This window comes from Microcoleus sp. S13_B4, from assembly GCF_036700885.1.
In the GTDB taxonomy this organism is placed as follows: Bacteria; Cyanobacteriota; Cyanobacteriia; order Cyanobacteriales; family Microcoleaceae; genus Microcoleus.
Window position 1 is genome coordinate 98723 of the sequence record NZ_JAUBPU010000006.1, and the last position, 57671, is coordinate 156393.

Genomic DNA, 57671 nt, shown 5'->3' on the forward strand with positions numbered 1-57671 from the left:
GAAATAATAGGTGGAACTTCTGGTTTGACTTCGTGCGGTGGGATAGGTTGTTTAGCAATATGACAATGCACTAATTCCAAAACATCATTCGTGGGGAAAGGTAACTGTCCGGTTAGTAATTCATAAAAAGTTATCCCCAGCGAGTAAAAATCAGTGCGGTAATCGATTCTTCGATTCATGCGACCTGTTTGTTCTGGCGAGAGATAAGCTAGCGTTCCTTCTAATACGTTCGGGTTGCGAAAGGTTGGGTTTTCTCGCGACAGTGTTGTGCAAATGCCAAAATCAATTAGCTTCAGCTTACCTGTCTGCTGATTGAAAACAATATTTGATGGGTTAATATCTTTATGAATAATGTGCTGCTGGTGAACCTGACCGAGAATGTCAACAATCTCAATTGCCAGATGGAGAAATTCAGCAATTGTAAATTGTTTCTTAGCGATTATCTGATTGAGGGATTCGGCACCAAAATCTTCTAACTCAATTACCCACTGATTTTCTAGGTTTTGGAAGCTGTAAACATCTATTACGCCTGGTAAGTAAATGTTTTGGGTTATTTCATACTCTCGCTTAAACCAGGCAATTTTTTCAGGTGAAGGATAGGCTTGTTTGAGCATTTTGAGGATAACAGGCAGATTGTCTGCTTGCCGATATCCGCGATAGACTAACGAGTTACTGCTCTCATGCAGTTTTTCAGTAATTTGGTAATTTTGCATAATTAGGTTTTGAGGATAAAAAACCGCAACAAGTGCGGTTTGAGCTTGTGAAATATCAATCTACTTTCCCAAGTGTATAAAATTATTAGTGGTTTGACTTCAAATCCACATCCTAGTCAGATTCAGGTTTTGGGTCTGACGGTGGAGAAGGAGGAAAAGGGTCTGGATCTGGCAAGGGATCGGGGCCGGGATCGACGGCAGTAATGGCAAGCGGCACTCGTTCGTCTGCAAAGAGTGCGGCAATTTTAGCATTTTCACCACTCATCATTGCAGTTTGTTCTGCTTCCGTTAAACCCACTTCGTCCATTAAGGAACTGGGGTTATTGAGGAAAGCACTTTGTTTCTTCGTGTCAAGTGCTAAATCTGTTAATAAATCCAATAGGTTACTCATGGGATATTCTCCTAAATCTCTAAGGTCGCGAACAGTGAAGAACTAAACTAATCGTCATTGATTTTTTCAGTTGATTTTCTGGCAATTAAGGGTTTCATTAATTGGGTTCAGAAAATTTTAACACTATTCCATCATCGTGCAACTTTTTAAATATCTTTACTCTGTCTTCATGTGAAAACACTGGAGTTTGATAAAGCCTTTCTGTAACGTAGTAAGGATTGATGAGGAATGCAAGCTCTAGATAAGCCGTTTCTGTACCAATATTACTTTTGTTTCCCAGAAGATGGCTTACTTCGGCAAGAAAGAAAAGAATATAACTCCACATCTCTGTCACCTCAAAGTTTTTCCATAGCCATAATTGAGGATCTTTTTCAACACCTGATGTAGGGTTCTTTATCACCTCTTCCAAAACAAGCTTCTTTAATTTATGTCCCTCCTCAGCATGACTATTTATCCATTTCAACTGTTCTATACTAACTGAGGGTTCTGGAACATTAATTTGATGTCGTAATACCTTTTTTAATTTTTGGCAAAACTCCACTTCTGTATCTGCAAAAAACTGCTCTAATTTTCTTTGAATATTTTTAATGTCATTTGGTTTTAATGACCCTCTTTCTTCCTTCTTTTGGTTAGCTTCAATTATGGTGAGAATTAGCTTAGCCATCAAGTCACCTGGACTAAGTATCAAAGCTTGTTGGAGAAAAGCGAGCGCCCTAATGTAGTGTATTTTTTTATCCTCTGGGTCTGAGTGTTTCTTGGTCAAATAAAAAGACAAGAAAGCGTGTTCGTAAAGATTTACCCTGCCACTTTTCAAGAATGGAACGGGAGAAGAAGACTGTTGCATAATCTCCATACTGGGAGCTATTACAGCTTCAACTTCCAAATCCCAGAATGAATTTTCGTAGTCTTGAGTCAATCTGTAAACTGTCGATCGCATACCCCATGCCCAAGCGTATGTAGGCATGAGTTCAATCGCTCTGTTAAGGCATTTCAAAGCGTATTTTGCGTGGTGGTGTTTTATGTTTTCTTTTCCGCAAGAATTCTCTGGATTAGGTTGCTGAGATATCGGCTCCTTCAGGAATTGGATGATACCTTTAGTTATATACAGGCGATGGGTTGCCCCCAAGTGAGCTAATGCCCACGCATAGTTACTGTCTTCTGGTGGTTTAGAGTCAAGCGCTTTTTGGAAATGCTTGATCGCCTTTTCAACATATTCTGGCCTTCTGTTATTTTCCGTAATTGCTCGAAGACGATAGGTTTCACCTAGCTGTGCATGAGCCCAGAAATACCTATCGTTTTTGTCGATCGCTTTCTTTAAATAATGTTTTGCTTTCCCATAATCCATCACATGGTAATAGGTTGCTCCTAAGTGAGCATTAACCCAAGCATTGTCAGGATACATTTGGAGTTGTTCAAAGATCTCGATCGCCTGTTCGTAAGCCCCTGACAAGCGAAGAGTTTCTGCTTGTTGAGCCATCATCATATCGCTGATATCCATCTGCATAAAATTATCCTGAAAAGACACTTGATGTTTAATTACTTGAAATTTGTTTTCTCAAACACTTAACTAGCGAGTAATGCCTGAGTTCTCGGGTCGTCCCGCCAATCCAACCAAGCTGGGTCGTGACCAACTAACTCAATGGCTTCATCATTGATCGGAATAGCTTCTCGCAGATATTCCCATGCTTGTTCGCAGTTACCTGTCAAGATTGCTAAGCCGCAGAGTCGGTAGAGAATATCTCCCCGATCGCCCGTTTCCCATTGAGAAAGCAATGCTGTTCGCGATCGCTCGATTTCGCTTGCTGCTTTGTCCACTCCCTGCCAACGCGCCTTAGCTACTGCAATACAGTACAAAGCTGTCGTGTCATCAGAAACCTGTTGCAACCTCTCTTCGCTACAGGTGATCGCCTCAGAATATTGACCGTCATAGCAAAGAATCAACCCTTTCTCAATTTGCCAATTTTTCCCCGCAAATATAGTTTCGTCAAGGGCGATCGCGCGATCAAAGTCAATCAGGGATTGCTTGTAGCACTTCATCAACTCATAGATGCGGCAACGATAAGCGATCGCCCAAACGTAATCCGGCTGACGCTCAATTGCTCGATCCAAGTCAGCCAGTGCCTTTGTGTAATATGCTTCTCCCAGAAAGCGATAGGTTACGCCTCGGTGAGCGATCGCCCAATTATAATCAGGGTTCAGTTCAATGGCGCGGTTGAAATCTGCGAATGCCTCCTGATAGCGTTTCATCAAATAATAGGTTTCGCCCCGGTGTGCGATCGCCCAAGCATTGTTAGGTTCCAAGTCGAGCGATCGGTTGAAATCATCTAACGCAGCTTCAAAATTTCCTGTCAGCCGATGAGTTTCACCCCGATGAGCCAGAGCCTTCCCATCGTCAGGGTTTTGTTCTATATAAAGCGACTTTAGCACATTTTTTCTCCTCTAACACATACACTTTTTATCCAGCAGATAAAAAGTGTAGTTTTTACTACATTATCTTGGCAAAATACCTTAAGTTTCTTTAGCAAAAGACATACCCAACCGTGCCATCATTTCACTGTCTACAGGTGCAGGCGCTTGAGGCGGAACATAAAGTGTCGAAACTAGAGTAACACGACTTTCAGCCAGTTTGGACACAGGAATATGCTGGATAACTGGCTCGCAAACCGGGTAATAAACCGCTGCTTCGTAAACAATTACTTCGTGGTCAGAACCATAGTATGTTTCTAACACTTCAGCTAACACAGTTAAACCGCGCAATTGAATCCCTTCTTCATAAAAACCCAGATTGCCGATCGTCGCAATCTGCCACAAAATTAAAGCACTGGTCGGGTCAAATTTCCGCCTCCGAATCAGAAAGTCAGTGGCTTCAAAACTTTGACATCCGTTGCGTCCTGGGTCAAGACCCAAATCAGCAAATAAGCAATCTTCCGCTGAAATTCCTGGTAACATTTGCGCCCTATAGCCTTCACGACGCGCCTGTTTAATCGCTTCATGGGTGGGGTAAGCGAAAACACCGGGATGACCGTAAAAAACTGCACAAACATTCAACCCCTGACGAACTTCAGCTAAAATGCGATCGACCATTTCTCGATAAGTTTCTCTACGCCGCTGATTGTTGGTATTGTAAGGTAAGGCTTCTGCGAAGGGATTGAGTGTCTGTAGCCATTTAGCAGTAACAGGATCGGCTACGGCGAACAGAACTTTGTCAGCTTGCTCGATCCACGCCTTCGCTGCTAAGGTCAGATGACCAACTAATTGAATTCCCGTCCCGACAACAGTTAAAGAGCCCGTTTTCAAATGTAACTTCCTCCAAGCGATCGCAAAATGTGTTTCAGTTATGGTAGTAACGCAAATTGCTAGTTATATAATTAAAGCTGCTAATACCAATTTTTTATGAGGTTGCATAGAATCCGATCCCCCCTAGCCCCCCTTAATAAGGGGGGAACAAGATTCCGATCAAAGTCCCCCTTCTTAAGGGGGATTTAGGGGGATCGAGATATGTGCAACTTCACATTAAATTGGTATAAGAGGTAAGTTGTTACGCTCTTTTAGCTGTTATTGCAGCTCGGATAAAAGCAAAGCAAGCAAAACAACGTAGCATGATACAAATGACAACTTAGCGTTGCTCGCTCGGTCTTCCTGAAAAATCTGATCGACTGCTACTTCAAACGATCGCCAAAATACTGTCTATACAACTCACAACTTACCGTCGCCAGATTGCCTTGTAAATTTACCAACCCCATACTTTCCAACTTAAATGTCTCCACTACATCCAATTCTACAGGTGTGCTGCTTTTTACCACTCGCATGAATGATGCCAGCAACTCTGGCTGCTGTTATATGTTCCACAGTTGTCGTTTTAGGCGATCGCCATAAATTCCGGCAGAGATGGGAGAGTTTTGCAACACTTGCTCTAGAGTGACATCCCCACGCCCGATATGATAAAGAGCTACCCGTACTCAATAGGTATTCCTGTTTACAAAACCCGTCAGTTGCTGGGCATCTTCCGCTGACCAATCGAGTCCTTGCCGTTGCGCCAAATCCTGCACTTGGTCGCTTTTAAAGGGCCGTAGCCCCACATTAAACGGCGATTTATTTGCGCTCAGCGGGATATACAGCTTAGTGGAGTGTACCACGACTAACCGGAGTTTTCGCCCAATTCCCCAATTTTTGGCTTCAGGAGTGCCAAGTTCGCAAAAGTCCGCAAAAGTCGATTGCTGATATCTGCGGCGAAAAATTCCCAACGAGGAGAAATTCCCTCTAAAGTTGCGAAACTGCGATCGGTCTAACTGACCTATTCCTCTCAAAAACAGCCCTCGGTTTCAAAGCAATTCTCAGCAACAGCCACAGCGATCGCCATTCTCCAGGAGTTTCCTGGCGCTGCCACTGGCCCGGCCGACAGTACAGCATTTCGATCAAACAACGGTGCTGGCTAATGTTTAGGCGATCGAACGCAATTCGCACAGTGGGAAATTCCACAAAACTGCACTCTTTCCCATCCCGAATACTAGACCCCAACTGAGATTTATCGCTCACCAACTCAATCTTAGCCACAGGAATAAAACAGTTCTCTTCCATAATTTTCAGAGTCGCCGAATCGCAATCAATCAAACCTTTGGCAAAACTCCCCTTAGTACCCAACTCAAGAACAGACGGCGCTACCGATCTCCTTGCCTTGACTGCCGCACTGCGAGGGATAGCTTTTATTTGACCCTGAGATAAACTTGTCTCAAAGGCATATTTTGGCAAAATCTCTGCTGCTGTAAAACTCTCTTTACTGCCTTTATTTTTCACCGCAAAACTAGGCCACTGCGTCAGAGCAACTTCAGCGCCACTTTCCGAAATGACAGTGGTTACACCCCAAAAACTTTGACCGCCAATATTCAATTGTACAACCCTGCGTAAATTGAACCATTCGTAAATGTCCGGCTTAGGAATATCCACCAAAATCAGTAATGCAATCCCGATCATCAGCAGGTTGTAAGCGCTCCAAATCCATCCCAAACTCATTCCTTTTGACAAATGTGCACTTTCTGATATTGACTGTACGGTGCCAACATTTTTAAATAAATTAATATTTAAATTGTGCCAAAAACTGACTGCTGTAGCTGCAAACAAGACAATCAAAGGCCATCCCAAATTCCAGTTAAAACTAAAGCGATCGCTCGCCATTCCTTTTGGCGTCACCTGAAACCCTTTCCCAAAAGGATTCAGCATGGAACTCACTACCGTCACCGCTAAAGGAATACACTGGACGAACGAATAAATATCGGAAAGCAAAGCCGATCCCGATCTGCGGTTAAGCCAAGAAAACACAGTAAGTTGCACCAAATAGTAAGGCAGGAAAAAGTACAGCAATTCCCGCGCACTTGCCCGCAAAGGAATTATGCCGAAAAACGAATAACCTAAAGGTATCAACAGATATAAAACCTTGGTTAAACTGGTAAACCAGTGCAGCAATCCTTCCAAATGAGACAGCCTTTGTACGAAGGTGAGACCGCGAATTGTTAAAGGATTGGAATCAATAAAAAATGCCTGAAGCGTGCCTCGCGCCCAGCGTAGCCTTTGATTTAGATGAGCCTCTATATTTTCAGCCGCCAAACCAGCACTCAATTTTTCATCTAAATAAACTAAGCGATATCCGGTTGCTGACAGCCGAATTCCGGTAAAATAATCTTCGCAGATTGAATCTGTGACCAAGCCTCCCGCTGCTTCTAAAGCGCTCCGCCTCACTACAAAAGATGTACCGCAACAAACCACGCTGTCGGCGCTATCTTTGATGATTTCAATTTGCCTGTAAAATATTTCTTCTTCCGGCGCGAGCACATTTTCTAAACCTAAATTACGGGAGATGGGGTCGTGGTTGTAAAAGGTTTGCGGGGTTTGAACGAGGGCGATTTCGGGATTTTGAAAAAATCCTACTGTTCGAGTTAAAAAGTTTTTAGTGGGAATGAAATCTGCATCGAAAACTACAATTAGTTCTCCATTAGTTAGGGCTGTGGCATGGTTAATGTTTCCAGCTTTGGCGTGAATATTATCGGGTCGGGTTATATACTCGCATCCCAGTTCTTTAGCCAGCAACTTGATTTCAGGCCGCTTAGTATCGTCGAGCAAATATACTTTTTTGTTGGCATAATCTAAAGCTTGACAGCCGATTACAGTGCGCCGTAAAATAAAAGCCGGTTCGTTGTAGGTTGGAATCAAAATATCTACGGGCGGGGTGAAGTTTCCAGCTTCAACTGCAACTGCCATGCGATCAGCTTCTCGACGCCGGTCTTTCATTCTCAGCATTAAATACAGTTGAATACTGGTGTTAAAAACCAGTAGCATTTCTAGGAAAAACAGCCCCAAACTAAAGATACCGTTGAGGGGATCGGTTAAATTTAGAGTAGCGAGCGATCGCCATAAAACGTAGCGAATGGTTAAAGCCAGAACTATTGCAACTACTACAGCGCGCGACCATTTCTGCGGTTGAGGGGAAATTTTAATTGCAGCTAAAGCCACGGAGACAAGCGCAATAGTCGGCACTAACAAATACATCTTGCTCGTAGCAGGCACTTGCACCCACACAGGCGGGTTTTGCTGCCAAGTGTTGATTGTGGCAAAAATATCGCTGAGAGTACCTTCACCTGAAAACCAGGCTCCGGCGATCGCACCTGCGAAAGCAACTGCCCCCAACACGACTAGCGTTGCCGCCGGCACCCGCGAAATCCGCCAAAAGCGGCGTTTCAAGTCTTGAATATCAAATCTTGAAGTTGTCATAAAATAATTTTAAAGTCCCGATCGTGCATGCAACAGTAACGGTTTCCTGCTGTCCACTTTTTAATTCAATTGAAAATTCCGACACACCCCCATTACTATATTTACATTTTTTAACATTCTGACCATTGTATGATAATTCATCTTGCTTGCTGTTGCCAAACTGCTAAGCGAGTCCCAACCTGGCTAAAGTTACCTAGGAGAGAAGTCAGAAGCAATCTTCGGCAAGGATTTCAGCAATTAAGAACCTCCTAACTTACCTTTTGCTGACATTCCTGCAAAAGGCTTTCGGGCCTGTTCCACAATAAAAAATATTTCTTGTGGGCCGTTGCTCCAACGCCGCCGATAAAAAGCTGATTGAAAATGTTGCAACCTCTCAGTCGTAACGGTCAGGCGCGATTGCTATCTTTCAAAAAAATTATCTTGTCTACAAACCAAATAGGATTGCTATCAAACTATAGCAATCCTAAAGCTTTCACAATTAGACGATTTTGACATCTAACTAAAGGTAGATTAATTGTATATTAATAAAAAAAATTACCGCTATCGCAGCACAAAAACTCAGCCCTCAAAGAACTAATCAGCAATTTCTAATTGCGAGATTGCATAGCGGGCGACAGCCAAACTAACTCTGGCTTGTTCTATTTCCGACAATTGGGCCCAAGGTCTTTTAGTCGCCATGACTAATTCCCCCGCTTCCGAATCAACATCTCGCATGGCATAAGCCAAAGGACGTGCCAACACCTGCAAATCTTCCTCACCCCACTGAGGCAAAATATCTAAAACGCACTCTACCATTTGATCAGCTAAAGATTGATACTTAACAGTTGCGTTTTGCACGCTTTGAGCAATGCTGGCCAGAAAATCTTGAGGAACGCGAGCAAATTTTTCGCGCAAAGACTTTTGCAGAGCAGTCGTCAGCCAAACTTGTTCTAATTGCGCGAATAAAACTTGCGACTTCAGGGCAATATCGCTGTCGCTGAAGGAATCAGACAGTGCAAATTCCTGCTCTAGGGCAGCCAAATAAGATTCTGATTCAAGCTGTGCAGGATTCCAGGGATAAGCAACATCAGTCTGAACTATTGTGGTGAGAAGTTCCATCTGGGCCTGAGTTTGTGAGTCGCGAAAATATTCAGAATCAGGAGATTGGGTAGCCATGATGTAATACCTAAGTGGGAAAAAGAAAATACAGAACCGGGACGAAAGCAAAACGCCAGTTGCGAGTTGTGAATAACTCTTTTAAATTCAGACTGGAGACTCAACGCCCAGAACTTTGCTGTGCCGCTCGCCGCTTGCCTTCATTAGCTACACCCGCATCTTAATTCGTTCCGCAATCAGTCTCACTGTAGCCCGAAGTTTTGGGAACCTCAATAGTGAACTCAAAAATCTGACCTTGAGAACTGCCAAATTTTAGCTGAGTCCCGCTGCGTAGCAGCAATTCTTGGTGGTGAACTCTCTGCCATCCCTCAGATCCCAAAACTAGAGTCCCATAGCGAGAAAAATCGCGCAAGAAGTAGCTAGGTTCTTCCCGGCTATCTCCGATAATGTTTCGGCAGAAAATCTCGGCGTGTTTTTGAGAAACCCACTGTTCTCGAATCACTACGTCGTTTTCTTCCCAGCGTCCGACTCGAACCATACCGGCGCGAATGGGCCAAACTTGATTGGTCGATTCGGTGGATTTGGCATTTGGTCCATCGCGCCCCCGCAAGTAAGCACAAGACGGCAAGCGTCCTAGCCAAGTAGAAGAATTTAAAGGCAATTCTGTTTTGAGGTCATCTACCGGCTCAGTTAGCTGACCGTCAAACTCAGGGTGCATATACAGCACAGGCAGCGTCCAAGCCGGTTGATTGAACTTGTAGAGCGTTAGTAACTGCTGTCTGGCGACGGCGACGGCGCGATCGATCGACATCCGCCCGGCCAAAGCTTGAGCAAAAGTTTGGATAAAACTCAGGGCCTCGCGATCGGCGATCGAGTCCCGCATCCCCAACACCGCAGGCACCCCGTGATGGATCAGTACCTCAGCCAAACTGCTGCGGGCGATCGCCTGTTGCTGGCCATTAGTTGAGTGCAGCCTCTCCACCGCCGGCTGAGCTCCCCAGCAGGCATTAAACACCGCCAGAGTCACGCGGCAGCGAACTAACACCTGAGCCAGTTCAGTACCATTAATCGCTGTTTCCGGCCCCAAAAACAGCAAACCGCCGTCGGGGCCCGGTATCCCGTGGCCGGCGTAAAACAGAATGTTGTAAGCTTGCGTTTCCAGCCGAGAAATGAGTTCCGCCGGAGTAGGTTCGATTAGAGTATCGACGCGAGTCGGAACGCTGATGTCAAAATATTTGCCGCTGTCGTCGGTTTGAAAAGCACTTTCCAGAATGCCAGCTAAGGCGAGTGCTTCTTCTCCCAACTGCAAATGACCGTTATTGCTGTTGGAAAATTGAGAATTAGCACCGCGGCCGGGTTCTGCTTGTCCCAAAACTAGCAAAATATTGAGCGACTCTGCAGGCTGCAGGGGTGGCAAAGGTTCAACATTGCTCGTAGTGCGGCTAAAAAGCAGTTGCTGGGACAGAGAAATTGCCGGTTGACCGGCTTGAGGCTGCATAATTTCCCAAGGTAAAGCAATTAAATACGGTTCGCGCAAATCTACACGCACTCGCAGGGGTAGATTTTGCCCGATCGCGATACCTTTACTTTCTTGGAGACTACCCTGAATCGGCCCTTCAAACAGCCACTGCCAAAGATTAATCCCCAAATGCTGCATCAGGCGGCTGCTGTAGCTTGCCGGTGGCCGAGGCGGATGCTGACCCCCTTTGTCGCCCCACCCTTGTTGAGCGAGGTCGAGCGGCACAGAGGGTGTCGCTGGAGGTAGATCTAGCGACTGAGGACTTCGTTGCTCAATTTCTGCCAGTAGATTCTGGTTGTTTTCCGGCGACACGAAACTGCCATCAGGAATTAGGGGCAATTCGTGAATTGTCCCGGAGGGCGAAAACATTTCCTGCCAAGCTTTCCAAGATTGGGATAGGGTATCGGGCCACATACAGTCGTGGTGAACGTACCCGCTGGGATAGGGAGCTTGTAGAACCCAAGTGGCAAAATGGTTTGCCCCAGCGGTTCTCAGGCGAGCGATCGCTATACTGAGGCAAGGACTTTCAGGGCGCGCCATTCACAACTACCGACTCTGGATATAGGGTTGGATTGAGTTTCTCTATTTGTAGTTTATCGGGTTTGGGGTGCGATCGAGTGCGTGAGATTGCTTGGGGATGTTTCACTTTTACTTAGTGCCCAAAAATTTATCTATATTAGGTAAATCTACCCAAGTTCCCGTAGCATTCGACTCCTGGGTCAAATCCATCAACAACTGTGAGTAAACCCCTTCTCTGAGTGATGGTATCAACGATTTACCTGCATCTATCGCTTCTACCCACCTATCTACTACTCGAATAAACGGTGCAATTCTCCCGTCTGGATAAACTTGAGGAAACTCCAATCTTTGAGGAATTTTGATTTCAGCTAAAGGTTCTCCACCTTGGGAACCCCACAAGCGAAATCCGTGGACGTAATCTTGCTGGTTGTCGCTTCCTAACACCAACGTACCCTTACTCCCGTAGATTTCCACCCAGTGTCCCCGCCCTTGATAAGTAACAGAACTCAAACAAACTTGACAAGGAGTTCCCCCGGCTAATTCCAACATCAACGTGCACGAATCATCGGCATCAACTAATTTTAAATTTCCCGAATCATTTGGATCAGGTCGCGCCGAAATTCCTGTAATCAATTGCCCAGAAAGCCTCTGGGGCGGGCCGAACAGCCAGCTAATATAATCAAAAACGTGAGAACCCGTCGCGCCCAAAACTCCGCCGCCTCGCTCTTTTTGCGCGTACCAATTCCAGGGGCGATTAGCATCAGCGCGGCTCGACACCAGCCAATCAATCTTAATTAAACGCTTTTCTCCCACATATTCTGCTGCCAATAATTCTGCTAGCATTTGCCATGCGGGGATGAAGCGAAACTCAAAGTCCATTGTGGCAATTGCTCTGGAACCACCCTTGTTAAAATCGGTTTTAGATTCGTTGTTTGCCAATCGGTAAACTTCCCTGGCTTCATTGGCTGTCAGGGCTGTGGGTTTTTCTAATAATAAATGCTTGCCTGCTTCCAAGACGGTTTTTGCCATTTCAAAATGCAAAAATGGCGGCGTGGAAATGCTGACGCCCGCTACTTCTGGGATGGCTACTATATCGGCGATCGAGTCGCAAGCGTAGGGGATATTGTGGGTAGAGGCGATCGCCTTTGCTTTGTCTAAATTCCGGTGGTAAACAGCCATAACCTCTGTCCGGTGATGGGTCTGAAATCCGGGAAGGTGTACTTTTTGACCGAAACCGGTACCGACTACTGCAACGCCAATTTTTGACATAATTTAATAATTGTTGACTGTTGACTGTTAACTGTTGACTGTTGGCTGTTGATAGTTGGCAGTTGGTAGTTGGTAGTTGGCAGTTGTTAGTTGTTAGTTGTTATTTGTTAGCTGCGACCAATAACTAATGACCAATAAGTCATAACTAATAACGACTAATTAATGACTAATAAGTCATAACTAATGACTACTGACTAATGACTAACTACCCATTCAATTACTTTTTTACCCAAACTAACGCCATTAAACAAGTCAATTTCTCTGATCCCTGTAGGGCTGGTGACATTAACTTCTGTGAGATAACCGCCAATAATATCAATGCCGACAAAGTACAGTCCGTCTCGTTGCAGCACTGGTTCTAACTGAGTGCAAATTTGCAGTTCGCGATCGGTAATTTCGGTTTTTGCGACTCGGCCGCCGACGGCCATGTTGCCGCGAAATTCATTGCCAGTGGGAATGCGGTTGATAGCACCGATGGGCTTGCCGTTCAACAATATAATCCGTTTATCTCCCTCTTTTGCTTCCGGCAGATAAGTCTGAACCATCACTGGAATTTGCCCTTGTTGAGTGCTAATTTCGACCAGGGAGTTGAGATTGCGATCGTCCGCTTCCAAAAACAAAATCCCCTCGCCAGCTTTGCCGCCCAAGGGTTTAAGAACTGCCGCTCCTTTTTTCTCAACAAATTGCCGAATTACCTGCTTGTTTTGAGAAACAATTGTCTCGGGGATCGCTCCCTCAAATTGCAAAGCATACATCTTTTCATTCGCCGCCCGCAATCCTTTGGGACTGTTAACTACCAAAGTTTTAGCCGGATCGATGCCGTCTAGAAGGTAAGTAGCGTAGAGGTAAGGAATGTTGACTGGGGGGTCTGTCCGCATAAATACTGCGTCCATTGCTTCGAGAGGCTGCAAAGTAGGCTGTTCTACCTGGTACCAAGCCTCAGCAGCCTCCCAGCGTCCATCTACCACTTTTACTGGGGTGAGGGCTACCCGGCTGAGCATTCCCCAGGTTTTGCCGCCGATGACGCTTAATTCGTTGGCTTGAGTCGCCCACACTTCGTGACCCAACTCTTGAGCTGCCTCCATCAGCGCTACGCTGGTATCGTGTCCTGGAATTAGTCGCGCGAGGGGATCGATGATGAATGCAAATTTCATTGTCAGTTAAAATTAAGAATTGGTCGCAGGAAAGTTTGGGCTAACGGAAAATTCGACAGGGAATGCCTCATTTTGCTGCTAGGAGGGGGTCTAGCTGGCCTAGAGCATCGAGTTTGTGGATGTCGTCGCAGCCGCCTATGTGTTGGTCGTTAATGAATATTTGTGGGAGGGTGCGAGCTCCGTTGGCTCGATCGCTCATTTGATCCCGTGCTGCTTCATCTCCGTCGATCGCGTACTCTGTAAAATCAATCCCTTTTCGCTTCAGCAGTGCTTTGGCACGAACGCAAAACGGGCAGGTTCTCCAAGTGTAAATTTCTACTTTAGGGGTCATGGGACGCTCAAACAATAACAATATTTTTTAATTGTAATCTTAACCCTAGTGCGGACTCTTTTTAGTTCATAGGCTGAAACCCTGGATTTTTCCTTGGTAGCCCACTTGCCTGGGAGCCTTGAAACCCTTATTCTACGGTTGCCTATCCAAAACTGTCCGAAGGATTGATCTTAACCAATCTTAGGTTAATTTTTATATTTTAATTTTTATTATATATAGCAATCCTAAATCATTTGTGAATTTCTTACTCCCTCCCCTTGATAAGGGGAGGGTTTGGGTGGGGTAAAAACTTTACGACTCCTGCCAGGATTGCTATACATAGCAAAACCATTTGATTTGTAAACAATCGATTCCATCATCACAAGCGTTTCAGGTTGTTCTACATTCATGACTCAAATAGACTTGCTATAGCAACCTTATCTTTTGCACCCGAGGTTATTCATTCCTGAAACCCTTGCCGGGAAGTGCATTTGCCTTCTTCCTTATTTTTACCCTGACTGAAGTCCCTATAGATTTCTTCCTTAAACATCCGGCTCTATTTGCAGCGCACAACCGAGGTGTCAAGTTATTTTTTATACAATTTTTTTTATATAAATTTAAGTAAACAAATACCCACACTTAAAAAAACGGAGACATTTTGAAGGGAAACAGGTTGGTCATCAGCCTGGCTAGCGCTGCGGACCAACCTGATTGTTTCGCTTTTTGCACGAACAGATCATTCCTGCACCTGTCAGTAGGACTGCGATCGCAGTACCCGGTTCAGGAATAGAAGTTGTGTTTCTCGAAGGTTGGCTTGTTGTGCTTGTGTATATTTGGGACAAACTCGGCTGGGTCGCCAATTGCGGGTCGGGTGCGGTTGGTGTTGATTCCGTGCTGGGGGCACAGGCACTAGAATAATTTCCCGGGCCGCACACATCTACTGCTGCTGCCGGAGGGGCGGCAGCTAGATAGTAAAACGCTGTTGCCATTGTGGCAGAGAGTCCAATTGCTAGTTTTGCCAGTGGCGTACACATAACTATTTAGTTAAACAGTGGTAAAATCGAAAAATAGAAATAGTCCTAGAGATTAGCGCTGTACGACGGGCAAGGATTTTAGAGTTCTTACAATAAATGGATGTCTTCTCTCGCGGATGTCTGTAAAAGATAGTATAGCGCTTGAAGTGAGTACCCAAACACTTTAATAATATTATTCTCTTTTACCTTGACATCACGTACCGTGGTTTGCACAGGTAGTTTGCACAGCGTGAAGCAACATCTTTTTGCTACCTCTGAACCAATAGCCCTTACAGCCATTAACAAAGAGTGTTTTTACCTTGACCGGAGCCTCCGGAAATTATTTATTTAACCAAGCGCAAAATAGAGATGCTGTATTGTACTTTGCAAGGCACAATCTGACTACTCTTTTATAATCTCATAGTCCGACTATATCTGTCCTCAGTATATGTACGTATATTCCCCCATGTCAACTACTCAAAAGAAATATTTAAGTATTTACCGAGGGTAGAGGGCGTATTGAATGAGCTGAGCTAGTCTGTCGCGGAGAGTTTCCATCCCAAGAGCTTTGGCGGCCGAAATAAATACTGCTTGAGGAAATTCTTCTCGGGCGAGGGCGAGAGTCTCTCCATCTACCGCATCGATTTTGTTAAAAACGACAAGGGCTGGGCCAGGAGTTACGGGCATATCTGTCAAAATATTCATGACCGATCGAATTTGGCTCTGCCACGCGGGATGGGAGAGATCGACGAGGTGCAGCAAAGCATCGGCGTCAGTGACTTCTTCGAGGGTAGCCCGGAAAGCGTCGATCAAGGCGGGGGGCAGTTCGCGAATAAAGCCCACTGTATCTGTGAGGACGATCGACAAGGGTTCCCGGGTGACAGTGCCGGGAATGGTCAACCGTCGGGTTGTGGGGTCGAGGGTGGCAAATAACTGGTCGGCGGCATAGACCTCGGAATTCGTGAGCAGGTTGAGCAGAGTCGATTTACCGGCGTTGGTGTAGCCGACGATCGCGACTGAGGGTACCTCGTGATGATGCCGGTTCTGCCGCAGCCGGAAGCGGTGCGCCAGCAGTTGATTTACTTCTTGCTGCAATCGAGAAATGCGTTTGGCGATCGTCCGCCGTTCGGTTTCTAGTTTGGTTTCCCCGGGGCCTCTGGTACCGATGCCGCCACCCTGTCTCGACATTGCCTGACCGCGACCTCTGAGCCGGGGCAGGGCGTACTCTAGCTGAGCGAGTTCGACTTGCAATTTACCCTCGCTCGATCGAGCTCTTTGGGCAAAGATGTCGAGAATTACTTCTGTTCGATCGACTACCCGGATACCTATCTGAGTTTCCAAGTTCCGTATTTGTGCGGGGGTTAGGTCGCGATCGAATACCACAAGGTTAGCGCTAACCGTCTGAGCGGTGAGGGAAATTTCCTGAACTTTGCCTTCCCCGACGACTGTCTGCGGATTGGGGCGCGATCGTTTTTGGCGCACTGTTTGCAGTACCTGACCCCCGGCACTTTCAACCAGTCGCGTGATTTCTGCGAGCCCGTCCTCAAACTCCAACTGAGTCATGTGCTGAGTCATTACACCTACCAACAGCACTTTGTCTTGGTCTGCATCGACCTGCTTAGCGACAAACTCTGCTTCAAACTCTGCTTCGAGTCCTTCCACCAAATCCAGAAAGTCTTGGTCGGCGAGTTCGTCCAAATTCAGCGGTTCTGATATTTTCCAGGGAAAGTGTGGAGTTTGAATTAGTGACTTTTGAATTGAAGGCTCTTCTATTTCATCAGTTGAATCTGGTTCTAACTGAGCGCTCAAAACAGAGAACTCAAAATTTGGCTGGTTTCCCTGGGGTATCAGGTGAGCGAGATAAGTTTCTTGGATGTAACCAGTCGCACCGCCGCCGCGGCGCTGAAATCCTCCACCCGTCAGTGTCAGCCAAACGAGGGCGTCGAGGCGCTGAATTGCCATTGCTGTGAGGGCTGCTTCGCTTGGGGTTTCTGGCTTTAGGTGGGTGGCGATGCAGCGAATGCCGCTGAGGCGACCTCCCCCGTAGCGGGGCAATTCTAAGGGCGCAATCTGCGTTTGGCGGGGTGTACCCACGCCGACGCGAATTACTTGTCCGCGGCGGTTGATGTAGGTGCAGATGGGTTTGTCTATTTCCGTGCTGATGGCGGCGACGCGCTGGGCGAATTCTGCCGTGGTGATGCGATCGCCCGGTAGTCGCTGGTGGTAAAGCTTTTCGAGTTGCTTGAGCTGGCTGGACTTTAAACCTTGAAGATTGCCGTAGATGGTTTCGATAACTGTTTCTCCCGATCGCTCTGTTTATCTCCTATTTTAGTTAACTCAAGGGCGATCGTGTTCGGGTTTTCAGTTCAAATTTACTAAATTTTCTTGCCCCTAGCAGAGCGCGGATTCAGTATTGTCTAGTTACCAGTGCCGTTATTTGTCGCTACGGCGCGATCGAGCCTTTCACAGAAGCCATCTCAACTTGCAGTTGTATTTAGTATCTACAGATACAGGCGATCGCTGAAAAATCTCGCGCAACAAAACTTAACACTTTATTTTTTGTTTCAAAATCCTCCTTTAGACTTGTGTGTATCTTGAGCCTAGAGACAGATAGCAAAGCAGAAATTAGGTCGCTACCATGAGAAGCGAACATTGTTAAGGAATGTAAAAACATGGAAACTCGTCCTACTAACGTGCCTCCTACGGCTAATGCTTACAACGGCAAAGATCGGAATGCCTTTTTGTTTGGCTTCAACCCCCAAGCAGAACTTTGGAACGGTCGCTTAGCGATGATCGGTTTCTTAGCTTATTTGCTTTGGGACGCCGCTGGATATAGCGTTCTGCGTGACATACTTCACTTTCTGCCTACCTACATTGCTCAGTAATGAGTAGGTGTGTTTCCTGTCTGGCAGCGTGAGTAAATGCCGCCACTGCCAGACAGGCTAAAAGTTACAAATGGCAGCGAGTATGGTTTGGTCCCTTTGTATCTTTCGTTACTTTTGAATGGCATTAAAAGACTTCTTGCTGTGATTCGATGATTACGGGTGCGGGCGGTGTCGCTGGCGCGGTGAATATTGACAGCAACAGATATTTATTGCGTAAAGGCGATCGCCCCTGCTGCATTTTTGGCAAGAAATCTCATCGAGCATTTCTGATAACTTATGAAAAATAGGAGCATCAACAATGATTAACTCAAATTTACTGGCAGTAGTAGCATCGACTGTGACTGACACAGCATCAGGAAATTGGCAAAAGCCTTTGGTGATGTTTGTTTGCAATATCTTAGCATTGCTAGTTCTCAGCCGCAGAATTTGGTACCCCCACGTAGGCCCGAAAATGCCTTTGCCCTTCCCCTCTCTCTTCAACAATGTTAGCGTACCAGCATTTCTGGCTTGCATGAGCGCCGGTCATTTGCTGGGAGTATTCACTATTTTGACGCTCCACATAGACAAGTATTTTTAGGAGCAATTGCGTCGCTTCTGTGGCGAGTTATTGCTACAATCGGTAGGTTAAAAGGCACACAAAAAATGGTAGGGGTAAGTGAAAACCACTCACCTCTGCTATTTTAATTTTAGAGCTGCACTGACGCATAAATCGTTTTTTTTTACCCTGCACCTACAACTAACGGGACTTAAATAAATTTCAAGCCCAAACCAAGACTAAACTAGCTTTATCAGGAGCACATAGGTAACTATTGGCTGATAGCGCGCCCACAAATCTATAAGATATAACTGTTGTAAAAGCTTTTAATCCCTCCGTAAAATTAGTTAAAAATAGTGATGCCCTTAGCAAGGACGCAATTCACGCTTCAACTGATACCAAATTACCAAACGGTAGAGCCAAGATACTAATATTCACTGCCCATAAAAACCTATCATTCCACTGACTTAATACAAGGCATAATCCTAACCATTTGTGACAATCACGACAGAAAAATTTGATCCAATTTAGGTTGTTAACTACAGGGACAATTGTCTCTCTTTCCGATCGCTCAAATCTGAGGCTAAAGCTCCGTGCCTTTAGGCCGGAGTAAGCTTACTTTAGGGAATGGGATATAGCCATTTGCGAAATAATTGTGTTAAGCGCGGCATGACCAAATAGGTGAGCAGGATAACAGTCAGACCTGTGATGGTCAGAGATATGAGCAACGCAGGAAGCCCTGATAGTAGCGGTACCAGCAAACGATTGAGAATAGAAATCGTACAAAACACTCCCAACCATGTAACTAACGCCATTTTGTAGCGAGGGGGTGGAGCCTTCATCGATTTATTGGGCAGCGTAAACCAGGTTTCCAATCCGGTGAGGGTTTGAATATCTTCTGGCTTTTCAATCAAGGGCTGCAATCGCTCAATCCACTCTCGCCGAACATCAGATTCTAGCCATGTCTTGAGATTGTCGTAGCAATCGAACTTGAGAATGACCACGTACTCAGGATGGGCGTGATGCTGGGGTCGAATAGTGCTGACACCCAGATGTCCCTTGGATTTTCGTGCATCTGCGGCGATGCCATGAAACCATGCTTCGTAACCTTCCTCGCGCCCCGGTTTCACGATATGAGAGATCACAGCGGTGACTAGATAGTTTTCTTCACTGGTATTGCTCGCCAACGGTTCTTCCAACATAGAATTTAGATAATTAACTGAGAGAAAAGTTTTATTGAGAACAACGACCTTAGAGACATCTAATTGCTGGGCAATTTTCGCCAGCACGTCTGGAAACAGAAGGGAGATTAACGAATGCGATCGAGAGGGTTGGGCATGAGATGAAATGACTAAAAAAAGAATTACAATCCTTGAAAATAGCTATTAAAAACACCCTCTACGTGACTTACAACGAAGTAGTTGCCACCGCTACGTTTTACCTAAAGTTGATAACCTAGCGATGACAATATTAACTCAGTTACACAGGAGCTAAATAAACTAGGCGCTTTCTCACTACTTACTGGGAGATCCAGGATTTGCCGTTGCTGCATAGCTGGTCATCAGGTTTTTGTAGTCAGGAATAAACTCTGCTAATAGACTACCCAGTCCTTCAATATCGTTGCGCCAGTCACGGTGCAATTCACACACAACGCTAAACCAATTGACCAACTGAACTCCAGCACGAGACATTCGATCCCAAGCTGCATAGCGACAGGCTTCATCGAAGGTTCCAGAGGCATCGGTGACAACAAAAACCTCATAACCTGCCTCTAATGCCGAAAGCGCACAAAAAGTAACACATACATCAGTAACAATTCCGGCCACGATCAATTGCTTCTTGCCTGTTGCTTCTACTGCTTTAACAAAGTCCTCGTTGTCCCAAGCGTTGATTTGTCCGGGACGTGGAATAAAAGGAGCATCTGGAAACTTCTCCTTCAGTTCAGGGATGATGACTCCATTGGGGCCTTGCTCAAAGCTAGTTGTCAAAATTGTAGGCAGGTTGAAAAATTTGGCTGCACTTGCCAGCGCCAGCACATTATTTTTGAAGTCGGCGGCACCAATATCACGCACAAGTGAGAACAGTCCAGTTTGGTGATCGACCAGCAAAACCGCAGCATTATTCTTGTCTAGACGGTTGTATTTGAATGTAGACATCAGGTATTTCTCCTATTAGGGTTATGGGTGAATGACGAATTGCAGAATGGAATCAAGAATCAGAAAGCCTTGAGTTGTACAACTTAAATGTGATTTTTTATTAAAAGCGAAACGTCTATTTCCTCTAAATGGCTTATGGCGTAACCTGTTGCGACAGGAACTCTGTTTGCAAAATCTTACCAAATTTCACCACTCAAGATCCGCAAGTTAAGCGCTGAGTTAACGCGATCGCCCTAATCTCGACACAGGTTAAACCAACGCCCCTAACGCTTTCAGTGTCGCTTTTTGAGCGTTCGTCAATCCCGTTGCCCCTTGAATATTCATACCTTCATACAGTCGATCGCCCATCAACTTGAACACTACCAAATTTTTCAATGTTTCAATTTCCGGCTGTCATTGGGAAAGTGGCGATTTCTGTTGCAGATTCTGGCAGAGGGGGGCGCAGACAAAGATAAACTAGCGGCCCTAACAGCGGAACTAGAGACACTGCCCAAAAAATGCGATCGTCCGCAAGTCCGCGGCGTGCCATGTCGTCTCCCAAAACTGAGGGAAATATTACAGCCATCAAGCAAAAATCCCAAGTTATTAAATGCACAAAAGAAATTGAGTGCCACTGCCTGACATAATCTCCCCAATCTCCATTTAACCAAGCCCAAGCTGACAGCCAGATAGTACTTAGTAAAAGTACAATGCCTGTCCAGCGGGAGTCTGATATTTTGATCAACATATCTTTGCGGCCGGAAAATTGTGGCTGGGGCTGGCGAAGGAGTAAGTAGGGAATTAAGCCGATGATACCGGCGCCGTTGGAAGCGATCAAAGCAGGCCCAGCGGATATATTTTGGGTTCTCTCATCAATGAATAGGAGGCAAGCGTAGACTATCGGCCACACTCCCATGAGAGCGAATAGGGTGACAAGGTAGGGGTTAATTCCTTCTAGCTGCAATTTCAGAAGTTTTTCAATAACTGTTAGCGTTCCGGGCTGATCGAGAGGAGCTAGCAGCAAGGTGTAGGCAATAAATGTTGCCCACAGCAACCCCAGAAACATTTTTGTTTTCATCAGATATAACGAGTAGTTGAACCCGACTAAACTGAATTATGGTAAAGTAACGCCCCAGTTACGGGCGTCTATCTTAGGTGATAAGCAGTTCGATTGGAACAGCGGCTGCAAACCCCGTTTTAGTCCGGGGATGAAAGGCTCTACAGCAGGGGAGCATTACTTTAGGCAGACGCAGGAGCCCCGCCAGGGGAGATACATTTTAAAGAATCGGTTGTTTTCATTACACAACCCTTTATTAGAAAAGGAGTTTCAGCGATGAACTTAATATCTGTAGAGGAACTCAAAGCCCTGGTACAACAATCTGCGGGATTGTGCGTCTCTATTTATATGCCAGTCGCTCAAGGAACAGAAATTCAACAAAATCCAATTCGGTTCAAAAATTTAATTAGAGAGGCTGAAGACAAAATAGTAGAGTACGGATTTGACAAAAAAGAAGCTCGGGAATTGCTAGAGCCAGTCCGAGCAGAAATTGACTGGGAAAACTTTTGGGAAAATCAAAGCAACCTGCTGGCGATTTTTGTCGGTTCGGGATTTTTCCGCTACTATAGCTGTCCGGTGAATTTTGATGAATTAGTGGTTGTGAGCGACAATTTTCACGTCAAACCGCTGATGCCTTTGCTGACAGGAAAGAGTTTATTTTATGTTTTAGCTCTCAGTCAGAAGGAAGTGAGGCTGATTGAGTGTACGTCTTACAGTGCTCGGGAAGTTGAAGTTGAAAACTTGCCTAAAAGCCTTGATGAGGCTCTGCAATATGACCCGACTGCTAAAGATGGTCAGTTTAGGATTGCTACTTCAAAAGGAGGCACTAATAATTCTTTTCAGCAGCCGGGAAGTTTTCACGGCCAAGGAAGTCCAGACCGAGATGAACCCCAGCAGGAAATATTGCAGTATTTCCACATCATCGATGCGGCGCTGCACGAATATTTGCGCGACAAAAAAGCTCCTTTAGTGTTAGCTGGAGTTGAGTATTTGTTCCCACTTTACCGAGAAGCAAATACCTACGCGCATTTAGTTGAAGAAGGAATTACAGGCAATCCGAAACTTCTCAAGCCGGAAGAGTTACGGGTCGAAGCTTTCCCGTTGGTGGAACCTTTGTTTTCGCAGGCTCAATCAGAGGCGATCGCACAATACCACGATCTGACAGGAAGCGATAAAATTTCTGCTGATTTGAAAGAAGCTGTTTCGGCTGCTTATTTTGGACGGGTCGATCGACTGTTTGTTGCTCTTGGGGTTCAGCAGTGGGGTAGTTTTAATCCCGATACGAACGCGGTGCAAATCCACCCAGAGGCCGAAGTGGGCGACGAAGATTTGTTGAATGCGGCAGCAATTCAAACTATTCTCAACGGCGGAACTGTTTACGCGGTGCCGCCAGAAAAAGTGCCGAACGAGGCACCTTTAGCTGCTATTTTCCGCTATTAATTTACCAGGTTTAAACCAATGGAATCTACTTCAATCACAAATTCCGACAAACAAAACCAAAGTAGCAGCGGCGATACCGAACGCTGGGCATCTTTAATTGGCGGCGGCGCGCTGGTGCTTTTTGGTTTGTCGCAGCGTTCTTTGAGAGGTGCTTTGCTGGCGGTTGCGGGCGGCGGTTTAGCGGCTCGCGGGCTGGGGGTTGTGGAGGGTTTGCAGTCGGCTGCCGATCCGAATCAAAGCATTAAAGTTGAAAAGACAGTGACGATCGACAAACCTGCTGATGAATTGTACCGTTTATGGCGCAATTTTGAAAATTTGCCTCGGTTTATGAAGCATCTCAAACACGTTACTGTCATTGATGAAAAACGTTCTCACTGGATTGCCAGCGCGCCGATGGGCAACAGTGTGGAATGGGATGCAGAGATTGTCCGCGAAGAAGAAAATCGCTTAATTGCTTGGGCGTCTGTGGAAGGAGCTGATGTTGACAATTCTGGTTTTGTGCGCTTTCAACCGGCATCTGCAGGACGCGGTACTGAGGTAAAAGTTGTCATCGAATACAACCCTCCGGGCGGTGCAATTGGTGCTGGTGCTGCTAAACTATTTGGCGAAGCTCCCGAACAGCAAATTGCCAATGATTTGCGTCGCTTTAAGCAGTTGATGGAAGCTGGGGAAATAGCGACTACGGAAGGTCAATCTTCGGGTCGCAAGTAATAAGTTAGATGGTGTCTCCGGATCTAACTAACATCTTGCACCATTCTCAGAACAGGCAAGATGCCTGTTCCACAAAGAGTGAATTTATTGTGGGGTGGGCATCCTGCCCGCCCATAAAAAGCTTATTGAAAATAATGCCCGATGTCAGATATAAGCATCTTTGTTGTTTACCGGATTAACTGATGTCATCTCAAGTGGTTTTCGGAAATGCGGGCGCTGAAGGTGCCAGTCGGGGCGGTTGGTTTGCGGGTCACTTTATGACGCCGGGCGATGACCCGCGATCGACTTCTGTTTTAGAGGTAAAATGGGGCACTCACCCCGCCGGAGATTGTAGGACTCAGTGGGCGGTAAATGCGGCAGCCACGACGCTTTCTATCCTGGTAAAAGGGCGGTTTCGCCTGCAATTTCCAGAGCAAGAAATCTTGCTGTCTCGCGAAGGAGATTATGCTCTCTGGCTACCGGGAGTGCCTCATTATTGGTCTGCTGAGGAGGATTCGGTGATCGTGACTGTGCGGTGGCCTTCCCTGTCGGGAGATAGTTCGGGAGTTAAGAATTAACTGTAATTTCGGGAACCAAAACGCGGCCGCTATAACCTGCGCGCTGGTAGCGATCGATCGCCTCGGATGCGATAACACCCGCTTTCCCGCTCTCAACCAGCGCTACGCAAGCACCGCCAAAACCTCCGCCCGTCAGCCTTGCGCCGAAGACTCCGGGGATTGACTGCAAGATTGCTGCCAGCGTGTCTACTGCCGGCACCGAAACTTCGTAGTCGTCGCGCTGACTGGCATGGGAAGCATTCATTAACTCGCCAAAACGTTTGGCTGGTAAAGATTTTACCGCTTCGAGCACGCGGTTGTTTTCGGTAACGACGTGCCGCGCTCGCTTTCTGAGGGGTTCCGGCAATACTTCGACAGCTTGGGGATCGGCGATATCCCTGAGAGCTTTAACTCCCAATATCCGCGCGGATTCCTCACACTCGGCGCGCCGCTGGTTGTATCCGCTTCCTGCTGCGAGTTCGTGGCTTTCGCCACTGTCAATTATTAAAATTTCTGTGCCTGCCGGAAAAGGTATCGGGCGGCATTCGAGGCTGCGGGTGTCGATAAATAGCATGGTGTTGGTGTCTGCTAAACTCGACGCCATTTGATCCATGATGCCGCAGTTCAAGCCGGCATATCGGATTTCCACTTGCTGTCCGATTTGAGCTAGGCGCACGTCCTCTAGGGGGAGGTTTAGCAGCGCGCGCAGTCCTCTGAGGGTGGCTATTTCTAAAGCGGCGCTGCTGGACAAACCGGCTCCGATCGGCACATTGGAGGTAATGTAGAGATTTATTGGCGGTACTTTGTATCCTTCTTTTTCTAAAAGTCTGAGGCAGCCACAGATATAACTGACGAATTTTTGCGGTATTGTATCGTCGTCGGAATAATTTATGAGTTCGTCATATTCTGCTGAATAAAAATGGTGTCGATCGTCACTGCTGAAGCCAATTTGTACTGTTGTGCGCTGGGGAATCGCAGTTGGAAGTACAAATCCATCGTTGTAGTCTGTGTGTTCGCCTAGCAGGTTTACTCTTCCGGGCGCGCTGGCTGTGGTTTGGGGTAATGTACCAAATACTCGTTGGAATTTCATTTTTGGGGAATTGGTAATTGGGAAGAAATTAATTTATTTTTATATCGTTTATTCTTTTATTTTGCCCAATTTTTTTGGTTAATTCAACCCCTGTTAACAAAAATAAACATCACCGTTGGTTGGAAAAAGATATTGAGCTGTGATAGAATGACAGGCTAAGATTTCTCCAAAAATTCAAAAAATGCGATCGACCAGACCCCGGAAACAGTTTGCTCAACATTGGCTCAAAAGCGAGAAAGCCTTAGATAAGATTGTGAAAGCGGCTTCTTTGGATGGCGATCGCGTCCTGGAAATTGGGCCGGGCACGGGGATTTTGACTCGGCGTTTGCTGCCTGCGGCTGAGTCTGTTGTTGCTGTGGAGATCGATCGAGATTTGTGTCTCAAGCTAGCCAAACAACTCGGCAAAACCGACAATTTTTTACTGCTGCAAGGCGACTTCTTGGAAATGGACTTAGAGGCGGAACTAACGGCTTTCCCGAAATTCCAAAATCCCAATAAAGTTGTTGCCAATATTCCTTATAATATTACCGGCCCGATTCTGCAAAAACTGCTGGGAACAATATCTGTTCCTGCGGCTAAACCCTTCGATGCGATCGTGCTCTTAGTGCAGAAAGAAGTCGCCCAAAGGCTTTACGCTAAACCGGGTTCGACAGCTTTTGGCGCGCTGTCGGTGCGGGTGCAGTATTTAGCAGAATGCGAGTTAATTTGCGATGTGCCCTCTAAAGACTTTTTTCCGCCGCCAAAAGTCGATTCCGCCGTGGTGCGGCTGCTTCCCAGACAGATAGAAACTGCGGCGGTTAATCCGCGCTATTTAGAGAATTTAGTTAAGTTGGGATTTGGTAGCAAGCGCAAGATGCTGCGAAATAATTTGAAAGGGGCTGTGGATTTAGATAAACTCGTTCATTTGTTAGAAGAGTTACAGATAAATCCTCAATCTCGCGCTGAAGATTTAAGCGTCGATCAATGGGTAAAGTTGAGCAATAATATGATGTGCGATGTTTGAAGTTCAGGATTGTGTTAGATACTAGAATTATTTAATAATTCTAGTATTTGGGTATTTGTTTTATAAGAAATGTGGGGTGTGACTACTAACATTTGAATTTAAGTTTTTGGGGATTTTTAAAGGTTTATTGCAGGCTAATCGGAATTTTAATAATAAATTCGGCACCTTGGCCCGGTGCAGAAATACACTGCAATTCGCCTTGATGTCTTACTGTGATAATTTGATAGCCGATCGATAAACCCAATCCTATGCCTTTGCCTACTGGTTTAGTGGTAAAAAATGGATTAAATAAGTGGTTCCTCACGGATTCTGTTATTTCTGGCCCGTTGTTGCTAATTCGGATTTCTACCACTTCACTGTCTAAAAGTTTAGTAGAAATTTTGATCATGCGGGGATTAGCTTCATTGGCTGCAATCGACGCGCTGTGGCAGTCCTCTTCTAAAGCATCAATAGCATTAGCGATGATATTCATAAATACTTGATTTAGCTGTCCGGGATAGCACTCTATTTTCGGTAAAGTGCCATATTCTTTGATAACTTGAATGCTCCACAAACCGGGCTTAGCATTCAATCGGCTTTGCAAAATCATCAGTGTGCTGTCAATTCCTTCATGAATGTCGGCTAATTTCCTTTCTGCTTCGTCATGGCGAGAAAAAATTCGCAGCGACTTGACAATACCGAGAATGCGCTCGGCACCATTTTTCATTGAAGTTAATATTTTTGGCAGGTCAGAAATGATAAAATCTAAATCTACAGACTCGATTGTTTCGTGAACTATAGGTAGGGGATTCGGATACTGCTCTTGATAGAGATTCACCAGTTCTAGCAAACTATTCGCATACTGGCGGGTGTGAGTAATATTGCCGTAAATAAAGTTAATCGGATTGTTGATTTCATGAGCAACCCCAGCGACCAATTGCCCCAAAGATGACATTTTTTCGCTCTGAATTAGCTTTGATTGAGCCTGCTTCAATTCAGACAAGGCTTGTTCGAGCTGTTGAGTTTGAAACGTTAACTCTGCCGTGCGTTCCTCAACTCTAATTTCTAATTCTTCTTTAGCTTGTTGTAGTGCAGCTTCTGCTAATTGGCGATCGACAATTTCAGATGCTAGGAGTCGGTTGGCGAATTCTAAATGTTGAGTTTGAGACTTTAACTCTGCCGTGCGTTCCTCAACTCGAATCTCTAATTCTTCTTTAGCTTGTTGTAGTGCAGCTTCTGCTAATTGGCGCTCAACAATTTCAGCTTCTAGGAGTTGGTTGGCGGATTCTAACTGTGCGGGACTAGGAAGTGCGAGGGCTTGAGGAATTAAGTCTACCAAAAGTATGGCTGTAGCAAATGAAATAAAGGCAGTAATTGCTTTCATTGTTCCTGAAAGCCAATAGGTAGGATGCCAAAGTGTCCAGAGTTCAAATATGTGAGTGAGGCCACAGGCGACGATAAAGGCTCCAAACAGGCCAAAGATCCAATCAAAGGGCAAATCTTGGCGTTTGGAAATAAAATAAACCAATGTAATCGGGATGGAAAAATATGCCAGTGCAATTATAGAATCTGAGGCAACGTGAAGCCAGACTAACGGGGTATGCCAGAGATAGCAGTGACCGTGAGGAATAAATGACCCGGAACTAAAAAAAGTTTTCCACATTTCCTGCATAATATTTCCTTTGAGTTGTGAGAAAATGGACTCGGACTGGTGTCAATTAATTTCAACCAGGGGTTTCTTTCACCTGCGGCTTAATCACCTATGCGTTCATATTCTCTACTAGCTTCAGCAAAAATCAATCTGTATCTGGAAATCATAGGCGATCGCCCCGACGGATATCACGAACTGGCGATGGTACTTCAAAGCATAGATTTAGCCGATCGAATTGACTTGCGCGCGATCGGTACGGACACGATTCGCGTGCGCTGCGATCACCCGCAAGTCCCTCCTGATAAGAATAACCTGGCTTACCGAGCGGCGGATTTGTTGGCGAAGCAATTCCCCGATGCTTTGGCGAAATACGGCGGAGTGGAGATTGCCATTCACAAGCAGATTCCGGTAGCGGCGGGGCTCGCGGGCGGTTCTGCAAATGCGGCTGCGGTTTTAGTGGGGATGGATTTGCTGTGGCAATTGGGACTTACTCACTCGGAGTTGCAAGAGTTGGGGGGAACTTTGGGTTCGGATGTGCCTTTTTGCATTGCTGGAGGTACGGCTTTGGCAACTGGTGGCGGGGATAAACTGTCGCCGCTGCCAGATTTAGGGGGCTTTTCTGTGGTGTTGGCAAAGTACCGCAATCTCAGTATTTCTACTGCATGGGCGTATCAAACTTATCGCCAGCAGTTCAGTAGTTCCTATTGTGCAGCGGAAGATTTGGAGTGCCGCCGGGAACGGCTGCATTCGGGCCCGATGGTGGGGGCGATCGCCCAAAAAGATCGATCGAAAATTGGTCAATTGCTGCACAACGATTTAGAAAAAGTTGCTTTACCTGTGTACCCGCAGGTGTTGCAGTTGCGGGAGGCTTTTGAGTCGGCGGGGGTTTTGGGAACGATGATGTCGGGTTCCGGACCCACGGTGTTTGCGCTGGCGGAGTCTCCAGAGCAAGCTCAGCAAATTTTGGAACGGGTTAAAAGTGATCTCGCTTCTCCCGATTTGGATTTTTGGGTAGCACAGTTTAGCAATACTGGGATTCGGATTTTGTCGGAGGGAAATGATGTAAAAGCGCCGATTCCGAGGGTGTAACTCGAAGAGGGTGCGATCCTGATCCGAGTTAAAGCTGTCTAATAGGCTATGGGTCAAGATGAATCTAACTTTTCGCAGAGTGTATGGAGATCGAAGAACTGATAAAATGTCATTCAACAGAGATTTTAGTTTTGGTGAATTAACCAAAAATCTAAAATCTAAAATCTAAAATCTAAAATCGCAATGACTGATTTAACTAATCCAAATTCTACTTCTAAACCTCTGAGTTCGGCTGGAGATGCAACCTCTGCATCTTCCACACCACCGACGATTTTGCGGTGCGTGATTGGTTCGCTGATCGCGGGCGGCTTTGCGGCGGCTTTGTACGCCCTAACTTTGTCGATCGTCCAAACTTTTGCAAATTCGCCCATTCATTCTGACAATGTGACTGCGATTAATATTGGCGCGGCTGTGCGAACTTTAGTCATGGGGATTGTGGCTTTGGGCGCGGGTGTTTTTGCTTTTGCGTCTTTGGGTTTGATGCTGCTGGCTGTGCAACTTTTGATTCAAAAGTTGGTGAAAAAACCCACAGGTTGAAGTCTACAGGTTGAAACCATCGGGCTGCAAAAACTCTCCTTGGGGCAGGCGGACTGAATAGTAAGAGCGAAGCAATGGAATTATTGACGATCGGACACTCCAATCTGAGTATTGAAGCGTTTGTTTTGCTGCTGCAACAACACGGAATTACGGCGGTTGCGGACGTGCGATCGCATCCTTTCAGCCGCTATTTACCTCATTTTAATAAATCAGAAATTAAAGCTTCTCTGTCAAATGTTGGCATTCACTATGTTTTTTTAGGCAAAGAGTTAGGCGCAAGACCAGAGGATTTAAGCTGTTACGATACTAGCGGTAAAGCTTTATACGATCGCATAGCAGCAACTCCTCTATTTTCCGCAGGAATTCAGCGCTTGCTCCAAGGCGCAGCCAATTATAAAATCAGTTTAATGTGTGCGGAAAAAGACCCGATTACTTGTCATAGGACTATTTTACTTTGCCACAAACTTAAAAAATTTAATTTACAAATTAATCACATTCTTTCAGATGGCAATTTAGAATCACACCAGCATTTAGAAGAAAGACTTTTGAGTAAGTTTAACAAAGCTCAAAAAACAAATGAGCCTATTCAGCTAAGCTTTTTTGAATTAGAACCTGATGTTAAAACTGAAAGGGTTGATTTAGAAACAGCTTATTATCGTCACGGATTGGAAATCGCTTATGTCAGCAAAAAAAACAATTAATTTATCAAATATGTCGCAGTTGGCGAGTTTTGCTAAGCCAAAATATTTAAATTCCTGCCCGCAGAACCTAATTTTTTAGGGGCGCAATGCGCCCATTACTGCTAGAATTAGCGCGCCAAACGATTTTTCGCATAAGTCCTGAACAACTCTTGACATCGCATACATTTATAAATTAGCATACAGCCCTCCGCGCCCACCCTATTTTTATAAATTTTGTTCGAGTTTTAACGTTGTTCATGCTATAATTCTGCGGGACTGTAGCAGAAAGGGGTGCTTTTTGATGAAAGCAGAATTTTATTTTGACTGTCACAAATATATTTGCAGTTTAGTTCAAGTAGATTTTGTCAAAGAATTAAAAATAAAAAATCATCAAGGTTTTGTTTTGGCTGTTAAGCAAGGACAAAAGATTGGACTTTTGGGAAAAAGTCGCCATAATGCTAAACAAGTTGATGTATCTAAGCCGCATTTTTATAATGTAATTAAAGCGGCTATGAGCGCTTTGGAATTAGAAACTAAAAATGAAGTGATATTAGAGAGAAATCGAACTCTTGCTGATGCCGAAGAAATGATTCAGCAGCAAAACCGAGAAATTCGCGTTCTCAACGAACAGATTAGAATGCTTGCGACTAAGGTTGAGGAATTGTCAAGGGAAAAGCAGCAGTTATCCATGCAGCTAGTAGACAAGGAAATCAGAGAAACTGAAATTAGTCAAGAAATTGATAACTTTCCTGCTACCGAGGAAGATTTATCGGCGGAAATTGAGCATCGGATGGGAGAAGTTGAAATTAGTAAAGAAATCGCACAATTGCCCGTTCACCCTTCTCTGTTAGCCGTGCAGTTAATCGTTAATGAACCGAATTCGGAGGAGATTGAGGAAGAGGAAGAAATCAGCGGGGGCGATGTTGAAATTGTTGATTTAGAAGTTATAGAAAAAGTAGAAGAAAATCTCCAACAAGTAGAAGTTCAAGGAGGCGAAAGTGAAATTAAGCGACTGCCTAAAAGACCTTCCAACAGAAAAATGAGAAAGAAATCTTAATGCTTTAGTTATATAGCAATCCTCGCATCATGTCTAAATTTATTACGGACTCCCAGCGGGTTAGGGGAGGGTTGGGGTGGGGTAAAAATAAACGAGTCATTTAGGACTGCTATATAACTCGTTTAATTGTGGCGATCGCACTTTCGCAAAATTCGTCAGCAGTTAAGCGAAAAAATCCCTTGCAACTCGCCGGTTTTCCCCACGCAGCCTCACCCACAACAGAATTTTGACAAGAATCCAGGGCGATCGGTAAAATTACAGGTACGATCGAACTATTGTCAGGAGCATTAAATCTTTAAGTAATTAGTCGTTTGCCAACAGTCACATAATTGTTGACAATATTGCACAATAGATAAAATTGTAAATATATAGCACCGGCGTTTTTTTTGACCGCTTATGAATAGCAAATTCCTCGATCGCCTCCACCACCCCTCGCGCCCCGTCATCGTCTTCGACGGCGCGATGGGAACCAACCTGCAAGTCCAAAACCTCACCGCAGAAGACTTTGGCGGCAAAGAATACGAAGGCTGCAACGAATATCTCGTCCACACCAAACCGGAAGCCGTCGCCAACGTGCACCGGGGATTCCTCGAAGCAGGGGCCGATGTCATCGAAACAGACACCTTTGGCGCTGCTTCCATCGTACTCGCCGAGTACGATTTGGCAGACAAAGCATATTATCTCAACAAAACTGCCGCCGAACTTGCCAAGGGTATCGCCGCCGAATTTTCCACGCCAGAAAAACCTCGATTTGTCGCAGGATCGATCGGGCCAGGCACCAAATTGCCCACATTAGGACACATCGATTTCGACACACTCACCGCCGCTTTTACCGAACAAGCAGAAGGACTTTATGACGGCGGCGTTGACTTATTTATTGTCGAAACTTGTCAAGATGTGCTGCAAATTAAATCAGCATTAAATGCTATTGAAGAAGTATTTAAGAAAAAAGGTGCGCGAATTCCGTTAATGGTATCAGTCACAATGGAAGCCACCGGCACAATGTTAGTCGGTTCCGACATCAGCGCCGCCCTAGCCATTTTGCAGCCGTACCCGATCGACATTTTAGGCCTGAACTGCGCCACCGGGCCCGATCGCATGGCCGAACACGTCAAATACCTTTCCGAACATTCGCCCTTCGTCGTTTCCTGCGTTCCCAACGCTGGTTTACCCGAAAACATCGGCGGGCACGCGCACTACAAACTCACGCCAATAGAATTAAAAATGGCCTTGATGCGCTTTGTCGAAGACTTAGGCGTGCAAGTCATTGGTGGCTGCTGCGGCACCCGCTACGATCACATCCGCGAACTATCAGAAATTGGCAAAACTCTTAAACCCAAAATCCGCGAATTTACTTGGGAACCTTCCGCCGCTTCAATTTACACCGCCCAACCCTACGAACAAGAGAATTCCTTCTTAATTGTCGGCGAAAGACTCAACGCCAGCGGTTCCAAAAAATGCCGCGATTTGCTAAACGCGGAAGACTGGGACGGTTTAGTCGCAATGGCCAGGGAACAAGTGCGAGAAGGCGCGCACATTCTCGATGTCAACGTTGATTATGTCGGCCGCGACGGCGTGCGCGACATGAAAGAATTAGTTTCCCGCGTTGTGACTAATGCAACTCTCCCTTTAATGCTGGATTCCACAGAATGGGAAAAGATGGAAGCAGGCTTAAAAGTTGCGGGCGGCAAATGTTTGCTTAATTCCACTAACTACGAAGACGGAGAACCGCGTTTTTATCAAGTTTTAGAGTTGGCGAAAAAATACGGCGCGGGCATAGTTATCGGTACAATTGACGAAGACGGGATGGCCAGAACTGCTGACCAAAAATTTGCGATCGCCCAGCGCGCATATAACGCCGCCGTCGCCTACGGAATTCCCGCCGAGGAAATCTTTTTTGACACCCTAGCTTTGCCAATTTCTACCGGGATAGAAGAAGACAGAAAAAACGGCAAGGCTACCATCGAATCCATCCGCCGCATCCGCCAAGAATTGCCAGGATGTCACGTAATTTTAGGAGTTTCTAACATTTCCTTCGGCTTGAATCCGGCGGCGCGGCAAGTTTTGAATTCCATGTTTTTGCACGAAGCAATGCAAGCCGGGATGGACTCGGCAATTGTCAGCGCTAATAAGATTTTGCCCCTCGCCAAAATCGACCCCAAACACCAAGAAATCTGCCGTAAACTCATTTACGACGAACGCGAGTTTGACGGCGAAATTTGCGTTTACGACCCCTTGGGCGACCTGACAACGGTGTTTGCGGGCAAAACTACCAAGCGCGATCGTACAGAAGACGCAAGCCTCCCGGTAGAAGAACGTCTCAAGCAGCACATCATCGACGGCGAACGCATTGGGCTCGACATCCAACTCGCCAAAGCATTAGAAACCTATCCGCCCCTCCACATTATCAATACCTTCTTGCTAGACGGCATGAAAGTAGTCGGAGAATTGTTCGGTTCGGGACAAATGCAACTGCCATTTGTATTGCAGTCAGCTGAAACCATGAAAGCCGCCGTTGCCTATTTAGAACCGTACATGGAAAAGTCCGAATCCGGGGACAACGCCAAAGGAACATTCATCATCGCTACTGTCAAAGGCGACGTTCACGATATCGGCAAAAACTTGGTTGATATTATCCTATCAAACAACGGCTACCGAGTGATTAACTTGGGTATTAAACAGTCGGTTGACAATATCATCGAAGCCTACGAAAAGCACAAAGCCGACTGTATTGCTATGAGTGGCTTGCTGGTAAAATCCACCGCATTCATGAAAGAAAATCTGGAAGTATTCAACCAGAAAGGAATCACGGTTCCGGTCATTTTGGGCGGCGCGGCTTTGACTCCCAAGTTTGTACATGAAGACTGCCAAAATACCTACAAAGGTAAAGTCGTTTACGGCAAAGATGCGTTTTCCGACTTGCACTTTATGGACAAACTCATGCCAGCAAAATCTGCTGGCAAATGGGAAGACTTGCAAGGATTTTTAGATGAAATAGGGCAGGATAATGGGGCGGTTAAAGAAGCTAAAACTTCGCCACAAACTTCTGTAGAAGATGCGAAGAAAGCAGACACTCCTGTGGTCATCGATACCAGGCGATCCGAAGCAGTGGCAGCAGATATCGATCGCCCGACTCCTCCTTTCTGGGGAACGAAACTGTTGCAGGGAGAAGACATCCCCTTTGAGGAGATTTTCTGGCACTTAGATTTGCAAGCTTTAGTTGCAGGCCAGTGGCAGTTCCGCAAGCCCAAAGACCAATCGCGGGAAGAATACGACGCTTTCTTAGCTGAGACAGTTTATCCGAAATTGGAAGAGTGGAAACACAAAATTATCACTGAGAAGCTGTTGCATCCCCAAGCCATCTACGGGTATTTTCCCTGTCAAGCTGAAGGCAATTCTTTGTATGTGTATCAGCCCGAAATCATGAATAACGGGCAAGATGTATCGACACCCGCTGCAACATTCACATTTCCCCGCCAAAAATCGGCGCGCAGGCTGTGCATTGCCGACTTCTTCGCCCCCAAAGAATCCGGTAAAATCGATGTATTTCCGATGCAAGTAGCGACAGTGGGGGAGATTGCTACAGAGTACGCGCAGAAGCTATTTGCTAACAATCAATATACCGATTATCTCTACTTTCACGGGTTAGCGGTTCAGACAGCGGAAGCAATAGCAGAATGGACTCACGCGCGGATTCGCCGGGAATTGGGATTTGGTAGCGAAGAACCGGACAACATTCGCGATATGCTGGCACAAAGATATCGCGGTTCGCGGTACAGTTTCGGCTATCCTGCTTGTCCGAATATGGCGGATCAGTACAAGCAACTGGAATTGTTAAAGTGCGATCGCATTAAGCTCTACATGGATGAAAGCGAACAACTTTATCCCGAACAATCAACAACCGCAATTATCACCTATCACCCAGCAGCCAAATACTTCAGCGCTTAATTTATAGGGTGCGCCTCGCACTTTTTTCTGTGGTTTTTCTCGTTCTTATACTTGTTCCCCGGTAGAACCGGGGAACGAGAAACCAACAAAAAAGCACCTTAAAAAAAAGTGCTTTCCTGAATATAAACTTTCCGTCTCTGACGAAACTTTTACGAGTAATTCCGGGGAGTGCGCGCGCCGGCAGATGCTCCTACCATCGCAGCAACTAAACCCAATAGTGAGCCGAACAAAAACGACCAACCAGCTTTCGCAGCATTACCAGCAAGATTGCGAGCATCCTGAGCAGATACGTTAGGTGCTCGGTTCGGCAAATTCACCCCACCCTGCTGCGCTTGATTAATTGCTTCTCCCGCATTCGCAGCTATTACGCCAAAAGTACCTGCCACGCCATTTGCTAACAGCCAAGAGCCAATTGTTAAGGTAGTTGCCCACAAAATTGCTCCATTTAAAAGTGCTGTGTTGCGGTTCATCGGGCCGCAAGCCCGAGCAGTTACCCAACCGCCCACGGCCAAGCTAATTAACAAACTGATAATTGACCAAATTCCGACGCCGGCACCCACGTCCCCTGAAATACTGCGCGGAGCTCCTGAATTAGCAATGTTGCTTAAGCCGATCGCAGCACCCAATGCACTTAACACCAGTTGTGTGCCGATCGCAATTACCAAACCCGAAAAAATCGGGCCCCAACGTACTCGATCGTGGTATTCCATGACTGAATTCACAACCACGGGTTCGGTACCAACGTTATCTACAGGTCTATTTACGTATGACATAGGTTTTTCTTTCCTCTTAGATTTGCTTTAATTTTTAACAATCTTTCACCTAAGCATTGATTGTGGCTGAGATTGATAAAAACTATATCTGCCTGGGGAAATAACCAGTCTCTATGTCTGAAGAAAGAAACCAAAAAGTCATCCGCCCCCAGCCACCCGCTATTAGCTAATCAGTGATAACTGATGACTGATGAGTGATGACTGATGACTTTTTTATCCCGTTAGAAAAGTTGGGGGACGTATACAGGAAATGCGGATGTATACAGGAAAGACAGCTTAACGCAATCTTACAGCCGTTCCAACGGCAGTAATCAGCAGCAAAGCCCCGTTCGAGTCTACATTAATCGTGCCGGTGTCAACTTCCACCCCGATTACGGCATTGGCGCCCAGGCGCTGCGCCCGTTTTTCCAGTTCTGCGAGGGCATCTCGCTGTCCTTTGAGAAAAACTTCCTCGTAACTGCCGGTGCGCCCGCCGATGATGTCGCGAATGCCCGCGAAGAAATCTCGCAGGGCGTTGGTTCCGTAAACCACCTCAGCAGTTACAATTCCCAGGTAAGATTGAATTTCTGCTCCTTGGATGATATCAGTTGTTGTTACAATCATCAGTTGGCCTCAATCGCGAAAATTTTGAGTGGGTCTTGTTCTGTAGATTTACTACATCTCGCCGCTCAAAAATTCCTGGTAAACCCTAAGCTGTCAGCTTAACAAGGTGACAGCAACTCGCTCTTTCATTCCACACACTCTTTGAAACAAATAGCCGTGTATAAACAAAGTCTCTTGGTATTCAGTACGTTGCTAGTAGCAGGCTTCGCTGTCGCAGTGCCGCAGATAGCGCTCTCAGCAGAAACGTCAGTTGAAGTCAAACCTCAAAATAATTCAAATGTAGATGCTTTGCTGCGCCAAGGGCGCGAGTTGGTAGATTTAGGAGACTACAGTAAGGCGATCGCCATTTATCAGGAAGCGGCGCGTTTAGATACAGAAAATCCCCGCATTTTTTCTGGTATTGGCTATTTAGAAGCACGTCAAGGCAACTATCAAGCCTCAGTGGAATTTTACCAACAAGCGATCGGTCTCGAACCGAAGAATGCTGACTTCCAATACGCATTAGGATATGCAATGGCGAATTTGCAAAACTATCCCGCAGCAGCCACAGCTTACCGCCGCGCAGCCCAACTCGATCGCAAAAATGTCAATGCCCGCATCGGTCTGGGAGTGGTACTTTTTCAGCAAAAAGATTACAGCGGTGCTTTTAAAGCATACCAAGAGGCGATCGCCCTCGACCAGAAAAATTGGCAAGCTTATTCTTCAATGGGTTTAGTATTGATCCAGCAGGGAAGTTTTGCCAGTGCTGTCACCGTGCTCCAACAAGCAGCCGAACTCGCTCCCAAACAAGCCGGTGTCCAGTTAAAATTAGGTACTGCTTTGCTGCGTGCCGGCTATACTTCCGAAGGGCTAGCAGCTTTTGAAGAAGCAGCAAAACTAGAGCCTCGGAATCCAGAAGTGCAGTTACAAATTGGCGAAGTTCTCAAGGGTCAAAACGACTTAGACGGAGCGATGGCCGCTTATCAGCGGGCTATTGCGGTGCGACCAAATTTAGTGGAAGCACACGCAGGAATCGGGGAAATTCAACTAGAAAAACAAGATTTTTTAGGAGCAATTACCACTTTTGGGCGAGTGATTAAGCTCGATCCAAATAGGGCCGAAGCTTATTACAATATGGGTACGGCACTCAAAGCGCGCGATCGCAAATCCGAAGCAATTGAAGCTTTTCAACAAGCCCTTGATACTTACCGCCAGCAAGGCAACAATGATGGTGTACAAAAAGCTGAGGCGGCGCTCAAGCAACTAAAGTAATATCTCTTAATGGACTAATTGGTAATGGACTAGCAGTTTTGAGTGTGGAGTAAGTAATTTTCCTAGGGCTTAACTCCTTCCACTCGCCGTGTTGCAAGGAAAAAAGCAATCTCAAAACTGTTTCTCTTCCCTATTTCCTATGCCCCCTTTCCTGTTCCTTCTTCCTTCTTACTTCGTTTGCTTAACTTTTTAATTGAAGGCAGATAAATGTGGCTAAATAGAGTACAATATTGGCGCGATTTTATAACGGCGGTCAGTCTGTAAGTTTAAGAATAAATAAGGGCGATTGCACAACAGCATTTTGTCAAAGCTCCATCTTTTGTAATATGCTAAAACGGCTTAGTGACAATGAATCTATTTCTATTGGTAGAGACAGCCAAGTTGTTAACATTTGTAAAATAAGCAAAATATCCACTCCCTAGAACTTCATTTATGCAAACGTATGATGTCATTATCATAGGCGCAGGTCACAACGGACTCGTCTGTGCGTCTTATCTGCTGAAAGCTGGATATACTGTCCTCTTGTTAGAAAAACGTTCAGTTCCCGGCGGCGCGGCAACTACCGAAGCTGCCATTCCCGAATTGCCGGATTTTAAATTCAATCTTTGTGCGATCGACCATGAATTTATCCATTTAGGGCCAGTTGTAGAAGAATTAGAGCTGGAAAAATACGGTTTAGAATATCTTTTCTGCGATCCAGTGGCCTTTTGTCCGCATCCCGATGGCAAATATTTCTTAGCGCACAAATCCGTAGAAAAAACTTGTGCTGAAATTGCCCGCTACAACGAGCGCGATGCTAAAAAATATGCCGAATATACAGACTTTTGGCAGCGGGCTTTAGGTGCAATGGTTCCGATGTTTAATGCGCCACCAAAATCCATCATAGATATTCTGGGCAACTACGATATTTCAAAGATCAAAGATTTATTGTCAGTCATCGGTTCCCCCGACAAAACGCTGGACTTTATTCGCACGATGCTCACCAGCGCTGAAGACCTTCTCAACGAGTGGTTTGACGAGGAATTTATCAAAGCACCGCTAGCAAGATTAGCCGCAGAACTCGGCGCGCCTCCTTCGCAAAAAACCCTGGCTGTAGGCGCAATTATGCTGGCAATGAGGCACAATCCCGGCATGGCAAGACCGCGCGGCGGGACAGGTGCATTAGTGCAAGCGCTGCTCAATCTAGTGAAAAGTTACTCGGGTGTGGTACTTACCGATCAGCACGTCGAAAAAATATTAGTTGATGACGGTCGCGCTGTGGGAGTTCGAGTGGCCGGCGGCACGGAATACCGCGCTACAAAAGGTGTCATTTCTAATATTGATGCTAAGCGCTTGTTTCTGCATTTAATGGATGATAGCGATGTCGATGCTGCCGACCCGGATTTGCGGGAAAGATTGGAGCGCAAAATTGTTAACAACAACGAGACTATTCTCAAAATAGACTTAGCCCTCAATGAAATGCCCAAGTTCGATCGCTGGAATCATCGAGACGAATATTTAATGGGGTCGGTTTTAATTGCAGACTCGGTGAGACACGTTGAAATTTCTCACAGCGACCCTTCAATCGGCAGAATCCCCGACTCTGACCCATCGATGTATGTAGTGTTTCCGACGGTACGAGACCCGTCAATGGCTCCCCCCGGACATCATACAGCTTGGATTGAATTTTTTGCTCCTTACATGATCGAAAATGCTGAAGGAACCGGCCAGCACGGTACGGGCTGGACGGATGAGCTGAAAAACAAAGTTGCCGATCGCTGTATTGACAAATTGGCAGAATATGCACCGAATATCAAGAAGTCAATTATCGGCCGCCGCGTGGAAAGTCCGGCGGAATTGGGAGAACGTTTGGGGGCGTTGAAGGGGAATTATTATCACGTTGATATGACGCTGGATCAGATGATCTTTTTCCGTCCTTTGCCGGAGTTAGCTAATTACAAAACGCCGATAGACGGTTTGTTTCTGACGGGGGCGGGAACGCATCCGGGCGGCTCGATTTCGGGGATGCCGGGACGCAATACCGCTCGCGTTTTCATGCACTCGCAGCAGCCGATCGCCCAGACTTTCGCAGATGCGGCTAATACTCTGAAAGCGAAGGGTAAGTCGATATTTCGCAGTAATGAGAAGTAAGATTTTTAGTAAGCGCAGATGAACGCAAATAAACGCAGATGAATCACATCTGCGTTTGTTTGTATTGATTTATCAGTGCGCGAGTGCGATACTTTTTTCCGGTTGATTCCCTGTGAAAGTAAAACGGCGGGCGATCGCCCTCCATACCTTTTCTAAATCTTGTGCATTTTTCGCGATCGGGGGCGGCGGTTCCCATTCCATCAAAGCTGTTAAAATATTTTTGCATCAGATAGCATATTCCATCGATAAAATTCTCAATATTAGAAGAACAAGTTAACGCTGAAGGCATTTTTTAACTTAGCTTCGCAGCCAAAACTCTAATTTCGCAGAACAGGCAACTCCCTGGTAGAAGTCGCTCCCCATCTGCAGATGCTGGCCGATCGCCGCCGATCCCCCAGCATCTCGCATTCTCCTCAATTCATACTTTATGCGGATGAAAACGCCGGCCCCAAGTTGAGAAACTGAGAAGTGGCGTTACCCTTTTTTTAGCGATGGCAAATCGAGTTTTGATTGTCGGTGGGCGGGGGCGAATTGGCAGCAGCGTGGCCCAAGACCTTGTTACCCATACCGATGCAGAAATTACTATTACCGGACGCAACCCTGAAGGCTCTATTACGCCGGAATTGCCACCGGATCGGGTGCAGTATATAGCTTTAGATTTAGCAGACAGTGCAGCCATGCACGAAGCGGTTTCATCCTCTAACCTCGTCGTTCACTGTGCCGGGCCTTTTCACTACCGAGACGCTAGTGTATTGAAAACTTGCATAGAAGCAGGTGTTAATTATACTGATGTCAGCGACAGCCGCATTTTTACTCGCCGAGCTTTAGAATTGCGTGAAACTGCTAAAAATGCTGGAATTACTGCTATTATTAATACGGGGATTTTTCCCGGTGTGTCTAATAGCATGGTGCGCCGAGATGTGGAACAATTAGATGAGCCAGAACACATCCATTTGAGTTATGTAGTCGGAGGTTCAGGTGGCGCTGGTGTTACAGTAATGAGAACCACTTTTTTAGGTTTGCAAACCCCTTTTGAGGTTTGGGAAGAGCGCAAGTGGCACCAAGTAAAACCCTACAGCGATCGCGAAACAATTGAATTTCCCGCACCCTACGGTAAAACAGGGGTTTACTGGTTCGATATGCCGGAAGCAATTACTTTGCCCGAAACTTTCCCCGTCAAATCAGTTGTGACTAAATTCGGTACGTCTCCCGACCTTTACAATCACCTTACCTGGTTTGTTGCCAAGTATTGGCCTGCTAGCTGGCTCAAAAATAACTCCGTGATTGAATTTCTCTCCTACGTCAGTTATGGGATGACCAGTGTTACTAATAGTTTTAGTGGGGTTGGTGTGGCAGTACGATCGCAAGTGACCGGTCTAAAAAACGGTCAACCCGCTAAAGTTTGCTCGACAGCGGTACACCCAAATGCTGCCACCGCTACTGGCATCGGTACTGGCAGCATAGCTCAATTAATGTTAGAAGGAAAACTGGAAAGACCCGGCGTTTGGTCGGTCGAACAAGCTCTTTCTACTGAGCTATTTGAACAAGCTATGCAGAACCGCAACCTCGACATAGAGCAGGTTTTTTTGTAGTTACTTAGGTTATTTATAGCATTTTAAAATGTTGGGAAATGGGATTTTCTCCCGAACTGCGAAGACGCGAAAGACGCGCCAAAAGAGAAGAGTGAGGGGCTTCGTAATTGATGGGAAAACCCCTAGATAGGGTTCCTCGCAGGAATTGCGATCGCCCCTCATAGGAGATGAGTTCCGCTTGTCTAACTAATCTATCTTTTGGTAGAAGTAATTGTAACAAGCAGGCGCTTAAGATATTGGACATCATCGGAAACATCCCTTTTCGCTCGCTCTAGATGCGGTAGCTGCGACAAAGATTGCGCTTGAACCAAGGTTGTCAATGTGCGATCGCAGTGAAGGGGCGACAAACACCATAATTTTTGCGGAAAAATACGAGGAGAAGTTGATATGAAGCGGGTTTTAAAAGCTCTCGGACAAACATTGATTCAAAGCATTTTGCTGGTCTGTACGCTGGCTTTCATTAGTATGGTAGGTCTAGCGGTAGTACCCAGTCAGGGTGCTTACGCAGGTCAAGACAGGACTCAGGCGCCACCGGAAGCTAAAATTACTGACCCCGCAGAAAGTTTCGAGGATCTCAATCCCCAAGCAGCTTACGAAGATATAGTCAAAACTGCTCAAAATCCTGCCAAGGTCGAGAAAGTTTACGACGAAAGCTTAAAAGAGTACAAGGGAGAACACCCGCAAGAAGGCATAGTTCAAAAAGCTGAAGAGTTTATCGAAAAGGTCAGCGGCAACGACTAAATCTACAAATTTATATCTAACCCAAGTTTCTGGTCAATTCTGAGTTTCCCTGAATAAACCATTGACCATAGCTCAGGACTCACTTGAACCTAACGCGGTAAGGTTTCATTGCCCACCTTACCGCGTTTGAGTTAGGGTGTAAAACCGCTTTGTACGTTCAAAACGGTTTTGTCCTTCCCCTTTTTTTTAAGTAGCAGGTTCATCCTTAAGGCAGATGAATAGATATGAATTTAAAAGGTAGATTTAATAATAGTTACAGTTAGATAAAAGGAAAAAAATATCATGAGCGATGAGAAAAAAACGGTACATGAACCTGATGCTAACCTCGACCCGCTTTCGGGGGAAACAGGGGCTCATCCAGTGGGAACGGGTATAGGTGCGGCGAGTGCGGGTGCTGCGGGTGCTGCGATCGGCGGTGCAATTGGCGGGCCAGTGGGAGCAGTTGTGGGCGCTGTTGTGGGTGCGTTTAGTGGCGGTTTGGCCGGCAAAGGTGTCGCCGAGGCGATCGACCCCACGGTAGAAGATGCTTACTGGCAAAGCAATTACACTTCCCGTCCTTACGCGGACACGAGCGCCACTTACGAAGACTATCAGCCTGCATACCGCACCGGCTATGAGGGATACAGCCGCTATGGCGCTACTGGTAAGCAATTCCACGAGATCGAACCGGATTTGCAGCGCGACTACGAAACAAATCGCGGTAAGTCTAATGTGACTTGGGACAAAGCGAAGCATGCCACGCGCGACGCTTGGGATCGGGTGGAACGCGCTGTTCCTGGCGACATTAACAAAGACGGTCGCTAAGGGCTGATCGCAAGTATTTTTCAGTCTAGGACGCACATAAACTCGATCGTTCCGGGTTTTTTACTCGGGTTCGGGAAGGCCGCGAAGTGTTTTGATAAAAAAATCCGGTTGGTGCGTCTTGGACTGTTGTTGATATGTGGCCATGTTTTTAACGCAAGTTTAGCGAAGTTTTTGGGGATTTCTAGCCCCTCTCTACATCGGAGAGGGGTATTTTTAGGCTAACTTGAAATCGCATTTTTCAGCAAGATTTTTCCTTCACAGCAGTGTTCGCTGTGAGACATCGAACCGAGATATATGGGCTTTGCTGTGCGGGACGCTCGCAGGTTCTAAAAAACGCTTGTTACACAATCGGGATGCTTCAGTTTGAGTATTAGCATTTTTTTTTGACTATTAGCCTTAAAATTAAACTAATTCAGGACTGAGGCATCGATCGCATATTTTTGTCATTGTTCGCGATGCACATTAGCAATCGCAGCCGCAGCTTGAAAGCGTTCGTGGCCTCAAATCCGATAATTGTTAATCTAAATCCTCTGATTCAAAATTGGTATAAATTGTGAATGAAATGTTGGAAACAGCTTGGACACTCAAGCAAAATTTAATTGACTTTGTGCTGGATGCTGAGGGAGAGTTGGCCGTAGCTTTGGAAGCTTATGCTGCAGCTCGATCGAGCGGTGAGCGCTATGATATTGCTCAGCAAAATCAAGTGATTGACAGTTTTACAGTCGAAGGCAAAGTTGGAGACAAAACGCCGATCGACTTTTTTGTCGAAAGTCAGCCGGATTTAACCGAGAGCGATCGCAGCTTGCTAGAAAGTTGGCAGCACAGAAGCTTCACCGGCTTATTTGAAATCACTCAACTTTCCCCCGACAGGTTTGAACTGATGAACTGGCTGACGGCTAAGCACTACGTTGTCAAGCCAAACAGCGCTAATTTCCTGCAAGAAATGTCTCGCTTTAAGTTAGGAGAAATCTTGCGAGCCCGGATTGCTCCTCTCACCGATGACTGGTGGATACTCTCGGGCCCTCCCATAGCGATGGGGAAATTGGGCAAGCCGAAGTTGGCGGTGGCGATCGGCAATTTCAAGCAAAATCACAAAAAGAACCTGTACAGCGATGCCCCGGAATTGTTAGAGCAAGCTTGGGAGTCGGTAGAACAGTACCACGAAGATTTTATTGAATTTTTTGGCAGTGATGAAGTGACGCTATCGGGATATCACCTGAATAAACAGTTGGCTGAATTTCAGGAAGTAATCACTAAAAAACGCCTAGCTGATATCGGCATTGATGAAAGTAAATCTCTCGCGGATATCGTTGAAGATGCGGGAGTCGATGCAGAAGAAATTAAAGCAGCAGCTATAGCCGCAGCCGGTGCTGAGCTTTCTTCCGTTGAGGTCGCGAGCGATAGCGATCCTCACTCAAAAATGGTAATGCCGAAAGTCGAATTGCCCGATCGCTTCAAGAAAGCCGAACAGGTGACAGCACTTTCTCATCCTCGCTGGGGACAAACCTTTTTGTCTACTTACGCTCAATTTACTGCACTGCTAGCAGCCGAAGACTTTTCAACCGTTCCCGGTTACGAGAAGCTGGTACGTAACTATCTAGAAGATACTGCAATTAATGCCTGGATTTGGAAACGGTTAGCTAAAGTTAATCCAGCGAAATTAGAACAACTTTTGCAAACTGTATTGCAGCGGAATAATTTTCAGCTCGATCGCGATTTAGATGCCCTGCTGCAAGAGTTTAAAAAACCTTTAGAACCCGAACTCCCGGAAATTGCCAGCGTTCCCCTGCACCTGCACAACTTATTTCAGGAAGCTTTAGGCGAAGTTAATAAGTCAAAGTCCAAACCGCAGGAGAAAAAGAAAAGCTCTAAAGGCTTTAAATCCTGAGCAACCGATTTCGTGACATACCCCTACACGCTTTGCTATCGCATACAGTGTAGGCGGCTCACTAACTCCACCTCATGCTATGTGCTAACCCGCCCGCTTCGCCAACCGATAATCGTTGAGATTGCGGCAGTCAAAGGAAGGCAGGAACAGAAGGGCAATTTTAAGTACGAGTGCGATCGATCGCAGCCATTTTGGGCGCGTTAGCCTGCATCCCTCAGATAATGAACAATTAAACAAGCTCCCAGCTAGCAGTTATTTTGTGTCTGCTAATATAACTCAAATAGCTTTGCAGTCAGGACTTTAGTTTTTTTTCACCGCGATCGAAAGAACTGAAGTCCCCACTACAAACACTTTTTTTTAATCTTCAACTCGTCGGACAGCCATGCGTTGTAGCGGCAGGCTGAGTATGCTAGAAGCAGTCAACAAGTAAGAAAGAACAGTAGTCAGCTTCAAACTGAGCAATAACCAGCTTTCCTCTGGTAGGTGAAGTTTCAGCCCGAAAACAGAGATACAGTAGACTATCCAGTAAGTAAAGCTCATCTTGATTAGGATTTCTTCGCTCAAAGTGTGATCGTCCGTAGGTGGCGAGTTGCGATTATCGCCCAGCAGGACTAGACCCGCAATAGAAGCCACAAAAGAAACCATAACGAGATAGTCATGCCAGTTAAGCTCAACCATTTCTAAACTCCCGTTTTATCTGAATTTTTGGAATCAGACATCAGTCTAAAGGATAAGTTTTCCCACTCAAAGCAATAGTTACAAATTGAAACAGCCGCAGTTACAAATCGCAATGAAAATCAACCGCAACCGCCAGCCACAGGCTCGTTTAGTTAGTCGAAAAGGACAATTGAGCTTAAATATTGTCAAGTTGGGAGTACCTCGCCTGCATTTTGCCGACCTCTACCACAGGCTGTTAGCTCTTTCTTGGCCTCAATTTTTCATGCTTATTTGTCTCTCGTATGTAATCACGAATTCTTTATTTGCCTTAGCTTACTTGGCGGGAGGAGATTGCATTGCTAATGCACGGCCTGGTTCTTTCAAAGATGCCTTTTATTTCAGCGTGCAAACAATGGCGACAATCGGCTACGGCGCCATGTATCCGCGCACGGATTACGCTAATACTATAGTCGCGATCCAGGCGCTTTTTGGTTTGTGGGGAGTCGCGATGATTACGGGACTGGCTTTTTCGAGATTTTCTCGACCAACAGCGAGAGTTATCTTCAGCCGCGTAGCTGTAATCGCTCCCTTCAACGGCGTTCCAACTCTGATGTACCGCACAGGAAATCAGCGATTCAACCAAATTTTAGAAGCGCAGCAGCGAGCTACTTTGATCCGCGACGAGGTAACAGCGGAAGGAGAATATATGCGACGTTTTTACGATTTGCAATTGGTGCGGAGTCACTCTCCGATTTTTGCCTTAACTTGGACGGTTATGCACGCAATTGATGAGAGCAGTCCTTTGTACCAACTTACTGCCCAAGACTTGATGGAACAGCAAGCGGAAATTGTAATTACGTTAACAGGAATAGACGAAACAGTTTCGCAAAATATTCACGCGCGACATTCTTTTGTAGCCTCTGAAATCATGTGGAATATGCGGTTTGTAGATATTCTTTTGAAATCGGCGACGGGAGGGCGGGTGGTTGATTATACTCAGTTTCACGATGTGAAGCCTGTGGAATGAAAGTTTTGATTTAGCCAGTGCTAGAATACCTGTATGGTCAAAAAAAATTAATATTTATGAACTCAATAACTACAAATACGACACTGAAAGAGTTGCAACCGCAACTCTTGGCTTTAACTCCCGAAGAGAAGGCTCAAGCTATAGAATTACTAGCCCAAAGTTTAAGAAAATTTTGGTCGGGAATTCAAAAGACTCCCGGCGTGTGCGGCGGCGATGCTTGCATCAGACAAACGCGAATTCCTATTTGGGTGCTGGTGAATGCTCGCCGTTTAGGTATTTCTGAAGCTGAACTCCTAGAAGACTATCCGACTCTGCGTGCCGCTGATTTGGCGAATGCTTGGGTTTATGCTGAGGCATATTCTGATGAGATTGAAACAGCAATTCAAGACAATGAGGAAGATTGAAAAGTGGCGCGTTTCTATGCAGACAAACAATTTCCGAAGCGGGTTGTGGAATTGTTGAGGCCTTTAGGTCACGATGTCCTTACCCTACAGGAAGCAGGAAATGCTAATCAAAAAATTCCTGATGAAGAAGTGTTAGCTTTTGCAGTGAGTATTGACCGCGCTATTTTAACGCTCAATCGCCGTCATTTTATCAGGCTGCATACATTACAACCCGACCATGCTGGTATCATTGTTTGTAAAGATGATTAAAATAGGGATTTGTTGGCTTTACGCATTAAGGAAGCTATTGCTAATCGAGAATCAGTGAGAAGTTTACTGATTCGAGTTAACCGTCCTTCGGAGTGAGTAGAAATGATAGAATACCTTGGGTATGGAATTCAAAAGACTCCCGGTGTCATGGGTGGTGCCGCCTGTATCCGAAAAACGCGGATTCCTGTTTGGTTGTTAATAAGCTATCGCCGTCAAGATGCCACCGATGCTCATATTTTAGAAGGTCATCCCGATCTCTGTGCAGCAGATTTGGTGAATGCTTTTACTTATGCTGAGGCATATCCTGATGAGATTGAAACAGCAATTCAAGAAAATGAGGAAGATTAAAAAGTTACAGATTTCTCTGAAAATAAACAAAATACCCCTCGTACTATGCGAATAATTCATACTGCTGACTGGCATTTAGGGCGACGTTTTAGAGGAATCGATCGCACTTTTGAAATTGCGATCGCCCTGGAACAGATTTTGAAGCAAGCAAAAGCCTTGGATGTCGATGCTGTGCTCGTTGCGGGCGACATTTTCGACGTACCCAACCCTCCCGCTTACGCCGAACGCATTGCTTATAACTTTTTCTGCGAACTCCAAGCGGCAGGAATTCCCGCAATTGCGATCGCGGGTAATCACGATTCCGCATCCCGCATCGACAGCATCGCGCAATTGCTTTCCCTCGCCGGTGTGCGCGCTTTAGGCAAACCCAGGCGATCGGCAGATGGCGGCACGATTACTCTTAATACAAAAAGCGGTAAACTTTGTGTGGGAGCGATGCCTTTTGCTTCCGAACAAAGACTGTTAGATGCTAATTCTCTCTGGCAGTCTGGCGATGCCGACCGCCGAAAAGATTACCGCGAAATAGTAGCATATTTACTCGAAGATTTAACCAGGGATTTTAGAGACAATACTGTCAATTTTCTCATGGGACACATGAGCATTGACGGCGCTCGATTGGCAAAATCCGAAGTCGCTTATTACACGCGAGAAAAATACCTGCTTTCATCGCAAACTCTGCCGCCGGAAGCTCAGTATGTCGCCCTCGGACACATCCACATTCACCAGCGAATTTCTGAGACTTCTCCCGCTTATTATTCCGGTTCTTTGATTCAGTTAGATTTTGGAGAAGCGGAACAGGAAAAAGGATTTTGCTTGATAGAAGTTGAGCCGGGAAGTCAGGCAAAGGTAGAATTTAAGCCTGTGGCTTGCCACAAGCCCTTAAAAGTGCTTAAATGTCATAACGACAATCTTGATCAAACTTTACAAGCTCATCAGTATCATCCGGGTTTCTTGAAAGTAATTGTCGAACTGGACAGTCCGCAAATCGGACTTGCCGATCGAGTGCGCCAAATTTGTTCTCAAGCGCTGTTAATTGAACCGCGCTATCCAGATGCAGCGCTAGAAGCAACAGAAATAACTAATATCGATCCCAATAATTTCGATCCGGCAACAGAGTTTTGCAACTATTATCAAAACCGCTTGGGAACGACACCGAAACCGGCAGTATTGGAGGAATTTCAAAACTTGTACAAGAAGTTTAAGGAAACAGTTAACAATTAAACGGGTAAAAAGATACAATCCAAAATCTAAAATTTCAAATAGTTTTAAGACTGAAACCCACGCTCAATGTCGCTTGTAGTTGAGTCTAGAGCCCCCTAAATCCTCCTCCCGGGGGACTTTGATAATACTCTTATCCCCCCTTTGTTAAGGGGGGTTAGGGGGGATCAGGAAGACTGTAGAAGGAAGACAGTAGACCTGAATATAACAATCTAAAACCCCAAATCTAAAATTTAAAATCAGTATGCGTCCACTCGAACTTATTCTCGAAGGATTTACCAGCTTCCGCCAGGAGCAGCGTTTAGATTTTTCTCAACTCGATTTGTTTGCAATTACTGGTGCTACAGGCGCGGGCAAATCTTCACTGTTAGATGCCATGACTTACGCTCTTTTTGGCACGACAACCCGCAGTGGCAAACAAGTCAGTGATTTGGCAAGTCAAGGCAGCGAAAATTTAAAAGTGCAGTTGCGTTTTGCTGTGGGTTCGGCACAGTATCGGGTGACGCGAAGGTGGCGTTTTCGTCCGAAATCTCCCGAAAATAAGGTGATTTTGGAAAACTGGCAAAATGGTCAATGGGAAACTTTGGGGACGAGTATCGTTGCTGTTCAAAATACCATTGAACAGATTTTAGGAATGGATTTTGATACTTTTACGCGAGCAATTGTTCTGCCTCAAGGCAAGTTTGATGAATTTATTAAAGGGGATACTTCAAAACGCCGGGAAATTTTGCGGCAGCTAGCGGGATTTGAGATTTTTGAGCAGATGCGGAAGGAAACAAATGAACTCGCAAAGTTGCTGAAACAAGAACGGGAAATGGTGGAAAGGCAGCTAGCTGAGTTGAGTGCGCCGACGGCGGATGAGGTGGATCAAAGACGATCGCAACTTTTGATTTTAGAGCAGCAGTTGCCCCAGTTCGATCGCGCCGTTATGAAAGCTCAGAAGGATTTAGATGAAGAGGAACAGCTATTTTCGCAAATTGCTCGCTGGCAAGAGCTGCAACAACAACTAGCTAAACTAAATGCTAATTCTGCTGAGATGAAAATTTTAGCACAGCGTTTAGAAAGAGCGCAAGCTGCCAATCATTTACAAGGAGATTGGGCTTTAGTGCGAGCGGCTCGCAGTCAGTATGAAACTGCCGAAAGTGCCTCGGTGGCAGCGCGAAAGCAGTTAATTAAAGCTCGCTCTGAGCTGGCAGTAGAGCAGCAGCAACTTGACGCGGCAAAAGCGAAAGAAGAGGTGCTAGCGCCACAAATTAAGGCTCGCGAAGATGCTCTAGCTGCTGCTAAAGTATATGAAGAACAGCGCGCTCAATTAGAAAAAGAAGTGGCCCTTGCCCAAAAAATCCAACAGGAAAAACTCCGCTTTTTTATGGCAGCAGATAAAGACCTGCAAGCTGCTAACACTAAAATTCAAGGTGCGGGTTTTCGAGTTACTCAAGCAGCCGCACAACTCGAACAGTATGCGCGGGGAGGAAAGCGTTTAGAGCAATTGCAGCAAATTTCACCCTTATTGATGGAACTTCAGCTAATTACCAAGCAGCAAAAGACTCAGCAAGAACAGTTGGATAAATGTCTGGCAGAGAAGGAAAAAGCTCAAAAAAAATATGTGGAGGTTACCACTAATTTAGAAGCTGTTGAACTCAGGCTAAAAGAGTGCGCCCGCGAGTTAGAAGAGGCGGAAACCGCTAATGCGGAAGCGGCACGTTTAGAGAGTGTTGCTGCTATCAGAATGTCTCTGAATTCGGGCGATACTTGCCCGGTGTGCGGGGGGGTGCATCCTGAGAGCGAGAGCCTCCCTCCTTTGCAGAATTCTAATATTGTCGATGTCGCTGGTTTGCGGCAGAAATTGGCGACAGCAAATCAGGTTTTTCAAGATGCTCAAAGGTTGGCGGCTGAGGGAAAAAGTGCAGTTTCAGCCTGCCTGCAAAAAGAGTCAGAAATTACTCAGATGCTTGAATTAACTGCGAATAGAGTTGCCGAATTGCAGCAGGAAATAGCTCAAGTTCTGGAAACTCCTTCTTGGGAAAGCTTGGGGTTGCAGCAGGAGTTGGCAATCCTTAAAGAGAGCGATCGCCAATACCGCGAAACCGAGCAGCAGTTCCAACTGGCCTCATTGGAATATGATAATTTTCAGGAAAGATTTAATGTTGCGGTGGCGACTCAAGCAGCTAAACAGCAGGAATATCAAGATGCGATCGCCGAATCAGACCGTCGCCAGCAGCAGTTGCAAAGTTGTGTAAATGCGCTTTATCAAATTACCGAATATCAACCTTATGCTAATTTAGCAAAAGTCTTAGAACAGGACAAGCAAGACTTGGCAAATCTGCTGAAAGTTGCCGAAAAATCCTATCAAACTGCTCAAAATAAGGTTATTCAAGCAGCAGAGAGAGAGCAACAAGCTGGAGAAGTTTTTGGACAAGCCCAAGCCCAGAAACAACAGCTAAACCTCGATTGGTCAGCAAAATTAACAGCGGCTGATTTCATAGAAGAGACATTTTTATCAGCGGTTGCGACAGTTAAGGAACAATCAGAATGGGAAAATGCTATTCGCACTCACCGCGAATCAAAAATTCAGTTAGAGACGCGGGCGAAAGATTTGAGCGAGGCGATCGCAGGCAGAACTACCGATGAGAATAATTTAGCACAAGTGCGATCGGCAAAACATACCGCCCAAGAAAACCTCAAACAAGCCAACAACAACCGCGCCGAACTGTTAGCTTGGATTCAAGTAGCAGCCCAAAATCTCGAACAAGCCGAAAGACTGTCACAGCAAATCACAAATTTCACAGAACAAGAGCAAACTTATCACACCTTAGCGCAGAACCTCAAATCCAACGAATTTCAATCATACATTTTAGAACATTTAGAAGCAGAATTAGTCGGCAGCGCCACCTTAATTTTGCAAGAATTAACCGAAAATCGCTACAAACTAATAAACCAAGACGGCGAATACTGGGTAGCAGATAATTGGAACGGCGGCGAAGCTAGACGAGTGCGTACTCTTTCCGGTGGCGAAACCTTTGCCACTTCCTTATCAATGGCTTTAGCTTTGTCAGAAAAGCTGTCTCAAGGAACTCACTTGGGCAGCTTATTTCTAGATGAAGGATTTGGTACTTTAGATACCGAAACTCTCGAAAGCGTTACTCAAATTTTAGAATCTTTGCGGCAGCGAGACAGGCTGATTGGAGTGATTACCCACGTTCGAGAATTGGGCGAAAGATTGCCCGCACAAGTTAAAGTTTCTAAATCACCCCAAGGTTCTAAAATAGAAATACATAGAGCCTGAACTGAGAGGCGCGTGCGTGAAATAGTAAACTAGCTTAAGGACGTACATTATCACTAAACCGGCCCTACAACTATAATATATGATAAAAAATCACCCGACTCGAATGCAATCGGTACAGTCGCCAATAATTCCAGTAGTTGGTGAACTGATCCGCCAAAATCCAGGCACGATATCTTTAGGACAAGGCGTAGTTTACTACAATCCGCCACAAGAATCATTTGACAAAATACCCGAATTCTTCGCAAATCCCGACAATCACAAATACAAAGCCGTGGAAGGAATTCCACAATTACAAGATGCCATCGCAGCTAAACTAAAAACAGATAACGACATAGAAATTAACAGCAAAAACTGCATTGTCGTTACCGCCGGTAGCAATATGGGATTTACCAACGCCATTCTCGCCATCACCTCGGCGGGAGACGAAGTTATTATCCAATCACCTTATTACTTTAACCACGAAATGGCGGCAATTATGGCAAATTGCCGACCAGTGATAGTAGAAACCGACGCCAACTATCAACTTAATATCGATGGTATAGAAAAAGCAATTACCGACAAAACGCGAGCCATCGTCACCGTTTCACCCAACAACCCAACAGGCGTCGTTTATCCTTTTGAAGCACTCCGAGAAGTTAACGAAATTTGCCGCCAGCACAACATCTATCACATCAGCGACGAAGCCTACGAATATTTTACTTATAACGGCGTAAAACACTATTCCCCCGCCGCTTTTCCCAACAGCAGCGAACATACAATTTCTCTGTTTAGCCTCTCCAAAGCCTACGGTTTTGCGAGTTGGCGGATCGGGTATATGGTAATACCAGAACACTTGCTCGTTTCAGTGAGAAAGATTCAAGATACAATCTTAATTTGTCCGCCGGTAATTTCTCAGTATGCAGCCCTGGGAGCCTTGCAAGCTGGTAGAGGTTACTGCGATAATTATGTAAGGGCGATCGCATCTGTGCGCCAACTCGTATTAGACGAACTCAATACCATCCAAAACTTGTGTACGATTTCCCCAGCCGCTGGAGCATTCTACTTTTTCTTGAAAGTTGATACTGAACTCGATACAATGGAATTAGTCGAACAATTAATTCGCGAATATCACGTAGCAGTGCTTCCCGGTACTACTTTTGGCATGGATAGTGGCTGTTATTTGCGGGTGGCTTACGGTGCTTTGGAAAAAGCAAACGCCACCGCAGGTATTATGAGATTAGTTAAAGGTTTGAAGACAATTTTAAACAAGTAAAATAGGAAATTTAAAAATGGTTGCCACTAACTTGAAAGCAAATACAAATATTCAAGATACCTCCGCTGCAAGACTGGCAGACTTGCGCGATTTGATGGCAGATTACGACTTAGATTGCTATTTCATCCCAGCGGTTGACGAACACTTAAATTTATCAGTTCCAGCAGCCAAGCAGCGGCGGGCTTGGATGTGCGGTTTTACGGGTTCCGCCGGCGATTTGTTGGTTGGCAAAGATTCCGCTTGGTTGTTTGTGGATTCCCGCTATTACGAACAAGCCGAATTGCAAGTCGATACGGGAATTATTCAAATATCGAAAGTCGGCTTAGAAGGAAATTTAACTTTAATTGAAACTTTAGAAAAGCTGGCTGTAGAATCGGCAGAAAAATCAAGGAAAATTCGCATGGGTTTTGACCCGTTTACCGTAGCGACAGAGCAATATCAAAATTGGGTGAAAAAATTTGCAACGGCGGAGATTCAACTCATACCAATCCGGGAGAATTTGACAGACAAAGTGCGATCGCAAACTCCTTGGCAAACAGCAGAGACTTTACCCGCGATTGATGCAGAGCCCATATTTAGCTTACCTGTATCCCTGACAGGAGAAACCGCTGCCGAAAAATTAGCCAGAGTCAGGGAAGCGATGCAAAAAGCCAACATCGATGTGCTTCCGATTACCAACCTCAATCAAATAGCGTGGCTGTTCAACCTCAGAGGCTCGGATATTCCCCACATTCCCATTTTCATATCCTATGCCATTGTCACCACAGATTCAGCGTTTTTGTTTACAAATACGGAACGAATTTCACTAGAAATTAAGCAAGAATTGCGGGCGGATGTAACTTTGCTTCCCTACGCAGACTATCCGCATACCTTAAAAACTTGCGTAAATTTGCCAAATAAAGTTCGGGTACTTTTAGATCCGAAACACAGCACAGCAGGCACGTACCAGTTAATCTTAAACCAGGAAGAAGCGCAGTTATACAACATCGAAATAGTTTTTGAGACACATCCGGTGGAAGGGATGAAAGCTCGCAAAAATCCCGTAGAAATTGAGCAGATGAAATCAGCCAATTTCAAAGCAAGTCGAGCTAAAACTTTGACTTTAAAGTGGTTGACAGAACAGCTAGAAAATGGTAAGGTAGTGACAGAGTTTGATGTCAAAGAAAGCATCGAAAGATTTTACCAGGAAGAAACTGATTTTCAGACTTTAACTTTTAGAACGATCGCAGGTGCGGGAGCCAATAGCTCGATCGTACATTACGGAACCCCCAGCCCAGAAATCACCTTAAAACCCGGAGAATTGCTGCTGCTTGACTCAGGCGCGCAATATTTAGCAGGTACAACCGACGATACGAGAACAATAAGTATCGGAGAACCGACGGCGCTACAAATAGAACACTACACAACAGTCTTAATCGCGCACATCAACTGTGCAATGCAGCAATTCCCCAAAGGCACAACGGGAGCGCAATTAGATGCGATCGCCCGTGCGGTATTATGGCAAGAACAACTCGACTACGGACACGGTACAGGGCACGGAGTCGGCGCGTTTTTAGCCGGTCACGAAGGACCCAATGGCATCAGCAAATCTGTGCAGTATCCCCTAGAAGCCGGAATGGTAACGAGCATCGAACCGGGATATTACGAACCGGGATGGGGCGGAATTCGCATTGAAAATCTCTATGTTGTCAGGGAAATGCCATCAAAAAACGGTTCGGTTTGGTACGGATTTGAATCGCTGACGTATATTCCGTTTGAACGCAAATTGATAAATGTCGATCGACTGTCAAAGACTCAACTAGCGTGGTTGAATAATTATCACGCTTCGGTAGTCGAGAAACTGGAACCCGTACTTGATGCAGCAACAATTGAATGGTTGAAAACAGCCTGCACTGCGTTAGGTAAAATTGATGTTACTGTTAGCTAATAAGCCGATCGTACTCTGTGTGCGCGCCGATCCAAAACCACAAAATACCCTGCTCAATCCCTATACCCAAAGCTCGGTAGTCTTGTCCGGCTCTGACTGACAAATACTTGCCGACTTTTTTGAAATGCAGCGATGGATGAGTTGGATCGGCTTTGAGTAATTCGTAACATCGATCGGCTGAAAGCTTTACGGTTTCAGGTAAAGCGTTGTAGATTCCCAAAATCGACGAGTCGTGTAGTGCATCAAATTTCTCGATAGCGCCCCGCCTCAAAATCTGCGATCGCCTCCTGGGCTAAATCTTCCAACTTACCGCCAGCAATATCTAGTTCTAACTGCACGTCCCAACGCCGATAATCCAACTCAAAAAACCATTCCACAAGTTGATGAAACTTATCTGGTGGTAGATCCAGGATAGCGGCTTCAATTTGCTCGATCGTCAACATAGAGCTTGTGATTTGTAGATAGTTATATCTATCAAAATTATACTAATAAAGCTGGTGACAGGATTTGAACCTGCGACAGGCTGATTACAAATCAGCTACTCTACCAACTGAGTTACACCAGCAGTGAAACTTAATATAGCAAACTTATAGTCATTAGCGCAACCCCCCCAGCCATTTTTTTTTCAAATTCGCTCAAAACCCCTCCCCGTAAGGGTAAAACCGGAATAGTCCGCCCACAGCCCACTGCCAATTAACTAATCGCACCGCCAAATCTTAATCGTCTGATCCGCACTGCCGCTGGCGAGCAACTTGCCCGAAGGTGCGATCGCCACCGAGTACACCGTACCCGAATGTCCCTTAAGAGCGCTCAACAACTCCCCCGTCTGCAAATTCCAAATATTAATCGTATTATCATCGCAGCCACTAACCAAAGTCAAACCGTCCCCACTGATAGCAACCGAATCGCCCCGACTCACATAATTCTGTAAAATATGCAGCGCCTCATTCGTTCCTAAATTAGTTACACCCTTTCCCCTCGCATAATTAGTATTTAAAATCCGCAACAAACTGCCCGTGTGCAAATTCCGCAGCTTAATCGTATAATCATTGCTGACGCTAGCCAGAATCTGACCGTCTGGGGCGATCGCCACAGAATTCACCCCAACATTCAACCCCGAAAGAGTCCGCAGCAACTTGCCACTTTCCACATCCCAAACCTTGCTCGTCGCATCCGAACTCCCACTCGCCAATATTTGACCGTCCGGACTAAAAACCACCGCATTCACATTGTCAGAATGACCCCTCAAAGTCCGCAGCAACTCACCAGTCCGCAAATTCCACAGCTTAATCGTATTATCAGCCCCGCCGCAGCTAGCAATTACCTGGCGCTTCGGGTTAATCGCCACCGAATTCACCTCCATAGAATGTCCCGGAAAAGTACACAGCAAATCACCGTTATGCAAATTCCAAAACTTAATGGTTTCGTCGGAACTGCCGCTGACCAACATTTTTCCGTCATAGCTAATAGCAACCGAATTTACGCGATCGGAATGTCCCGTCAGAGTACCCATTAATTCCGCTGTTTCTAAATTCCAAATCTTAATAGTTTTATCCCAACTACCGCTAGCCAGAATTTGGCCGTCAGGACTAATAGCCAGAGAATTCACAAAAGATGAATGTCCCGGCAGCGTATATACACACCGCCATTTCTGATGTGTTAATTTGTGAGCTAATTCCTTTGCCCGTTTAGATGCCGCCTCCACTTCCTGTCTGCGTTTGAGTTCAGCTTCCTCCAAACGTTGGCGTTCCGCCTTAGCTTTCGCCTCTCGCAGCGCCAGCCGCCGCATCTCTCCTTTATAGACTATTCGCTGCTGCTCTTGAATTTCTTTAAGAGTTTCCATATACGGTAGGGCCCAATCTTTAGAAAACCATTCCTGAGCAAATTCCGCCTCTAATTTAAATAACTGAGGTTCGTGAGTAAAATCGATATTTAAATAATACAAATCCGCTAAAAAAGCCGCCAATAATTTGTGAATTGTCACAATTATTTGCCTAATAATCCGCAGGCTCAGCTTTTGATCTTTTCCCTCCGCCTCCAACTGGTGATAAACCTCTTCCCAATTCCAAGGCTGCATCGCCACTAGAGAAACGCTCTGATTTATGACTCCCCAAAAACCGACATGAAAATTAACTTCATAATCGCTGATATCGCTGTACAGTATAGCTGTAGGTACGGGAGACAAAACACTCTGCAACCGCTCCACATCAATATCAGAAATCGATTTTTTGAAATAGTCTCCGTAAAATTGAACCGGACACACATCTCCGTGCTGGGGGTAGTGCTGGTTCAAAAAAGCTCTTAACTTAGCCGGCAGCTCGATATTTAGATTGTGCCGAAACGAATCCGGGCAATCTTCGCTAATTTTTGCGGGAGCAACTAACAGCAGCAATCGGTGCTGCTGCTGCTGCAAAATCTGTTCAGTTTCCTGCCTGCTCAAATT

The 57671-nt window shown here is 45.7% G+C and carries 52 protein-coding genes, 1 tRNA gene and 1 pseudogene (2 of these 54 running past the window's edge); 25 read left to right on the top strand and 29 right to left on the bottom strand.

Features of this window, described 5'->3' with window-relative positions; all coding sequences use genetic code 11:
- The 15 genes and pseudogenes from QT994_RS06010 to hflX form a co-directional block, all read right to left on the bottom strand.
- Positions 1-713, bottom strand: partial view of an AAA family ATPase gene (locus QT994_RS06010; protein WP_333172506.1) — the 5' portion only. The gene continues 4633 nt to the left of window position 1, outside the view; 713 of the gene's 5346 nt are visible here — the first part of the coding sequence; its start codon is at positions 711-713; its stop codon lies beyond the left edge, outside the window.
- A gap of 112 nt (positions 714-825) precedes the next feature.
- Positions 826-1104 carry a hypothetical protein gene (locus tag QT994_RS06015; RefSeq protein ID WP_333172509.1) on the bottom strand — a complete coding sequence of 93 codons (279 nt, stop codon included), beginning with the start codon at positions 1102-1104 and terminating at the stop codon, positions 826-828.
- Positions 1105-1201: 97 nt separating this feature from the next.
- Positions 1202-2602, bottom strand: a complete 1401-nt coding sequence (locus QT994_RS06020) for a tetratricopeptide repeat protein (protein ID WP_333172512.1) — start codon at positions 2600-2602, stop codon at positions 1202-1204.
- Between the two features lie 65 nt (positions 2603-2667).
- Positions 2668-3531: a tetratricopeptide repeat protein gene (locus QT994_RS06025; RefSeq protein ID WP_333172515.1), complete on the bottom strand. Its 864-nt coding sequence runs from the start codon at positions 3529-3531 to the stop codon at positions 2668-2670.
- 81 nt (positions 3532-3612) lie between these two features.
- Positions 3613-4401: an SAM-dependent methyltransferase gene (locus tag QT994_RS06030; RefSeq protein WP_333172518.1), complete on the bottom strand. Its 789-nt coding sequence runs from the start codon at positions 4399-4401 to the stop codon at positions 3613-3615.
- Between the two features lie 362 nt (positions 4402-4763).
- A pseudogene (locus QT994_RS06035) lies at positions 4764-5411 on the bottom strand (AAA-like domain-containing protein).
- Positions 5365-7866, bottom strand: a complete 2502-nt coding sequence (locus QT994_RS06040) for a glycosyltransferase family 2 protein (RefSeq protein ID WP_333172520.1) — start codon at positions 7864-7866, stop codon at positions 5365-5367. Before QT994_RS06040 ends, QT994_RS06035 begins: the two are co-directional and overlap by 47 nt.
- Positions 7867-8439: 573 nt before the next feature.
- Entirely contained in the window at positions 8440-9021 is a 582-nt protein-coding gene (locus QT994_RS06045; protein ID WP_333049314.1) for a hypothetical protein, read from the bottom strand.
- Positions 9022-9181: 160 nt separating this feature from the next.
- Positions 9182-11020, bottom strand: coding sequence for a CHAT domain-containing protein (locus tag QT994_RS06050; RefSeq protein WP_333172523.1), 1839 nt, complete (start codon positions 11018-11020; stop codon positions 9182-9184).
- A gap of 108 nt (positions 11021-11128) precedes the next feature.
- Positions 11129-12268, bottom strand: coding sequence for a Gfo/Idh/MocA family oxidoreductase (locus QT994_RS06055; protein WP_333172526.1), 1140 nt, complete (start codon positions 12266-12268; stop codon positions 11129-11131).
- 194 nt (positions 12269-12462) lie between these two features.
- Positions 12463-13422, bottom strand: a complete 960-nt coding sequence (gene gshB / locus QT994_RS06060; protein WP_333172529.1) for a glutathione synthase — start codon at positions 13420-13422, stop codon at positions 12463-12465.
- Between the two features lie 67 nt (positions 13423-13489).
- Positions 13490-13753 (bottom strand): glutaredoxin 3, encoded by a 264-nt coding sequence (grxC, locus tag QT994_RS06065; RefSeq protein WP_333172531.1) that lies wholly within the window; start codon positions 13751-13753, stop codon positions 13490-13492.
- A gap of 224 nt (positions 13754-13977) precedes the next feature.
- The gene (locus QT994_RS06070; protein ID WP_333049326.1) at positions 13978-14142 is read right to left on the bottom strand and encodes a hypothetical protein; all 165 of its coding nucleotides are present in this window, start codon (positions 14140-14142) and stop codon (positions 13978-13980) included.
- Between the two features lie 279 nt (positions 14143-14421).
- Positions 14422-14766 (bottom strand): PEP-CTERM sorting domain-containing protein, encoded by a 345-nt coding sequence (locus QT994_RS06075; protein WP_333172534.1) that lies wholly within the window; start codon positions 14764-14766, stop codon positions 14422-14424.
- Between the two features lie 477 nt (positions 14767-15243).
- The gene (gene hflX / locus QT994_RS06080) at positions 15244-16839 is read right to left on the bottom strand and encodes a GTPase HflX (RefSeq protein ID WP_333172537.1); all 1596 of its coding nucleotides are present in this window, start codon (positions 16837-16839) and stop codon (positions 15244-15246) included.
- Positions 16840-17417: 578 nt separating this feature from the next.
- Here hflX and QT994_RS06085 point away from each other — a divergent pair.
- Complete coding sequence (locus tag QT994_RS06085) at positions 17418-17630, top strand: chlorophyll a/b-binding protein (protein ID WP_190656884.1); 213 nt, start codon at positions 17418-17420, stop codon at positions 17628-17630.
- 298 nt (positions 17631-17928) lie between these two features.
- Positions 17929-18207, top strand: a complete 279-nt coding sequence (locus QT994_RS06090) for a Photosystem I reaction center subunit PsaK (protein ID WP_333049335.1) — start codon at positions 17929-17931, stop codon at positions 18205-18207.
- Between the two features lie 578 nt (positions 18208-18785).
- Here QT994_RS06090 and QT994_RS06095 read toward each other — a convergent pair.
- The 4 genes from QT994_RS06095 to QT994_RS06110 form a co-directional block, all read right to left on the bottom strand.
- Positions 18786-19367 carry an antibiotic biosynthesis monooxygenase gene (locus tag QT994_RS06095; RefSeq protein WP_333172539.1) on the bottom strand — a complete coding sequence of 194 codons (582 nt, stop codon included), beginning with the start codon at positions 19365-19367 and terminating at the stop codon, positions 18786-18788.
- Between the two features lie 312 nt (positions 19368-19679).
- Entirely contained in the window at positions 19680-20321 is a 642-nt protein-coding gene (gene ycaC / locus QT994_RS06100) for an isochorismate family cysteine hydrolase YcaC (protein ID WP_333172542.1), read from the bottom strand.
- A gap of 249 nt (positions 20322-20570) precedes the next feature.
- Positions 20571-20696: a hypothetical protein gene (locus tag QT994_RS06105; RefSeq protein WP_333172544.1), complete on the bottom strand. Its 126-nt coding sequence runs from the start codon at positions 20694-20696 to the stop codon at positions 20571-20573.
- A 4-nt stretch (positions 20697-20700) separates the two neighbouring features.
- Positions 20701-21378, bottom strand: coding sequence for a DUF2834 domain-containing protein (locus tag QT994_RS06110; protein ID WP_333172546.1), 678 nt, complete (start codon positions 21376-21378; stop codon positions 20701-20703).
- 255 nt (positions 21379-21633) lie between these two features.
- On the opposite strand from QT994_RS06110, the gene QT994_RS06115 reads away from it, so the two are divergent.
- The 3 genes from QT994_RS06115 to QT994_RS06125 all read left to right on the top strand — a co-directional run bounded on the left by QT994_RS06115 (position 21634) and on the right by QT994_RS06125 (position 24065).
- The gene (locus tag QT994_RS06115) at positions 21634-22797 is read left to right on the top strand and encodes a baeRF3 domain-containing protein (RefSeq protein WP_333172548.1); all 1164 of its coding nucleotides are present in this window, start codon (positions 21634-21636) and stop codon (positions 22795-22797) included.
- Positions 22798-22815: 18 nt separating this feature from the next.
- Positions 22816-23508 (top strand): SRPBCC family protein, encoded by a 693-nt coding sequence (locus QT994_RS06120; protein ID WP_333172550.1) that lies wholly within the window; start codon positions 22816-22818, stop codon positions 23506-23508.
- 182 nt (positions 23509-23690) lie between these two features.
- Positions 23691-24065 (top strand): signal peptidase I, encoded by a 375-nt coding sequence (locus QT994_RS06125; RefSeq protein ID WP_333049349.1) that lies wholly within the window; start codon positions 23691-23693, stop codon positions 24063-24065.
- Here QT994_RS06125 and galK read toward each other — a convergent pair.
- Positions 24055-25134 carry a galactokinase gene (gene galK / locus QT994_RS06130; protein WP_333172553.1) on the bottom strand — a complete coding sequence of 360 codons (1080 nt, stop codon included), beginning with the start codon at positions 25132-25134 and terminating at the stop codon, positions 24055-24057. The two genes, QT994_RS06125 and galK, sit on opposite strands and share 11 nt — an antisense overlap.
- 181 nt (positions 25135-25315) lie before the next feature.
- Between galK and rsmA the strand changes: the two genes are divergently transcribed.
- Positions 25316-26137, top strand: a complete 822-nt coding sequence (gene rsmA / locus QT994_RS06135) for a 16S rRNA (adenine(1518)-N(6)/adenine(1519)-N(6))-dimethyltransferase RsmA (protein WP_333172555.1) — start codon at positions 25316-25318, stop codon at positions 26135-26137.
- A 124-nt stretch (positions 26138-26261) separates the two neighbouring features.
- Here rsmA and QT994_RS06140 read toward each other — a convergent pair whose 3' ends face one another.
- Positions 26262-27788, bottom strand: a complete 1527-nt coding sequence (locus QT994_RS06140) for an ATP-binding protein (RefSeq protein ID WP_333049353.1) — start codon at positions 27786-27788, stop codon at positions 26262-26264.
- A 90-nt stretch (positions 27789-27878) separates the two neighbouring features.
- On the opposite strand from QT994_RS06140, the gene ispE reads away from it, so the two are divergent.
- From ispE to metH, 5 genes are all read left to right on the top strand, one after another.
- A complete protein-coding gene (gene ispE / locus QT994_RS06145; protein ID WP_333172558.1) occupies positions 27879-28856 on the top strand; it encodes a 4-(cytidine 5'-diphospho)-2-C-methyl-D-erythritol kinase in 978 nt (325 codons plus the stop codon).
- A gap of 183 nt (positions 28857-29039) precedes the next feature.
- Entirely contained in the window at positions 29040-29393 is a 354-nt protein-coding gene (locus QT994_RS06150) for a DUF3082 domain-containing protein (protein ID WP_333172560.1), read from the top strand.
- Positions 29394-29467: 74 nt separating this feature from the next.
- Positions 29468-30094, top strand: a complete 627-nt coding sequence (locus QT994_RS06155) for a DUF488 domain-containing protein (RefSeq protein ID WP_333172562.1) — start codon at positions 29468-29470, stop codon at positions 30092-30094.
- Between the two features lie 280 nt (positions 30095-30374).
- The gene (locus QT994_RS06160; protein WP_333049359.1) at positions 30375-31130 is read left to right on the top strand and encodes a hypothetical protein; all 756 of its coding nucleotides are present in this window, start codon (positions 30375-30377) and stop codon (positions 31128-31130) included.
- Positions 31131-31526: 396 nt separating this feature from the next.
- Positions 31527-35078, top strand: a complete 3552-nt coding sequence (metH, locus tag QT994_RS06165; RefSeq protein WP_333172565.1) for a methionine synthase — start codon at positions 31527-31529, stop codon at positions 35076-35078.
- Positions 35079-35227: 149 nt separating this feature from the next.
- Here metH and QT994_RS06170 read toward each other — a convergent pair whose 3' ends face one another.
- Positions 35228-35851, bottom strand: a complete 624-nt coding sequence (locus tag QT994_RS06170) for a hypothetical protein (protein ID WP_333172569.1) — start codon at positions 35849-35851, stop codon at positions 35228-35230.
- Positions 35852-36127: 276 nt separating this feature from the next.
- Positions 36128-36454: a YbjQ family protein gene (locus QT994_RS06175; RefSeq protein ID WP_006634531.1), complete on the bottom strand. Its 327-nt coding sequence runs from the start codon at positions 36452-36454 to the stop codon at positions 36128-36130.
- Positions 36455-36604: 150 nt separating this feature from the next.
- On the opposite strand from QT994_RS06175, the gene QT994_RS06180 reads away from it, so the two are divergent.
- Positions 36605-37705 carry a tetratricopeptide repeat protein gene (locus QT994_RS06180; protein WP_445243877.1) on the top strand — a complete coding sequence of 367 codons (1101 nt, stop codon included), beginning with the start codon at positions 36605-36607 and terminating at the stop codon, positions 37703-37705.
- 432 nt (positions 37706-38137) lie between these two features.
- Positions 38138-39835 carry a beta-carotene ketolase CrtO gene (gene crtO / locus QT994_RS06185; protein WP_333046268.1) on the top strand — a complete coding sequence of 566 codons (1698 nt, stop codon included), beginning with the start codon at positions 38138-38140 and terminating at the stop codon, positions 39833-39835.
- A gap of 43 nt (positions 39836-39878) precedes the next feature.
- Here crtO and QT994_RS06190 read toward each other — a convergent pair whose 3' ends face one another.
- Positions 39879-40124, bottom strand: a complete 246-nt coding sequence (locus tag QT994_RS06190) for a hypothetical protein (protein WP_333172574.1) — start codon at positions 40122-40124, stop codon at positions 39879-39881.
- A gap of 202 nt (positions 40125-40326) precedes the next feature.
- Between QT994_RS06190 and QT994_RS06195 the strand changes: the two genes are divergently transcribed.
- The 4 genes from QT994_RS06195 to QT994_RS06210 all read left to right on the top strand — a co-directional run bounded on the left by QT994_RS06195 (position 40327) and on the right by QT994_RS06210 (position 44860).
- A complete protein-coding gene (locus QT994_RS06195) occupies positions 40327-41427 on the top strand; it encodes a saccharopine dehydrogenase NADP-binding domain-containing protein (RefSeq protein WP_333172577.1) in 1101 nt (366 codons plus the stop codon).
- 387 nt (positions 41428-41814) lie between these two features.
- Positions 41815-42168, top strand: coding sequence for a hypothetical protein (locus tag QT994_RS06200; protein ID WP_333172580.1), 354 nt, complete (start codon positions 41815-41817; stop codon positions 42166-42168).
- A gap of 282 nt (positions 42169-42450) precedes the next feature.
- Positions 42451-42972, top strand: coding sequence for a hypothetical protein (locus QT994_RS06205; RefSeq protein ID WP_333046277.1), 522 nt, complete (start codon positions 42451-42453; stop codon positions 42970-42972).
- 562 nt (positions 42973-43534) lie between these two features.
- Positions 43535-44860, top strand: a complete 1326-nt coding sequence (locus tag QT994_RS06210) for a hypothetical protein (RefSeq protein ID WP_333172643.1) — start codon at positions 43535-43537, stop codon at positions 44858-44860.
- Positions 44861-45217: 357 nt separating this feature from the next.
- Here the strand turns inward: QT994_RS06210 and QT994_RS06215 are convergent, their stop codons facing one another.
- Entirely contained in the window at positions 45218-45538 is a 321-nt protein-coding gene (locus tag QT994_RS06215) for a hypothetical protein (protein ID WP_333172582.1), read from the bottom strand.
- Between the two features lie 112 nt (positions 45539-45650).
- Here QT994_RS06215 and QT994_RS06220 point away from each other — a divergent pair, with 112 nt between their 5' ends.
- The 8 genes from QT994_RS06220 to QT994_RS06255 all read left to right on the top strand — a co-directional run bounded on the left by QT994_RS06220 (position 45651) and on the right by QT994_RS06255 (position 55228).
- Positions 45651-46544, top strand: coding sequence for an ion channel (locus tag QT994_RS06220; protein ID WP_333172584.1), 894 nt, complete (start codon positions 45651-45653; stop codon positions 46542-46544).
- Positions 46545-46600: 56 nt separating this feature from the next.
- Entirely contained in the window at positions 46601-46948 is a 348-nt protein-coding gene (locus QT994_RS06225) for a DUF433 domain-containing protein (RefSeq protein ID WP_333172586.1), read from the top strand.
- 3 nt (positions 46949-46951) lie between these two features.
- Positions 46952-47197 (top strand): DUF5615 family PIN-like protein, encoded by a 246-nt coding sequence (locus QT994_RS06230; RefSeq protein ID WP_333172589.1) that lies wholly within the window; start codon positions 46952-46954, stop codon positions 47195-47197.
- Positions 47198-47299: 102 nt separating this feature from the next.
- Positions 47300-47545, top strand: a complete 246-nt coding sequence (locus QT994_RS06235; RefSeq protein WP_445243876.1) for a DUF433 domain-containing protein — start codon at positions 47300-47302, stop codon at positions 47543-47545.
- 45 nt (positions 47546-47590) lie between these two features.
- On the top strand, positions 47591-48766 hold the full coding sequence (locus tag QT994_RS06240) for an exonuclease SbcCD subunit D (RefSeq protein ID WP_333172592.1): 1176 nt from the start codon (positions 47591-47593) through the stop codon (positions 48764-48766).
- A 241-nt stretch (positions 48767-49007) separates the two neighbouring features.
- A complete protein-coding gene (locus QT994_RS06245; RefSeq protein ID WP_333172594.1) occupies positions 49008-52049 on the top strand; it encodes an SMC family ATPase in 3042 nt (1013 codons plus the stop codon).
- A 79-nt stretch (positions 52050-52128) separates the two neighbouring features.
- The gene (locus tag QT994_RS06250) at positions 52129-53301 is read left to right on the top strand and encodes a pyridoxal phosphate-dependent aminotransferase (RefSeq protein WP_333172596.1); all 1173 of its coding nucleotides are present in this window, start codon (positions 52129-52131) and stop codon (positions 53299-53301) included.
- Between the two features lie 16 nt (positions 53302-53317).
- Positions 53318-55228, top strand: a complete 1911-nt coding sequence (locus QT994_RS06255) for an aminopeptidase P family protein (RefSeq protein WP_333172599.1) — start codon at positions 53318-53320, stop codon at positions 55226-55228.
- Here QT994_RS06255 and QT994_RS06260 read toward each other — a convergent pair.
- From QT994_RS06260 to QT994_RS06275, 4 genes are all read right to left on the bottom strand, one after another.
- A complete protein-coding gene (locus QT994_RS06260) occupies positions 55221-55499 on the bottom strand; it encodes a hypothetical protein (protein ID WP_333172601.1) in 279 nt (92 codons plus the stop codon). The two genes, QT994_RS06255 and QT994_RS06260, sit on opposite strands and share 8 nt — an antisense overlap.
- On the bottom strand, positions 55471-55671 hold the full coding sequence (locus QT994_RS06265) for a hypothetical protein (RefSeq protein ID WP_333172603.1): 201 nt from the start codon (positions 55669-55671) through the stop codon (positions 55471-55473). The genes QT994_RS06260 and QT994_RS06265 overlap by 29 nt, the downstream gene beginning before the upstream one ends.
- A 49-nt stretch (positions 55672-55720) precedes the next feature.
- Positions 55721-55793: transfer RNA gene (locus QT994_RS06270), tRNA-Thr, on the bottom strand.
- Positions 55794-55925: 132 nt separating this feature from the next.
- Positions 55926-57671 carry the 3' portion of a WD40 domain-containing protein gene (locus tag QT994_RS06275; protein ID WP_333046290.1) on the bottom strand. The gene runs 411 nt beyond the window's last position, so the window shows 1746 of its 2157 coding nt (coding positions 412-2157); its start codon lies off the right edge, out of view; its stop codon occupies positions 55926-55928.

Bases quoted from the DNA above. Each gene is read 5' to 3' on its own strand.
- QT994_RS06020 (WP_333172512.1), bottom strand. From the start codon at position 2,602: ATGGATATCAGCGATATGATGATGGCTCAACAAGCAGAAACTCTTCGC.
- QT994_RS06150 (WP_333172560.1), top strand. From the start codon at position 29,040: ATGACTGATTTAACTAATCCAAATTCTACTTCTAAACCTCTGAGTTCG.
- QT994_RS06255 (WP_333172599.1), top strand. From the start codon at position 53,318: ATGGTTGCCACTAACTTGAAAGCAAATACAAATATTCAAGATACCTCC.
- QT994_RS06225 (WP_333172586.1), top strand. From the start codon at position 46,601: ATGAACTCAATAACTACAAATACGACACTGAAAGAGTTGCAACCGCAA.
- QT994_RS06040 (WP_333172520.1), bottom strand. From the start codon at position 7,866: ATGACAACTTCAAGATTTGATATTCAAGACTTGAAACGCCGCTTTTGG.
- QT994_RS06085 (WP_190656884.1), top strand. From the start codon at position 17,418: ATGGAAACTCGTCCTACTAACGTGCCTCCTACGGCTAATGCTTACAAC.
- QT994_RS06240 (WP_333172592.1), top strand. From the start codon at position 47,591: ATGCGAATAATTCATACTGCTGACTGGCATTTAGGGCGACGTTTTAGA.
- QT994_RS06070 (WP_333049326.1), bottom strand. From the start codon at position 14,142: ATGAATGTAGAACAACCTGAAACGCTTGTGATGATGGAATCGATTGTT.
- QT994_RS06140 (WP_333049353.1), bottom strand. From the start codon at position 27,788: ATGCAGGAAATGTGGAAAACTTTTTTTAGTTCCGGGTCATTTATTCCT.
- metH (WP_333172565.1), top strand. From the start codon at position 31,527: ATGAATAGCAAATTCCTCGATCGCCTCCACCACCCCTCGCGCCCCGTC.
- QT994_RS06195 (WP_333172577.1), top strand. From the start codon at position 40,327: ATGGCAAATCGAGTTTTGATTGTCGGTGGGCGGGGGCGAATTGGCAGC.
- QT994_RS06045 (WP_333049314.1), bottom strand. From the start codon at position 9,021: ATGGCTACCCAATCTCCTGATTCTGAATATTTTCGCGACTCACAAACT.
- QT994_RS06090 (WP_333049335.1), top strand. From the start codon at position 17,929: ATGATTAACTCAAATTTACTGGCAGTAGTAGCATCGACTGTGACTGAC.
- QT994_RS06055 (WP_333172526.1), bottom strand. From the start codon at position 12,268: ATGTCAAAAATTGGCGTTGCAGTAGTCGGTACCGGTTTCGGTCAAAAA.
- QT994_RS06075 (WP_333172534.1), bottom strand. From the start codon at position 14,766: ATGTGTACGCCACTGGCAAAACTAGCAATTGGACTCTCTGCCACAATG.
- QT994_RS06200 (WP_333172580.1), top strand. From the start codon at position 41,815: ATGAAGCGGGTTTTAAAAGCTCTCGGACAAACATTGATTCAAAGCATT.
- QT994_RS06175 (WP_006634531.1), bottom strand. From the start codon at position 36,454: ATGATTGTAACAACAACTGATATCATCCAAGGAGCAGAAATTCAATCT.
- QT994_RS06265 (WP_333172603.1), bottom strand. From the start codon at position 55,671: ATGTTGACGATCGAGCAAATTGAAGCCGCTATCCTGGATCTACCACCA.
- grxC (WP_333172531.1), bottom strand. From the start codon at position 13,753: ATGACCCCTAAAGTAGAAATTTACACTTGGAGAACCTGCCCGTTTTGC.
- QT994_RS06170 (WP_333172569.1), bottom strand. From the start codon at position 35,851: ATGTCATACGTAAATAGACCTGTAGATAACGTTGGTACCGAACCCGTG.
- ycaC (WP_333172542.1), bottom strand. From the start codon at position 20,321: ATGTCTACATTCAAATACAACCGTCTAGACAAGAATAATGCTGCGGTT.
- QT994_RS06110 (WP_333172546.1), bottom strand. From the start codon at position 21,378: ATGAAAACAAAAATGTTTCTGGGGTTGCTGTGGGCAACATTTATTGCC.
- QT994_RS06155 (WP_333172562.1), top strand. From the start codon at position 29,468: ATGGAATTATTGACGATCGGACACTCCAATCTGAGTATTGAAGCGTTT.
- QT994_RS06115 (WP_333172548.1), top strand. From the start codon at position 21,634: ATGAACTTAATATCTGTAGAGGAACTCAAAGCCCTGGTACAACAATCT.
- QT994_RS06095 (WP_333172539.1), bottom strand. From the start codon at position 19,367: ATGTTGGAAGAACCGTTGGCGAGCAATACCAGTGAAGAAAACTATCTA.
- gshB (WP_333172529.1), bottom strand. From the start codon at position 13,422: ATGAAATTTGCATTCATCATCGATCCCCTCGCGCGACTAATTCCAGGA.
- QT994_RS06220 (WP_333172584.1), top strand. From the start codon at position 45,651: ATGAAAATCAACCGCAACCGCCAGCCACAGGCTCGTTTAGTTAGTCGA.
- crtO (WP_333046268.1), top strand. From the start codon at position 38,138: ATGCAAACGTATGATGTCATTATCATAGGCGCAGGTCACAACGGACTC.
- QT994_RS06210 (WP_333172643.1), top strand. From the start codon at position 43,535: ATGTTGGAAACAGCTTGGACACTCAAGCAAAATTTAATTGACTTTGTG.
- QT994_RS06245 (WP_333172594.1), top strand. From the start codon at position 49,008: ATGCGTCCACTCGAACTTATTCTCGAAGGATTTACCAGCTTCCGCCAG.
- QT994_RS06235 (WP_445243876.1), top strand. From the start codon at position 47,300: ATGATAGAATACCTTGGGTATGGAATTCAAAAGACTCCCGGTGTCATG.
- QT994_RS06190 (WP_333172574.1), bottom strand. From the start codon at position 40,124: ATGCCTTCAGCGTTAACTTGTTCTTCTAATATTGAGAATTTTATCGAT.
- QT994_RS06250 (WP_333172596.1), top strand. From the start codon at position 52,129: ATGATAAAAAATCACCCGACTCGAATGCAATCGGTACAGTCGCCAATA.
- QT994_RS06160 (WP_333049359.1), top strand. From the start codon at position 30,375: ATGAAAGCAGAATTTTATTTTGACTGTCACAAATATATTTGCAGTTTA.
- QT994_RS06015 (WP_333172509.1), bottom strand. From the start codon at position 1,104: ATGAGTAACCTATTGGATTTATTAACAGATTTAGCACTTGACACGAAG.
- rsmA (WP_333172555.1), top strand. From the start codon at position 25,316: ATGCGATCGACCAGACCCCGGAAACAGTTTGCTCAACATTGGCTCAAA.
- QT994_RS06120 (WP_333172550.1), top strand. From the start codon at position 22,816: ATGGAATCTACTTCAATCACAAATTCCGACAAACAAAACCAAAGTAGC.
- QT994_RS06125 (WP_333049349.1), top strand. From the start codon at position 23,691: ATGTCATCTCAAGTGGTTTTCGGAAATGCGGGCGCTGAAGGTGCCAGT.
- QT994_RS06050 (WP_333172523.1), bottom strand. From the start codon at position 11,020: ATGGCGCGCCCTGAAAGTCCTTGCCTCAGTATAGCGATCGCTCGCCTG.
- galK (WP_333172553.1), bottom strand. From the start codon at position 25,134: ATGAAATTCCAACGAGTATTTGGTACATTACCCCAAACCACAGCCAGC.
- QT994_RS06205 (WP_333046277.1), top strand. From the start codon at position 42,451: ATGAGCGATGAGAAAAAAACGGTACATGAACCTGATGCTAACCTCGAC.
- QT994_RS06215 (WP_333172582.1), bottom strand. From the start codon at position 45,538: ATGGTTGAGCTTAACTGGCATGACTATCTCGTTATGGTTTCTTTTGTG.
- ispE (WP_333172558.1), top strand. From the start codon at position 27,879: ATGCGTTCATATTCTCTACTAGCTTCAGCAAAAATCAATCTGTATCTG.